We start from the raw sequence: 42,062 nt of genomic DNA, 5'->3' as shown, positions 1-42,062 counted from the left end.
GAGCGACCGACCCAGGCCGTCACCCCGGCTCCCCCCGAGTCCCTTCCACGAACCCCGTAACAAGATCCGCGCAAAGGATGGTGCCCTAGTGACCGGTCCCACCTCCGTACCCGGCGAGCACCGCGCCCGGGCGACCGCCGTGCTGTTCGACTTCGGGGGTGTGCTGACGTCCAGCGTCTTCGAGGCGTTCCGAGAATTCGGCGAGTCGATCGGCTGCGATCCCCGCCTACCGCTGCGCCTGTTCAGCGATGACGTGGAGGCCCGGGCACTGCTGGTCGCCCACGAGGAGGGACGCATGGGCGAGCGAGAGTTCGAACAGGGCTTCGCGGTGCGGCTGCGGGCGCACGGCGTCGAGGTGGACGGAGCCGGGCTCGTTCACCGCATTCAGTCCGGCCTGCGGGCCGACAGCGCCATGATCGAACTGGTGACCGAAGTCAGGGATGCGGGATTCCGTGTGGGGCTGCTGTCGAATTCACTCGGCGACGACTGCTACGCCGAATTCGACCTCGCTTCGATGTTCGACGCCGTCACCATCTCCGGTGAGATCGGTGTACGCAAGCCATCGCGGCGCGCGTACGACATCGCCTGCGCCCGTTTGAATGTCGAGCCGGGAGCCACCGTAATGGTGGACGACCTGCCACAGAACATCGTCGCGGCCGAACGCGCGGGGCTCACCGGCGTCCTGCACCGCGACGCGGCGGACACCATTGAGCGGCTGTGGGCCGCTCTCGGCCCGTCGTGAGCTAGGCGTTCCGCCGATCTACGCCGGCAAGCACCTGTTCAGCGAGAACAACGAAGGGGCACCGCGAATGAGCCCGAGCACCAAGGAATCCACCGACGTCGTTCTGGCCGAGAACGCGAGCCCGGACGCGTCCGATTCAGAGCGTTAGCACGAGCTTTCCGATATTCGCTCCGGTGAACAGCGTGTCGGGCAGGCGTTCGCGCATCAGAGCGCTCCCAGTTCGGGATCGCCCGCGGGCAGCGCGTCGAAGACCAGCACCTCGGCCGGACCGCTGAGCGCGTCGCCCAAGGCCGCGTTGACCTCACGCAACACCGCACTCTGGCCGTGGGCGCGCAGCGCTTCTTTCGACGCCCATTTCTCGATCATCACGAATCGACCGGGTTCGCCGATCCGTCGATGCAGTGCATAGAGCAGACAGCCCGGCTCGGAGTGCACCGCGGGCGCGGCCGTCCGCAACGTCCGCTCCACCAGCGCTTCCTGGCCCGGCTTCGCGATCATGGTCGCCACCACCACACAGGGCTCGGCCATACGTTCCTCCTCTTTGGAGTGGGTTGTGTCGCTTCGTTCTGTCCGGCTACGGTCGCTTGCCCCATGAAGGGTCGCGGCGGCGCAACTCCATCTGGGCGATCGTGCGCTTGTGCACCTCGTCCGGCCCGTCCGCCAGACGCAAAGTGCGCAAATGCGCGTACATGTTCGCCAAAGGGAAGTCGTCGGAGACGCCACCACCGCCGTGGACCTGGATGGCCCGGTCGATCACCTTCAGCGCGACCTGGGGCGCGGCCACCTTGATCGCGGCGATTTGGACGCGCGCGTTGCGATTTCCGACCGTGTCCATCAGATGCGCGGCCTGGAGTGTCAGCAACCGCGCCATCTCGATCTCGATGCGGGACTCGGCAATCCAATCCTGAATATTGGCGCGGTCGGCCAGCGGCGCGCCGAACGTCGTCCGCGCTTGCGCTCGGTCGATCATCAGGTCGAGCGCCCGTTCGGCCATGCCGATCGCTCGCATGCAGTGGTGGATCCGTCCCGGCCCGAGCCGGGCCTGGCTGATCATGAACCCGTCGCCCTCACCGGCCAGCAGCGCGGTGCGCGGCACTCGGACGTTCTCGAACACCACCTCGGCGTGCCCTTCCCGGTCCTGATACCCGAAGACGGGCAGATTGCGCAGGACCGTCACGCCAGGGGTGTCGATCGGGACGACCATCATGCTCTGCTGACGGTGCACGGGCGCATCCGGATCCGTCTTGCCCATCACGATGAGGACCTTGCAATTCCGGTGCAAGGCGTTGGAGGTCCACCACTTTCGGCCGTTCAGCACGTACTCGTCGCCGTCGGGCCGCATGCGCAGCTCGATGTTGGTGGCATCGGAGCTGGCGACCGCCGGCTCGGTCATCGCGAACGCCGAGGCGATCTCACCGTCCAGCAGCGGCCGCAGCCACGTCTGTTTGTGCTCGGGCGTGCCGAACAGCGTCAGCACTTCCATGTTCCCGGTGTCCGGCGCGTTGCAGTTGGTTGCCTCCGGCGCCAGATGCGCGCTGCGGCCCATGATTTCCGCGAGCGGCGCGTATTCCAGGTTGGTCAGCCCCGGGCCCCACTCCGGGTGCGGGTGGAACAGATTCCACAGACCGCGCTTGCGCGCTTCGGTCTTGAGTTCTTCCAGAATCGGCGGATGGAAGTGCGGATCACCGGACTCCGTCATCTGTGCGTGGTAGATCGCCTCCGCGGGGTAGACGTGCTCGTCCATGAAGGCGAGCAGATCCTCGCGGTATCGGCGAGATCGCTCCGAGAGCTCGAACATGGCGACTCCTCGTACTGACTGACGGTTGCCTACGCACCGTATTTGAATTCGACTTCAGATTCAACTTTGCCCATTGCCCGGTCCGCCCGCGATGCCGACGACGCGTGCGTCTGCGACGCGGGCGATCTGCCCGGCTGCCGAGCCGACCGGTGCCCGCCCACAACGGTCTCACCGGAGGCGTCGAGAGCTGTGCCGGTCATCGGTTGTTCTACTCGAGGGCTTCGATTCCGATGCGCAACAGCGGTTCGACCCCGGATCCCACGGTCTCGAAGCCGGATCCCACGGTTTGCCCGTGGAGATGGCGGTAGTGGATGCCTTCGAGGATCGCCGCGAGTTTGAAGGCGGCGAGCCCCAGATAGAAACCGAAGTGCGCGAGGTCGCGGCCGCTGTGTTCGGCATAGCGGTCGAGCAGTTCGGCCTCGGTGAGGAACCCGGGCGCGAGCGCCACGTCGCTGACACCGGTGACGCCGATCTCGCCGAGGCGGTGATACAGCAGCAGGAGCGCCACATCGGTGAGCGGATCACCTAAAGTGGCCATTTCCCAATCGATTACGGCGACCACGCGGTCTTCGGAGTCCATCAGGATGTTGTCGAGCCGGTAGTCGCCGTGGACGATTCCATCCGGAGACTGCGGAGGCTGGTGGGCCGCGAGCCTCCCGTACAGCGCGTCCGCACCCGGCAGTTCCCGGGAGTAGGAGGCGTCCAATTGCTTCTTCCAGCGGTGCACCTGCCGCCCCAGGAATCCGCTCGGACGTCCGAAATCCGCAAGTCCGGCTGCCGCGGGATCGACGGCGTGCAGAGCGGCCAGAGCGTCGACCATTCCGGCCGAGATGGTTCGCGTCCGGTCGGCGCCGATCGCTGTGAGTTCGGCCGCCGTGCGGTAGGGCGTCCCGATCACCCGCTCCATCAGATAGAAGGGCGCGCCGAGGATGCCGGGATCCTCGCACAGCGTGTAGGTGGCGGGAACGGGTACGCCCGTGCCGGCCAGCGCGGTCATCACCCGGTATTCCCTGGACATGTCGTGAGCGGTTGCCAGCACGTGACCGAGCGGGGGCCGCCGCACGATCCACGCCGACCTGCCATCGCTGATCTCGTAGGTCAGGTTGGATCTCCCGCCTGCGATCAAGCGGCCGGTGAGCGGCCCGGCGAGCAGATCCGGCTCGACATCGGCCAGCCATGCCGCCAGGCGATCCACGTCCAAGCCGGGTAGATCCTCGGGGTTACGGTCGCTCATCAAGGCACCAGCACCGCGACCGTCTCGGCGACACACGCGGGCTTGGCGGCGCCGTCGATGTCGACGGTGACGCGGCTGACCGCCTGGAATCCCAGGTTCGCCGGCGCGAGCGAGAGCAACTCGACTCCCGCGCGCAGCCGGGACCCCACGGTAACGGGCGCGGGGAACCGCACCTTGTTGGCGCCGTAGTTGACGCCCATCGACAACCCTTCGACGCGATAGATCTGCTGGGTCAGCATCGGAATGAGAGACAGCGTGAGAAATCCGTGGGCGACGGTCGTGCCGAACGGTCCCGTCGCCGCTTTCACCGGATCCACGTGAATCCACTGGTGATCGCCCGTCGCGTCGGCGAAAAGGTCGATCTGCTCCTGGGTCACGGTGTGCCAGTCGCTGTATCCGAGGTGAGTTCCGATGGCCTTCTCCATCTCGGCCAAGCCCTGGAATACCTTCATCGGTCGCTGTCCTTCCGTCCTAGTCCCGAGGTCCGCCGGCCACATAGACCACCTGGCCGGACACGAATCCCGCTCCCTCGCTCACCAGGAACGACACCGTGTGCGCGATGTCATCGGGCGTCCCCGCGCGAGCGACCGGGATCTGTGCGATAACCGCCTTCTTCAATTCCTCGAAGGACACGCCCATTCGTTCGGCCGTGGCCGCGGTCATGTCCGTCTCGATGAATCCTGGCGCAACGGCGTTGGCGGTGACGCCGAACTTGCCTAGTTCGAGTGCGAGAGTCTTGCTGAAGCCCTGGATACCGGCCTTCGCCGCGGCGTAGTTGGCCTGGCCGCGGTTGCCGAGCGCGGACGTGCTGGACAGGCTGACGATGCGCCCCCAGCCCTGGTCGATCATGTGGCGCTGCACCGCGCGGCTGCACAGGAACGCGCCGCGCAGGTGCACACCCATGACGGCCTCCCATTCATCGACGGTCATCTTGAACAGCAGGTTGTCGCGGAGGATGCCCGCGTTGTTGACCAGCACCGTCGGAGGACCGAGTTCGGTGACGACGCGGTCGACGGCCGACGCCACCGCGGCTTCGTCGGCCACGTCCGCTCCGATGGCCAGCGCGCGGCCGCCCGTGGCTTCGATGGCGTCGGCCACGGGCTCGGCCGCGGCCTCGTCCAGATCGAGCACCGCGACGGCCATGCCGTCGGCGGCCAGCCGTCGCGCGACGGCGGCGCCGATGCCGCGTGCCGCGCCGGTGACGACGGCGATCCGTGGAGTCTGGGTGCTGATGATGTTCTCCTCTGTGTGTGTTCCGATGGACGCCCTCGCGAGGGGGCGCGGAGGCCTGGACGCATCTCGGCGGTGCTGCTTGCCGAGGCGTCCACGGCGGCGGTTACGGCGCGTAGACCACGCGACCTACGGTCTTGCCGTCGGCGAGGCGTTGCACGCCCTCGGCAATGCCGTCCAGCGTCAGTCGTTCGCTGACCAGCGGCCTGATCGCGCCCTCCGCGGCGAGCCGGGTCAGCGTCCGATGACATTCGGCGACCGCTGTGGGTTCGTAGGCGTTGTACAGACCCCAGTGCAGGCCGACCACGGAATAGTTCTTGACCAGCGCGTGATTCAATGCGGCGGTTTGGATTTCCCCGCCGGCGAAGCCGACGACCAGGATCCGGCCTTCGAAGGCGATGCATTTCGTCGATCTTGCGTAGACGTCGCCGCCGACCGGGTCGTAGACAACGTCGGCGCCCCGGTTGTTCGTCACGTTCTTCACCACCTCGACGAAATCCTCCGTCCTGCGATCGATCACCACGTCGGCGCCCAGCTTCGCGGCGTATGCCGCCTTCTCCGGACCGCCGACGACACCGATCACCCTGGCGCCCGCGGCCTTTCCGAGCTGGATGGCCGCACTGCCCACGCCACCGGCCGCGGCGTGCACAAGCAGGGTCTCCCCGGCTTTCAGACCGGCTCGGCGATGCAATCCGAACCATCCAGTCTGATATCCGATGTACAGCGCGGCCGCTTCAGCGTCATCCAGCGCGGGCGGCGCGGGGAACGTCTGGGCGGCGTCCAGCAGGGCGAATTCCGCCAATCCGCCGTGCGGCAAGGCGGTTCCGCCGATCACGCGATCGCCGACCGCGACTCCGACGACATCGGCTCCCACGGCCACCACCTCACCGCACACTTCCACGCCCGGCGTGAACGGCAGCGGGGGCCGCACCTGGTACAGGCCGCGACACATCAGCACGTCGGGAAAGTTCGCCGCGGCGCCGGTCACGCGGACAAGGACTTGGCGCGAACCGGGCTCGGGCCGTTCCACAGTGTCGAGGCGCAGCACCGTGCCCGGCTCGCCGAGTTCGTGAACCCTCCACGCCTGCATCGTGGTCATCTCAGGCACCGCCGGTGAGGGTGACGCCGCCGTCGACGACGAGCAGCTGGCCGGTGAGCCAGGCGGCGTCTTCGGAGAGCAGGAAGGCCACGACGCTGCCGATGTCCTCGGGCACGCCCAGCCGCCCGAGCGGGTAGGCCGCGGCGACCTGATCCTCGCGGCCCTCGTAGAGGGCACTGGCGAACTTGGTCTTCACCACGGCCGGGGCGACAGCATTGACCCGCAGGTTCGGGCCGAGTTCGACGGCGAGTTCCTGGGTTATATGCGTCAGCATCGCCTTGCTGGCGCCGTAGAAGCCGATGCCGGGCGCGGGCTTCACCCCCGCGACCGAGGAGAGATTGACGATCGCGCCGCCGTGCGCTTTCATCCACGCCTGGTACGCCTGCTGGACCCACGAGAGGGCGGCTAGGCAGTTGACCTCGACGATCTTGCGGGCGGCGGCCAATGGCAGTTCCATCATCGGACCGAAGACCGGGTTGATTCCGGTGTTGTTGACAAGGAGATCCGCGCTGCCGAACGCGTCGATCGCCCGCTCGACGGTCTCGGCCTGATGGGCGACGTCGTCGGAGTGACCGGCGACGGCCAGTGCCCGGTCCGGACCACCCAGCGTCTCGACGGCGTCGTCGAGCGCCTTCTGATTGCGTGCGGTGATGACGACCTTCGCGCCCTCGTCGACCAGCCGCTGGGCGATGCCGAGACCGATGCCGCGACTGGCGCCGGTGACGATGGCGGTCTTTCCTTCGAACCTGTTCACAGGTTGGTCCTTTCGATTGTTGTCCGAGGTCACGACAGTCGCTCGGGCACCATGGCCATGCCACGGCCACCGCCGACGCACATCGTTTCCAGGCCGAGCCGCTCGTCCGAGATGAACACCTCGCCCGTCTGAGCGGCCGGATCGTCGGGCCGGATCTCCCCCTTGGCGGCCCGTCGCGGCGATCGGGCGATGGAAACGATGGCGGCTTCGGGCATGCGGCCCAACCTTCCGGAACTTACTGAGCGCTTATTAACACGCCCACCTTGCGCGATAGGTGCCGCCGCGTCAATATCGACCACCCCGGAAAGTGGCTGTGACATGCATCACCAGAACTGCAGAAGCGCAGGTCACGTCATCGAAATTGAGATGATATCGAAATCGGATTCAAGTTCTACCCGGCTCGGTGACTACGACCGGTGCACCCTCGGACCCTCGCGATCGCGCCGCCGCCTCGCGTAAAAGGCGGCCGACAACGGCGAAAGGAGTCGGCACGCGGGCCCGAATATCCCCTGCGGGAACGAAGTTCGGTGAGCGCGAATCAGTCCGATTCGAGCTGCAGCGCGTTGACCCACAACTGCGTCAGGGTGGTGACGAGCTTCTCGAACGGGATGCGCTGATTCTGGACGAAGACCGGGTAGGCCATCCGGCTCACCATCACCGACAAGGCGTGCGCGGTGATCATGGGATCGAGGTCCGCGCTGGCCCGGCCGGATTCCTGCAGCGCGGTGATCATCTTCGCGTTGCGCTCCGCGAAAGCCCTTCCCCGTTCCATCCGCAGCCCGCGAAAATCCTCGTTGATCAGGGCGACCTCCTCGAGCACGGCCATCAGGCGCGCGTTGCGCTTGTAGGAGCGCAGGTAGTCCCGATTGGCCGCCTCGATGAGTTCGCGCGGGTCGGTGACGCCCGTGCGCTCGCGAACGTGCGGGTGCAGCATCTCTTCCTGCACCTGCTCCGCCACCGCCGCGAAGATCTCTTCCTTGCCGTCGAAATAGGTGTAGAACGACCCCGACGCTGTCCCGGCGGCCTTGGAGATATCGGAGATCTTGGCATCGAGGTATCCGTCGCGCTCGAATACCTCGCGCGCCGCGGCGATCAACGCGGTACGTGTGCGTTCGCCGCGCTTGGTGCGCGGAAGTCCTTTACGGGACTCGGCCTCACTCACAACGGACTCGGACACCAACGCTGGCCACTCACTGTCGGTCGACGGGACGATTGTCGGATTCACGGTATCACCGCGAACAGCGCGAACAGGTGGTCGAGGCGGCGCGCACCGCCACCACCGCAGGGCACTTCGTCGCCGAATGGATCCGGCCCTCAGAGCGGCTTGGCCACAGCTGGAGTCCGATATCGGAACCGGATCAGCAGAGGGCTCCCCGCATTCGGCGCTAACCGATCGGCAGTGCGCTGAAGATCGGGTTGTAGGCCCAGTTCACCATGCGCTCGGCGTCATCCTTCGCGGCAACTCCGCTGTCGGGTGAGCTGTGCAGGACCACACCGATCAGCGGTATTCCTGCCCTGACCGTCTCGAACAGCAGGCAGGTTCCCGCAGCGTCGGTGTATCCGGTTTTGATGCCGATAGTGCCGGGATAGTCGTGCAGCATCCTGTTCGTGGTCTGCCAGAGGTGAGCGCGGTTGCCCGGGCCGGCGGGCACGTGATAGCTCTGCGAACCGACGATCTCCCGGAACACCGGCAGGCTCATCGCGCGCAGGCCGAGGGCGACCAGGTCCGCCGGTGTGGAGTAGGTGGAGTGGTCGGTGGGGGCAGGCAGCCCGCTGGGGTCGGCGAAATGCGTTCCCGCCAGGCCCATCTGACGCGCGGTGTCGTTCATTTTGGCGATGAAACCGTCTTGTCCGGGCCCGTAGGCTTCGGCAAGGGTATAGGCGGCGTCGCAGCCGGACGGCAGCATCATCGCGTACAGGAGCTGTCCCGCGGTGAGCACCTCGCCGGGGACCAGGCCTGCGGTGCTTCCGTTGTACTCGGCGTCGTAGGCGAGGATTTCCTGCGGCACGGTGATGGCCCGGTCGAGGTCGCCGGCATTGATCACGACCAGTGCCGTCATCACCTTCGTGATGCTGGCTATCGGGACCGGGGTGTTCGGCTGTCGCGACCACAGCACCGTGCCGGTGATTCCGTCTGCCAGCGCCGCACCCGACGCCTGCACCGCATCCGGCCCAGACGTCAGCCAGGGCAACTGGATATGGGCGTCGCTCGCGGCGGGGGCGGCCGCGACACCCTGACCGGCTACCACAACCAGCGCCCCGGCGACGACGGCGTGCAACAATCGAGCAAATGTCCGCATCGCCACATTGTGCCGTGGCATTTCCGCAATTAAGGGCATTTCATCGGTCGAGTTGCCGCGCGACTTCAGCAACAGCATCTAATCAGCTAATCCAGGCGCCTCTGAGCTCGACGCTTCGGTCGACGGCCGAACAGCTGGTCTCGTCAGTCCGTGGTTACCTTACGGGATGAGCCGGCCACGACGGAGGCCACGCGATACGCCGTCCCCGAACGCGCCTGCGGTCACCACGGCCGCCTTCGACAAGCTGTTCCTGCCGAAGCTCGGCTACAGCACCGCTGCCGGGATAACCGAGATCAGTCCGCCGTCGACGAGGATGTCCTGTCCGTTGATGTAGGACGCTTCGTCCGACGCGAGGAAGGCGACCGCCGCCGCGACATCCTCCGGGGTGCCGACCCGGCCGGCGGCGACCGTGGTAGCGATCGTGGACTTGATCTCGGCGGATGCTTCGGCTTGGAAGGCTGGGGTGTCGATGTACCCAGGGCTCACGGAGTTGACGCGGATGTGCCGGGTCGTCAGATCGGCGGCGAGGGTTCGGGCCAGACTCTGCACCGCGGCTTTGCTCGCGGTGTAGAGGGCGGCGGCGGGCGCGCCGCGATACGCGGCGAAAGACGCGTTGATAACGATCGCCGCGCTGTCCGGCAGGAGGGGCAGCGTCTTCTGGATGGTGAAGAACGCGGCCTTGAGATTGGTGTCGATGACACGGTAGAACTCACCTTCGGTGACCTCCTCGATGGTCTGGAACGCGCCGATGCCCGCGTTCGCGAACACCACGTCCAACCGGCCGAACCGGTCGCGGATAGTGGTCACCAAGGTGTCCAGATCGCTGAGGTCGGCTGCGTCACCGGCAATCCCGATCGCCCGATGCCCGAGTTCATCGACCGCCGCGTCGAGCCGGGCCTTGTCGCGCCCGGTGACGATCACCTCCGCTCCTTCGGCGATGAGCCGCTGCGCGATGGCCGCCCCCATGCCGCTGGTACCGCCGGTGATGAGTGCGATCTTGCCGTTGTATCGGGAACTGTCGTGCGTCATGGCTCCAGCGTGCCGACCCAGCCCCGAAGCAAACAGTGCGCATTTATGGTGGGTGTGGCACCACCACCTTGCGGCCGTCAGGCGGGCGAGGCGACGCGCCCGCGGTGTAGCCGTTCCAGGCGCTCGCCGGTGGCGGTGCCCGGCCGCGGGTTGTACAGCACGAGTTGCCATTCGGGATGGTCCGCAACCGTCAACGTCGTCGCGTCGAAGAACAATTCACCGAGGTCGGGATGACGCAGCGCGTTCACCGCCTGCTCCGGAACTCCGACTTCCTGCCGCTCCCACAGTTCGGTGAATTCCGGGCTCACCAACCGGAGATTGTCGACCACCCTGCGGAAATCGGTGTCGCCAGGGCAAATGCCCGCGCTTGCCCGATAGGCGGCAACGATGGCAGGTGCGTTCGCCGCCCACAGCTCTTCCATGGCGCGATAACGAGGATTGGTGAAATACGTGAGGAGGCAATTGTGTTCGCCGTCGCCGTAGCCGAACACCGCCCGTGCGCTGTCGTTGAACCTCAGCACATTCCAGTACCGATCGCGCAGTACCGCAGGCCGCCTGTCCCAAGCATCGATCAACTGCTGCACTTCCGGTGTGACGGCTGTTACCGGCGCGCACTCCAGGGTAGGCGGGTTGAGTCCTGCCAGCAGGTACAGATGGATCCGTTCCGGTTCGCTCAGCATCAGGACTCGGGCGATCGCATCGAGCACCTCGCCGGAGACGGTGATGTCGCGCCCCTGCTCCAACCAGGTGTACCAGGACACTCCGACTCCGGCCAGCACGGCGAGCTCCTCTCGCCGCAATCCAGGCCTGCGCCGCCGGCCCGTCGCCGCGATCCCGACATCCTCGGGCCTCAACCGCGCCCGCCTGGCACGCAAAAAGTCACGTAGCAACTCGCGGCGTCGTGGCACGGCTTCGCTCGTCATAAGCCACGGTAACAAGCGCCCGCAACGTCGCGTTGGACCACCGCCGCGGATATCAGTGTCCGTACTCGGGTGCGGCCTGCAAGTCGGGTGCGGCGGCGGCCAGCAACGCGTCGCGGTCGCGGTTCAGCGGAGGGTAGATACGGCGAGTGTTGATGGCGCGCTTGGTGTCTTTGGCCTCTTCGCCACACGCGACCACATGGCGGTCCCAGCCCTCGGTATACACCGCTCCTGCCGGTCCCAGATCGAGAACCGTCACATACCAAGGGATCCGCAACGGCTTCATGGGCTTGCCGAGAAGATCGCCGATCACGTTGTATCCCGCCCATCGGCCCATCGGACGGCTGTGCTGGCAGGACATCACCGACATGTGCTCGTCGTCCATTTTCGCGGCAGCGACGTCACCTGCGGCGAATACCCCGGGCACACCACAGACACGCAGATAATCGTCGACGGGGAGTCGCCCCAGCCGGTCACGGTCGACGCCGAAGTCCGCGGTCAGCAGGTTGGCCCGCATGCCTGCACACCAGACGACCGTGGCGGCGGGCACCATTTCACCCGAGGAAAGCGTCACCCCGCGTTCATCGATGGATACCACCCCGACGCCCAACTTGGTCTCGATCCCGGTGGAGGCCAACGCCGCCTCGATGACCGGTCGGGCCGATACACCCATGTCCGAGCCGACGAACGGGTTGCGGTCGACCAGGATGACCCGCGGTGCGACGGCACGCGTGGCAAAGACGTCGGCGAGCATCGCGGGCAGCCCGGTCGCCTCTTCGATCCCCGTCAAACCTGCCCCGACGACGACTACCGTGGCGGCCGCCGGGTCAGCGGGGCCCTCGGCGAGCCGGTGCAAGTGAGCCTGCAGTCTCGCCGCTGCGTCGTGGGTGTCGATGTCGAATCCGAACTCCCGCAGGCCAGGGATATCGGGCTTGACCACCTGGCTGCCCAAGGCGAGCACCAACCGGTCGTAGCCGTGAGCGCCCGCGGTGGATTCCACGATTCGCGCCACAGCGTCGATCGCCGTCACTTCGCCGATGATGTGCTCGATTCCGACCGGATCGAGGAGAACGCTGAGCGGGATGCGGGATGTGCTCAGATCGGTCTCATAGTCACGCACGCGGATGTCGTGGTACGGCGTGGAACTGATCATCGTGATATCGACGGTTCCGCCCGCCACATCGAGCTCGTCGAGCCGCCGGGCCGCCGCGAGCGCCGCCCACAGACCCGCGAACCCGGACCCGAGGACCACGACACGCGACGGATCGGTCACTGCAGCGCGCTGCACATCGTCATTCTAAACTTCGTGATCGTTGCTGCCGCTGGTCAGGACGCTGGAAGTCCCGAGGTGATGGAGGCGCCCGAGCAGGCGGCGCAACGACTGGTCGGGTCTCTCGCCAGCCGTGTCGAGGATGACGTGGTCCCGATCCCACGGCTGATATTCGCGGTCGAGCACCTGCTGCCATTCCGGCAGCGGCAGGTCAGGGATGTCGACCGACCGCGAAACGACACGGTGCCGATGCTCGGCCGGATCCGAGCAGATCACCTCGATTTCCACCGCGGCGACACCGGCATCTCGGGCAGCGCCCAGCCAGCTGTCGCGGGTGATCGACAGTGGGTTCACGGATTCTGCGATCACGGTCAACCCCTGCCGAAGATGCTCCCCGGCCAGCGCGTATCCCACTACATAACCGGCAGGCCCCACGGGATGCTCGGCCAGGCCTGATCGAACGATCGCCTGCTCGATGGTGTCGACCCGCAGGTGCACGCCACCGATCCGCGACGCCAATAAGCGCGCCAACGTGGTCTTACCTGCCCCCGGAAGTCCCCCGATGACGATGAGCATGCGACCCATCCTGCCAGCGGCCCACAGCCGACCAGAGCTGCCGACAATCGCTACCGGTCCACACTCAGGAGAACCCCGATCAATCGAGGAACGGTATCGGTTGTGCGGCGGATCGGTGGAGATGCTGGTCGTCGGTCTCACGGGCGGCGCGTAGCTGAAGCATGCTGACGGACAGAGGTCGGCCCCAGCACCCCGGAGAAGGGAGATAGACGGTGGCATTGGGACGTCGTCGGCTGTTGATCGGCTTCGCCGGTGCGGGTGGTCTCGCCTTGGCCGGATGGGGGTGGACGCGAGAACTCGCGCCGCCACCCACACCTGCCACAATCCGATTCGACCCCACACCCGGCACCCACGATGTCGAACCGCGCAGTCTCGGCACGGTCACCGTCACCGACGGGACGCTGCGATCGGTCGAATGGATCGATGAAACGGGCAGATCGCTGCCGGGCGTATCGGCACCCGATCATCGAGCCTGGACCAGTGCCGAACCGCTCGGCTACGGACACACCTACACCGCGAAAGCCGTCGCTCAGGGCGAAACCGGCGACGTCACCGCGACGACAACCTGCACCACGGTGCGACCGCAACAGATCATCGACGTCGCACTACGCTCGTCCAATCTCATCGAGCTGGCCGAAAACGACACCTATGGAGTAGGTTTCGTGCTCGTCGCCCATTTCGACGAGCCCGTGGACCGGACCGCCGCGGAACGCCATCTGAAGGTCACCACCCAGCCTGCCGTCGCCGGCGCCTGGTACTGGCTCGACGATCAGAACGCGCACTGGCGGCCGGAGCACTATCACCTACCGGGAACCAGGATCACGATCGCGGCCGAGTTCTTCGGCCGTGAACTCGGCGAGGGCCGCTACGGCCTGCGTGACCAACAAGTTTCGGTGACCATCGGCCCAGCGCACGTCGCGGTCGCCGACGACGACACCAAACAGATCGAGGTCTTCGACAACGGAAACCTCGTGCGCACCATGCCCACATCGATGGGCATGGGCGGCACCGCGGTCGTCGGCGGCAGATTCATGTCGTTCTGGACTCGCCCCGGCATCTACACCGTGCTGGACCGAAACGACCCGGTGATCATGGACTCCGCCACCTACGGCCTGCCCACCAGCTCCGCGCTCGGCTACCGCACGAGCATCAACCACGCGGTCCGCATCAGCCACGACGGAATCTTCGTGCACGAATTGGCCGCGAGCATGTGGGCCCAAGGCAACACCAACGTCTCACACGGCTGCCTGAACCTCTCCCCCGCCGACGCCACATGGTTCTACGACTTCGTCATCCCCGGCGACGTAGTCGAGGTCCGCAACACCGGCGGCGAACCCCTCGATATCTGGCACAACGGCGATTGGAGCATCCCGTGGACCGACTGGCTCCGCGGTGGCGGCCACACGTGACCCGAACGACACGCGAGCAGGTGTCCCGGCCGGGTCGCCGACGGTGATTCATTCGATGCGGACGACGCTCTTGCCGCGGGTAACTCCGCCGGCCAGGTTCGCGATCGCGGTTTCGACGTCGGCGAGGGCGTATTCGGCGGTGATATCGATGCGCACCGACCCGTCGGCGACCAGCGCCATCGCGCGAGTGGCGCTGTCGGCGAGTCGCTGCGGGTGGGTTTGGCTGCCCAGATTGCTGTTGTAGGTCATCAGCGACTGGCCGTGCATCAGCAGGTCGTTGGCCGAGACGGTGACCGGTTCGAAGGTGGCGATGTTGCCGTAGACCACGATCCGGCCATGGGCAGCCAGCCGGGCCAGGCTCGCGACCCGCGTCGGTCCGCCGATCGGGTCGAGGATCACGTCGAAGGTTTCCGCACCGATGCCATCGGGGAACTGTTCTCGCGTCAGCACCTCGTGGTAACCGAACTGACGCGCGTAATCGAGCTGACCGGAGTTGCCGACCACGCCGACTATCCGTTCCGCGCCCGCGGCAGCGGCGAACTGCCCGGCCAGTGATCCGACACCACCGGCTGCGGCATGGATCAGCACATGATCCCCGGCCCGGACCCCGCCGACGGAATCGACCAGGTCGTAGGCGGTCGAAGTCACCCATCCGAACCCTGCCGCAGTGCGTGCGTCGACGCGCGAGGCATTGATCGCCAGCACCGAAGGCGCGGTCGCGACCTCGGCGTAACCGCCCCCGCCGACCAACGCGACGACCTGTTCACCGATCCGGCCTTCGTCCACGCCCTCGCCCACCGCGATGATTCGGCCTGCGGCTTCGAAGCCCGGCACGAACGGGCGCGGCACCGGAAAATGCCCTCCACGCACCAGCACGTCACCGTATTGCACCCCCGCATAGGCGACGCGGATCGCGACCTCGCCCGGCCCGGCCACGGGCTCGTGGATCTCCGAGATCCGGAAGGTGTCATCGGTGTCCAGCACTACAGCCTTCATCACATACAACTTTCTGTGTTGACTCAGTATCCTGATACTCAGCACTCAATCAGTATCAGGATGCTGAGTCAATTTAGGGAGTTGTGACATGGTCGACGTGCCCGTCGAGGAATACGTGTGCACGCGCATTCGCCGAGCCGAACAGGCGCTCATGGCCCACCATGAGGCGGTGCTACGCGGTTACGGACTGACCATGACCCAATACACGGTGCTGCTGATCTTGTCCCGCGATGACGCCATGTCCGGTGCCCAACTGGCCCGCGCGTGCGGGGTCACGCAGCAGAGCATGGCGACTGTCCTGACCGGCATGCAGAACAAAGAGCTCATCGACCGGCAACCGTCGCCCGTTCACGCCAAAGTCATGATCGCCACCCTCACCCCGACCGGCCGCGACCTGCTCGACCGCGCCTATCAGGAAGTCATCGTGCTCGAACGCGCCCTCACCGATCGGTTCACCCCCGACGAGCACAAACAGTTCTGCGAATTCCTCGACCGCGCCACCGCGACCCTCATCGAGCAGACCCACACCACCTGAAGGCGTCGACGCACACTCCGCTCGCTGAGCAGGTTCAGTAGCACGTGGGGGTGCTCGGGTGATGCCGGGCGGGCGCCGATGACCAAGTCGCACAGATCACCGATAGTGATCTTGGTGGGAATCCCATTGCCGCCGACCGGCATGTCGGGGGCACGCGATTACTGTTTGCGCACAACCAACTCCAGCGCGATGTTGTCCGGATCGCGGAATTCCAGAATGTACATGGGGTCTTTCACTCCCGCGTGCGCGATGCCGAGTCCATCGAGCAAGGCAGCCGCCGAATCGAGATCCGACCGAGTGGCGAGGGCGAAGGCGAGGTGGTCGAGTCCTACTCGATCTTCGTCGAACTCGTCACTGGCGACGGGGCGAAGTCCGAGCAGTCCATCGCCCATCTGGTAGATCACACCGCCGAAGAGGAACCCATATCGCTCGCGGGTGGCTTCGTCCGCGTCCGCGGGACACTCCCAAGCGATCGGCCATCCGAAGACGGCGTCATAGAAGGCTCGGGATCTGTCGATGTCGGTCACTGTCAAGCGGACATGATCGAACGAACTGGTGGAGATCGGCATGATCGAGATCATGTCATGATCACCCGGCTTCGTTCAGGCGACCAGACCGCGCGATCTTGTCACCCCCCGCCGGCGATCTCGCGCATCCACCGTGACGCCCAGAGCGAGGTCCGCAGCCGGCAGGCGAGCGGTCTACGGCTGAGGTATCGGCGGTCGGCTCGCGCCCGGCCGCCGATACCTGTCCCGTCAGGCCGGTGACGTGTCGACCTGGCCGAGATGCCGCGCGAAGAACCGTGCGGCGCTGTCGACCTCGAACCTCGGTACCTCGAAATGCCCGCCCGCGTTGGCGTGCAACGTCTTCTCCTTCGAGGCGAAGGCGTCGAACAACGCAAGACCGGATCGACGGTCGAGCAGCTCATCGTCCCACTGGAGCAGGAACTCGATCGGGACGGTGATCTGTGCCGCCGCCTCGACCAGGGATTCATGCCCCAGGCAGCCGAAGACCGCCGCGGCGATTCTGGGTTCGACGGCCGTCAACGGCACCCCCGATCCCGGTACCCTGCATGATGCCCCAGAAACCGATCCGCCCGTCGGTGCCGATCTGCGGCAGTTTCCGCAGGGCGTCCAGCGTCACCCGCCATTCCGGCACGGCGCGCTCGGCCAGGTAGGTGTGCAATTCGATGATGATCGGGCCGATCGGCTCGCCCGCAGCCTGAGCACGCCGGAGGACTGCGATCCGCTGCTCATCCTCCGTCGTTCGCGGCCGGGCGCCGTGTCCGGGTGCGTCGATGGCGGCGGCGTGAAAACCGTAGCCGGTCACGAAGTGGTGCGCCCGGGCCACGATTCCCGGCGCTCTCTTATGCTGGCCGCCACTGTGCGCCATGAGCACCAAGGGTGCGGGGCCGGAGCCGGATGCGGGCGAGAAGAGCACGCCGGGTACCTCACCCACAGTGAAGTCGCGTTCGATGACACCGTTCACCGATGTCTCCGCAGTGAAATTCACAGAATGCATAGGTTATTGCCTTTCGGGATCGCCATGTTCGCGGCGCTCCCGGCGACACCTACGTCAATCGCCCAACCGTGAAGAAGATGTGGAGCACCCACTGGATATTGCGTTGATGGGTCTCACCTCCTCGCACAGTGTCACGGACTCCCGAACGCTACCAGCCCGGGCGGCATGGCGGCCAACCCTTATACTTCGTTGCTACCGACCATCGCCTCGGTGGCAGGCATTGTGCCAGCCGAAAGACATGAGGTGAACTTGTTCGCCGCGTTACTCCAGAAGTTCGCGTTCCCAGTTCCGCACGAATGCGCTTGCGGTGGCTTCAACCACTAGATGGTCTTTCGGCCCCACTCTAGGTGACGATCAGCCGCACCGAAGCCCGCCACACCGGTCATACGCTTCGAGGGTGCCCGCCGGGGCACGCCACGATCAGGGGCAAGGAGAATTCCATGGGCCAGCAGCAATTCGACGATCCGCATCATGTCGCCACCGCCAAGGTTGTCGTCGGCGTGGATGGTTCGGCGGGTTCGTGGACAGCCTTACGGTGGGCAGCGGAATTCGCCGCCGACCGCGGGCGCGAACTCGAGATCGTGCACGGTCTGGACCTGGTCGGTACCAGCTGGATACTCGGCGACTACGAGGTGCTGGTCCCGTCGGTTGTCGACGCAGTCCGCGAGCAGGGAAACGAAATGCTCACCCGCGCAGAGGATGTCGCGCTGTCGATAGCACCCGGCCTGCGTGTCTCGAGGCGTACGTCCACCGACACCGGCAGGCAACTGCTGATCGACCACAGCGCCGAGGCCTACGCGGTCGTGCTCGGCGCGACCGGCGACACCGGGACATTGACGCACCTGGGCTCCACTTTGCTGGCTGTGACCGCACACGCCGAGGGCACGGTGATCGTCGTGCGTGCAGACTCCGCCACACCCGAAACGGTCCATCGTTCCGGCCCGGTGGTGGTCGGTGTGGACGGCAGCCCGGTCGGGGAATCCGCCATCGCGGCCGCTTTCGCAGAGGCTGCCGCCCGTGATGCGGAGTTGGTCGCCGTGCACGTCTGGAGCGATTGGGATTCCAGCCGGTTCGCCGGCGAGCTCGGCCGACTCGACGCAGTCCGCGAGGACATCGAGCGTGCGGTCCTCGCCGAACGGTTGGCGGGCTGGCAGGAGAAGTTCCCCGGCGTGCACGTCACCCGCAAGGTGGAGATGGCGGCTCCCGGTCCGCATCTGCTGTCGTGGTCGAAGGATGCGCAGTTGCTCGTCGTGGGCAGCCGCGGACGCGGCGGTTTCGCGGGCATGCTCCTCGGCTCCACTGCCAACAACCTCGTTCAGCATGCCTCCTGCCCCGTCATGGTCGTCCACCCCGCCTCGGCCGGCGACTGACGAGAAGCGTTCATCCAGAACCATCGGATCTCACACTCGTCGTTTCGCACCCCGGGTGGGTTCCGGTAAACCCGCTATCGGCACTGCCCGCCGGAAATCCGTGCAGCGGCGAGCCGCGATATCGTCCGCGGCGGAGCCTCTCGCCTGGGAATGCTGCCCAAGCACCTCAGCATTCGGGACCGACGCCAGGCGAATGCGTTCGCGCGAATCCTCAGCCCTCGAGTACTGAAGCACCGCTCCTTTGAAGGGACTTCCCGCATGTCCACCTCTGTCACCGGCACCGTTCACCATCTGCCATCGGCTGCCATCGGCTGCCGTCGTCGTCGGTATCGACGGTTCCGAGAACTCCGACCTGGCCGTGCAATGGGCTGCCGAGACCGCCGCGCAGCGCGACCGCAGTCTGCTGATCGTGCACGCCATGGATCTGGCTGCTACGCAAGCCATTTTCGGCATGTACGACCTGATGGTCCCCGCGGTCGCCCAGTCACTACGGGAGGAAGGCGCCGCTCGGCTCGCCGCCGCAACACGGCTGGCCCGTGACGTCGACTCCGAGCTGCGAATCGACACCGAGCTGTCGCCCGCCCACCCGGCTACGGTCTTGATCGAACACTCCGAATCTGCGCACCTGGTGGTCCTAGGCGCGGGACGGGGTGGGCCGTTCGCGCATGTCGGCTCGACGCTACTGGCCGTAACCGCGCACGGCCACAACGAGATCGTCGTGGTTCGCGACACCGGCAGCGAGCAGCGAACCCGCCGCGAGGGACCGGTCGTGGTCGGCGTCGACGGAAGCCAGGCCGCCGAGACCGCGATTGGCGCCGCATTCACCGAAGCCGGACTTCGCGCGACCACACTCGTCGCGGTGCACGCCGTGGCCGACAACGCCGCTCGCCCCGGTACCGGAATCACCGCCTCCGCGATCCGCGAACTCGAAACCGCCGCGCAGCGGCTGCTCACCGAACAGCTCGCAAGTTGGCGGGAAAAGTTTCCCGACGTCCGGGTCACCGCCGAGGTCTCTTCTGCCACGCCGGGCAAGCTCCTGACCGCGTGGTCGAAGTCTGCCCAGCTGCTGGTGGTCGGCAGCCGCGGTCGTGGTGGATTTCGCGGCCTGTTGCTCGGGTCGACCAGCAATTCACTTGTCCAACAAGCGCATTGCCCCGTCATGGTCGCCCACGTGGGCGCGAAGAAGGCGGAATGACATGGTCAGGATCCAGCACCTTGGCGAACGGCGTCGGTCGCGCTCGGTCGAACGCGGTACCACCGCCTCCGCCCGGTCCGCGTCGACGCCGACTCGCGATGGGTGAGGTCCTCGGCTGGTGGGAGCGACGCCGAGGCGGGAGAGAAAAGCGCCGGTCACAAGCCTCGCGGCTGTTGTACGCCTGGGGAAGAAGAGTCGTCCCCACAACAGTGGTTATGCTGTTTGCTAAACTCTGCAAACAGCGTGCGATCGTGGGTGCCGAGATGCCGTCGGCAGGAGTGGAAGGAGTGGTCGTCGATGCCGGGACTGCAGCGCCCGCTCTATCAGATGAAGGCCGACTTCTTCAAAACACTCGGGCATCCCGTGCGGGTGCGGGTGCTCGAACTGCTCAGCCAGCGTGAGCACGCCGTTTCGGAGATGCTGGCCGAGATCGAGATCGAGGCGGCCAACCTGTCTCAACAGTTGTCGATCCTGCGCCGCGCCGGCCTGGTGACAGCTCGCCGCGAAGGGCTGTCGGTGACCTACGAGTTGACAACCCCCGAGGTTGCCGAGCTATTGGCTGTAGCACGGGCTATCCTCACCGGCGTGGTCGCCGGCCAGGTCGAAGCTCTCCAATGACCGCCTGACCCTAGTCATGGGGGCGATGCTCGACACTGATTGCGTATTTTCTAAACTAGCCACCTAGCAGTTTTCGAAGGAGTGATATACCGTGACCCGTCAGCTGAACGCGACCGCGCAGGCGCCGACCGACCATGAGGGCATCCTGCCGTGGAGCGCCGAAGTCGCGGAGTCGACCGCACCCGATCGCCTCGTGTGCTGCGATGGCTCACGGGCGGAGTGGGATCGGCTCACCGGACTGCTGGTGGAGAAAGGCACCTTTGTGCCGCTCGCGGCGAAGCCGAACTCATTCTGGTGTGTGTCGGATCCCGACGATATGGCGCCGGTGGAGGACGCCGGCCCGACCAACAATTGGGTCGATCCAATGGGATGCGCACAGTGATGACCGAGCACTATCGCGGGGCCATAGCGGGGCGGACGATGTATGTGATCGCGTTCTGCATGGGGCCGTTGGATGCCGAAGACCCGAGATACGAAGTGCAATCGACCGATTCGGAGCCGACGTCGGTGACGAGGCAGATCACGACCCGCTCCGGTGCGCCGGTGTGGGACAAGCTCACCGATGGGACAGGCTTCGTGAAGTGCCTGCACTCGGTCGGCGCCCGGGAACTGGCCACCCCGGCGTCGGCGGTCGAGATCGACGAATGGGTAGCCGAGACCGCATCGATCGACGAGTGGTACGCCACCATCGGCGGCAAACGGCTGCCCGACCAACTTCGTGCACAGCTGGCCGCGCTGAAGTTGCGTCCGGCCAGAGTACTGTGAACGAGCTCGCGCTCCTGCCGCGCTGGTCGGACTGGAAACCTGCACTCCGCTCGCCCGGCACGGACCTGGTGTCGGGCCTGATCGTCGCCTTGGTGGCGCTGCCCCTCGCACTCGGCTTCGGAATCTCCTCCGGACTGGGCGCGGCCGCTGGACTCTCCACCGCTGTGGTCGCGGGCGCGATCGCGGCGGTGTTCGGCGGATCCCGCTTCCAAGTGTCCGGGCCCACGGGCGCGATGACGGTGGTCCTGGTGCCGATCGTCGGCCGGCACGGCGCGAGCGGGGTGCTGACCGTGGGGCTGCTGGCCGGCCTTGTGCTGGTGGTACTGGCCTTCGCCGGGGTCGGGCGGGCTGTGCGCTACATGCCCGCACCGGTGATAGAAGGCTTCACCGCCGGCATTGCGGTTGTCATCGCGCTGCAACAGGTCCCGTCCGCGCTGCAGGTAGCGCACGCCGAGGGCGAGAAGGTGTGGCAGTCGGCATTCGACGCTGTGGGACAATATATTTCGCACCCGCATCATTTGGCGCCCGTGACCACGCTGACGGTGGCAGCGGTCGTCCTGGCCGGTGGGCGGTATCTGCCGAAACTGCCGTTCTCGTTGATCGCCGTGGCCACCGCAACCCTCGCAGCGCAGGTGCTCGATCTGGACCTGACCCCCATCGGAACCATTCCCTCCGAATTGCCCGCACCCACACTCGGATTCGTACACTTCGATCAGTTGGGGTCGCTGGTCGCGCCGGCACTGGCAGTGGCGGCGCTGGCCGCACTCGAGTCCCTGTTGTCGGCGACCGCCGCCGATGCGATGGCCGTGGGCACCCGCCACAACCCCGACCGCGAACTGCTCGGGCAAGGCGTGGCGAACATCGCAGCTCCCCTGTTCGGCGGGGTGCCTGCCACTGGTGCGATCGCTCGCACCGCGGTCAACGTCCGTTCCGGTGCCCGCACCCGTCTGTCCGCGCTGACTCACGCCGTCGTGCTTGCCGCGATCATCTACCTCGCCGCACCCCTGGTGGCGAAGATCCCACTGGCAGCCTTGGCGGGTGTGCTTTTGGCGACGACCGTACGGATGGTCGAGACCGCGTCGCTGGCCGCGATCGCCCGCGCCTCACGCGGGGATGCGGTCGTCATGGCGATCACCTTCGGCGTCACCGTCGCCCTGGACCTGGTGACCGCGGTCGCCGTCGGCGTCGGCATCGCCACCGTGCTCGCACTGCGGTCGGTGGCGAAGGAAGCCCGGCTCCAGCAAGTCCCTCTCGAGCACGACGACAGCGGCCACTTGGCCGAGGAAGACAACCTGCGGCACGACCATATAGTCGCCTATCGCATCGATGGCCCGGTGTTCTTCGCCGCCGCCCATCGGTTCCTGCTGGAACTGGCCGACGTTTCAGATGTACGCGTGGTCATCCTGCGCATGTCCGGAATCACCGCCCTGGACACCACCGGCGCACTCGTGCTGAAAGACGCCATCGGCAAACTCGAACAGCGCCACATCACCGTCCTGATGTCCGGTTTACGCCAAGACCATCGACGCCGCCTGGCCCCGATCGGCGCCCTGCCCGCAGGCGGCGACGCGCACATCTTCGCCCACACACCCGAGGCCATCGCTCACGCCCGCGGATACACACGGAGCCCCGCCGGACAAAACATATGAGCCGGTCTGGCCTACGCCGACACTCGCGCAGCGCATCCCCGACATGCGCGGCGCGAGGACCTCGGGATCGATGTCGGCGCAGGTGCTCGACGGCCCCGGCGCGACGGCATCATCGCGCTGCCATCCGTCGACCCATGCGGCCCGGGCGGCTACTTCGCCTGGATCTTTGCGATGCGAACACCGACGACGAGAGCGGTGACCGCCACGACGCCGATCACCGTCGCCAGCCGATTGATGTCGACAGCAGGCGTCCAGCGCACCTGACCGTTCTTGACCACGAAGGCGCCGATCGGTTTGGCCCCCAGACCGAAACCGCCACCCGCCCCTTCCTGCCCCGAGCTGTCGGTGCCTTCACCGGAGCCGCCACCACCGGAGATCGCGGCTGCCGCGATCACCGTGGTTCCGTCCCGCTCGATCGGCTCTGCATACACCCGCGTGACCGTCAAGGAGTCCTTCGCCGTGGCCAGTACATCCGCGACCTTCATCTGCCTGATCTCCGTCCGTCTTGCTGTCGAAACGCCCGCGCTCGGGCCACTTCAAGCTTCGAGAGAGGCTCAGGCCGGGCAAAGAGTCCTCCGACCCCCTCGCCGGGGCGCAATGGCATTTGTGGGTAACGCAGCCTGGGAACGCAGCCCCACTGCCGAGCGCGTTCTCCTCGAAGTGACCGTGGTCGAAAGTCCCTCGGCGCGAGGCGCTTCGGCACTGCTGCCACCGCCGCCTTCTCCGTAACGTCGAGGTTCCGCAGGTAGGCCCTTGGAGGAGATCGAGATGCTGGCGCGAGTCGTCTATGAATCAATGTTCGGCAACACCGCCGCCATCGCCGGGGCGATCGCCGAGGGTCTGGGCGCATACGCCACAGTGGAGGTCATGGACGTCGCTACGGCCGCCCAAATGAGCGCGGTACAGGTGGATCTGCTGGTGGTCGGCGCGCCCACGCATGCCTTCGGACTGAGCAGACCACGCACCCGACGCGACGCCGCCGAGCGGACCAAAGCAGCAGTAGCCGTCGATATCGGAGTCAGGGAATGGCTCGACGCGGCGTTCACCGTTCCGGCGGGCAGCAGAGCTGCGGCGTTCGGCACCAAAGCCGCCACTCCAGCGTGGCTGCCGGGGTCGGCCGCGCGCGGTGTGGCGAAACGGTTGCGCCGTTCGGGTTACGAACTCGCGGACGATCCGATGGATTTCCTCGTCACCGACGTGACCGGGCCACTGGCCGATGGCGAACTCGAGCGGGCACGCGCATGGGCGCAACGGCTGGCGTGTGCCGAACTCGACCGGGCCGCTCACCCCAGCTGATATAGAGAGCTGCACCGCATCCCCTATCCGGGTCCGCCGCTCGACCGGTGCCGCCGGTGTAGGGATCGGGATCCCGTACGCCCGCCGCGGAGTGATGCGGCGGCCGAAGCCGTAGTGGCAGAGCCTCGATTCGTACACTTCAGGAGAACAGCATGACCGAGCGATTTCCGGTTCGAACCGATATCGATGACATCCACGCCCCGATCTTCTGGCCCGACCCGAGTCCGCTCCACACGTGGTGGGAAGCCGTGATGCGCAGTGACGACCTTGCCGTGGCGCGTTCGTCGAACCATCGCTGAGTCGCCTGTGCGGCGCGAAGCACGTCGCATGGGGCACGGCTCGAGAGCAGCGCGTTCCGGTCGGAAACTCCATAGCCTGGAACAACAACACGAAAGGGCCACACCGGACTTCGGTCCTGCGGCCGAGCCGCACGTCGACCTTGGTCCGGTCCTACAGGGACCTAGGACTCTGCTAGCCGGTTTGCGGGCAGGGCATGGTGATGACGGGCGCGGCATCTGCCCAGCCGCGGCCCATTTCCACCGAGACGAGGGAATAATCATGAGCGACAACGCATCTGGCCAGCCCTACCACGCCGAGCCGGGAGAAAGCCTCGCCGACCCGTACAACATTCCGGGCATCGTGCTGTTCATCACCGGAGTAGCGATCCTGGCAACCACACTCACCACAGCTGGATCGGGATTCACCGGCTGGGTGACTCTCGGGGCCGCCGCCACCGTGTTGTGCTTCGCCGCCAGCGTCGCGGTGTTCTGGTTCGAGCACGAGCGCCTGCGTCGTCTCGCTCGACACCGCTCCCCGCTCCGGACCGAGTCGCAGCCGAACCCGCGGGGCCGCACGTAACCGCAGCGCAGTACCGGCTTCACCGCCCACAGGCCATCATGGCGGTCGCCGACTTCCTGTCCGGTCGGCCCATCAGGACCGTTCGCGGCGAAATACGGGACCTACGGCCCCTTCGGACACCGGCCCTCGACCCCTACCGTGACAGTATGAACGAGCAACCGACCGGAGAAACCATCCAGCGAGCCGTCCTGCTCGCCGGCCGGGCGCCGTCGCTGCACAACAGCCAACCCTGGCATTGGACTTACGACGGTCACACCCTGCGTCTGTTCGCCGTGCCCGGACGCATGCTCCCAGCGACGGACAAATCGGGCAGGCAGCTGCTGATCAGCTGCGGTGTCGCTCTGGACCATCTGCGCGCCGCGATGGCCGCCGCGGGCTGGCGGATCCACCTCGCCCGCTTTCCCGATCCGAACCGCCGGGAACACCTGACCAAGATCACGTTCGAGGCACGAATCGTCACCGAAGGCGACCGTGCACGCGCTGACGCCATTCTGCGACGGCACACCGACCGGCTCCCGTTCCAGGCGCCTTCCGGATGGTCCGACTTCGAAGAGGTGCTTCGGTCCACCTTCGAACCATCCGCAGTCACACTCGACGTGCTCCGCGACGACAGTCGTCCCGCCCTGGCCCGCGCCTCGGAGATGACCGCCGCCCTGCGCCGCTACGATGCGGGCTACCACGCCGAATTGTCATGGTGGACCGGGCACGTCGTCGCCGAGGCAGGGGTACCGAAAGAGGTCCTGGTCTCGCCGGAGGAGCGGCAGCGAGTCGGTGTGGCCCGCACGTTCCCCGCCGCCCCCACCGGCGACCGGCGCGGCCAGGTCACCGACGACCATTCGGTCGTTCTCGTTCTGTCGACCAGCAGCGACACACCCGACGACATGGTGCGTTGTGGAGAGGTCCTGTCCACTGTGTTGCTGGAGTGCACACTCGCGGGCTATGCCACATGTCCACTGACGCATCTCACCGAAACGCCACATAGCCGAGCGGTCGTGCGCGAGCTGATCCGCCATCCAGCTTTGCCGCAGGTCCTGATCCGGGTCGGCATCGCACCCGAACCGGAACAGAGCATGCCGGCGACACCGCGTCGGCCGCTTCACGAGATCCTGGATATGCCGGAATCCGTGCGCCCGGCTCGGTGACCTCGCAGCCGAGTCGCTGGGCACGTGAACGGTGCCGGTGTTCGGTTCATCGACTGCCGCTGTACAACCGGCACCACCCCTCATCCCCGAACGCTCACGTCGACCCAGGAGTCGGAACTCATGAGAACAGTCGCGATTGCCGCAGCCGGCGCATCGGCCCTCGCCGGGCTCGCGATAGCCTATCGGGCCTTCTGGCGCACCAGATGCTTGACCTGGGGTGCCGCAGCGGAGGAGATTGCCCGAGTCATGCCCGGCGACGAACTACTGGTCGACGCCGACATCGTCACGACGCGGGCGATCACGATCAGCACCGCCGCGGACGCGATCTGGCCGTGGCTGGTTCAGCTGGGACCGGGCCGTGGCGGCGCGTACACCTACGATTGGCTCGAGAACATGCTCGGTCTCGACATGCATAGCGCCGAGCAGATCCTGCCACAGTTCCAAAACCTTGCCATCGGTGATGATCTCGCCCTCGGCAAGTCGGGCCCGCGTATGCGAGTCGCGGCTCTGGAACCCGAACACGCATTGGTCTTCGCTTCCGATGACGGCCACTGGGTCTGGGCATTCGGGCTATACCCGATGGACGGAGCCACCCGGCTGGTGAGTCGCAACCGCATCGCGCTCACCGGCTCCTCGAAGCTGACCCGCGGGCTCTACCAGCTCGTTATGGAACCGGGGAGTCTGGTAATGGAGCGCAAAATGCTGCTGGGCATCAAACAGCGCGCCGAGCGGCTGGGACCTGGACGCTCACTCGCAGGGAGCAACGGCACTGCTAAGTCCGCCTTCCGCGGCGACGCCACTCACCGGCGCGGGCTGAGCAAGACCAAAGGGATCTGACGGGTGGTCCGCTTCTGGTAGGTCTCGTACCCCGGGTACGCCGCGACGACCTGCGGCCACCGCCGATCGCGTTCCTCCGGGGAGAGCACGCGGGCAGTCATCGGTTGTTTCGCGCCGTGCTGGAACGACACCTCGACCGCGGGATCGGCACACAGGTTGTGGAACCAATCCGGGGAGATGTCGTCTCCGCCCCGCGAAGCGACGATCAGATAACTGTCGCCCTCCACGACGGGAACGGTGAGGATCACGGTGCGCGGCAACCCTGTTCGCCGTCCGGTGGTGGTGAGAGCCAGGGTGGGCATCTTCTTGAATCGAGTGCCGGCGCGGCCGCCGCTGATGTCGAGCAACTTGCGGTGCGCGGTGGTCACGGTCTTGAGGTACAGATCGGTGGCCGCGCGAAAGCGGCGGGTATTCGGCATCGGGTACTCCTCGGTCGGTCGGGATCGTCGGGAACGATGGTCCGGGTCCGACTTGTGAGCGACCAGTGAAGCGTCAGCGCTCGAGGCGTTCGGCCGCGGCCGCGATCCAAGTGGGGTTGCCGCAGCGTTGGGCGACGTGGAGCGCGGCCCGGTAGTGCGCGGCGGCGAGTTCGGCATCGCCGCGCCGGGCCGCCAGGTCACCGAGAACGGTGTCGACCGGACCGACCGCGTAGGAACCGGTGTCGGCGCCACCGAGCCGGTCCCGGTAGGGAAGCAGATCGCGGTAGAGCGCGGCGGCCTCGGTGGGCGTGCCCAGTGTCGCGACCGCCATGCCGCGCAGTGTGAGAAACAGCGATCGGAACACGTCGTCGCGGATCGGCCGGGCCCGGCGCCGGACCCGCGCCGCTTCCGCCCGGTCGCCGGCCGAGAGCAGGGCCAGCACCAGAAAATCCACCATGGCGTCGACGGTCGCGGGGACGGCGCTGTCGGCGAATGCGCCGGCCATATCGGCCAGTTCACCGGCGCGGCCCTGGTGCAGCCGCACCACGAACAACGCCATGGCCAGGATTCCGCCCGCATTGAAAATGCCCGCGCGGGTCAGCAGTTCGTTGGCTCGCAGATAGTGCTGCTCGGCCGTGTCGGGATCACCGGTCACGAGCGCCACCAGCCCGCACGCCATAGCGTTCGCCACCTGCGCCTGCCGCCACTGATAGCGGTCTGCCAGCACGGTGGCCGCCTGGAGGTGCTCGCGCACGGCGGCGACGTCAGCCGCGGACGCGGCGGCCTGAACCGCGACCGTGTGGCCGAGGAGCAGGTAATCGCTCCGGTCGGTGCGCCGCCCGACCTCGATCAACTCGGCTCCGAGCGGGCCGCGCTCCGGCGAGTCGTACAGCGAGGCCTGCGCTTGCAGCGCGGGAGCGAGCAGCGCGTCGTCGCCGAGTCGGCGGGCCAGAGCTTCGGCCTCGGCGGCGGCCACCGCCGCGCGTTCGCCGACCTCGCCGCCGATCTCGTCGACGAGGGTCACCAGCAGCCGGCACCGGTCGGCGGGAGTGAGGCCAGGGGAACGTAGCGCGTCCTCTATCCAACCGACGACCCTGTGCTCGACCACGCCGTACTGCCGATTCATCCACGGGGTAGGTGTGTCCCAGGCGGTGAACGCCCGTACCAGCAGATCGACCCGGCCGGCCTCCTCGGCCAGCGCTGCGGCCCGGTGCCGAGCGGTTCGAGCGGCGAGCCCGGCGCCACCGGCGAGATGACTGCGACCCGCCCGGCACAGCATCGCGACCCGTTCCTCGACGGTGTCGGCGCCGGTGTGACGCTCGAGCGCGGCGGCCGCGCGTTCATACCCGGCCGCGGCGACGTCGTGGGCGTAGCGCCGCTCGGCCCGCTCGGCTGCCGCCACGGCGTAGTCGGCGGCCCGTCGTGCCGTCTCCGGGGTCACCGACTCGCCGTAGTGGTGGGCCAAAGCCGCGAGATCGCCCGGATCGATCTCCTCGATCGCGGCGGCGACCCGCCGATGCCATCGGTTACGGCGGATCCGGGAGAGGTCGCCGAGCAGCGTGTCCCGCACCAAAACGTGCGTGAAACGCGCTCGCCCGCTGGCCGGTTCGTCCAAGAGCCCGGAGAGCACCCCCGCTTCCACCGCGTCGAGCACGTCGTCCTCAGGCACCTCGGCCGCGCGCACCAGCACCGCGACATCGAACTCCCGGCCGATCACCGCGGCCAACCGCAGCAGCGCCACCCCGGTCTCGGGAAGCCGGGAAAGCCTGCGGCGCAGCACGTCACGCACGCCCTCCGGAACGTCCGACGCGGCGACCAGCTCGCCCTCGCTCTGCAGCAGACGTGCGACCTCGATGAGATAAAACGGATTCCCACCGGTGCGTTCGTGCAACATCCTGACCACCGCGGCCGCCGGTGTGCTGCCGGTCAGGGCGGTGATCAGGCGACCGCTGTCCTCGACGCCGAGGCCGCGCAGGCGAACCCGGGCGCGGACGGTGGTGGCAAGGGCCGCGAGCGCGTCTGCCAACGTCGGCGGCACCTCGTCGGGGCGGTAGCCGATCACGACGAGCCCCGGTACCTGGGTCGCCACCGCGGTGAGCAACGCCGCTGTCTCGGTGTCGCCCCGATGGACGTCATCGAGCAGGATCGCCAACGGGGCGACGGCGGCGACGGCGCTCAGGTAGCCGCACACCGCCCGATGTAGCAGGAAACGGCCATGGTCGCGGTCGGCGTCCTGTGCACCGGCGCCGTCGGTGAGCAGCGGCGCCAGGGCGGCCGCGAAGCCGCCGGGATCGTGCTCGCGGGCCAAGGCGCGCAGGATCTCGACCCAAGGCCAAGCCGACGGAGCGGCGTCGTCCTCCGGGCACCGGCCGATCACCACCCGGTGCCCGTTCGCGCGCAAGTCGGCGCCGAAGTGCTGCAGCAGAGTGGATTTCCCACTGCCGGCTTCACCCGCCACAGTCGCCGACCGAGGACCGGCACCGGCGGCCGCGTCGCGCAGCGCGGCGAGTTCTCCGGTTCGGCCGAACAATCCCGGATTAGGCTGGGCCTGCGGGGCGCTCGCGGCCGCTGCGGACGTGGACGGTGTCTGTGGGAGTGCAATCGCCCGCTCGCGCAGCGGGATTCGTTGCGCGAGGATGTCCGCCTCCAGCCGGATCAAAGCCGGACCCGGATCTATGCCGAGTTCGTTCGCGAGAACGTTGCGGGCCTGCCGCAGGGCGCTCAGCGCGTCGGCTTGGCGGCCCGCCCGATATCGAGCCAGCGCTGTCAGCCGCCACGCCTCCTCCCGCAGCGGGTGCTCCTTGCTCAAGACCTCGGCCTCGGCAGCGGCGAGCGCCGGCTCGTCGAGTTCGAGCAGGGCTGCCGCGAGTTGCTCGCGTGCGCCCAGCCGTAATTCCTCCAGCCGCGCCGCTTCCGCGGCCGCCCACGGCTCCGCCGCGTAGGCGGCGTAGGCGGGGCCCTGCCAGCGGGCGAGCGCGCGGTCCAGCGTGCGCCGTCGCTCGCGCGGATCGCCCTGCTGTCCAGCGATGTCGAGTTCCGCGCCGAAGAGCCATGCGTCCACGTCCTCGGTGGCGAGACGGACCGCGTAGCCGGGGGTCCGGCTGATCAGAACGGTGGCGGGTGTGCGCGGCGCCCGCTGCGGCTCCAGCAATCGCCGCAGGTTGGAGACGTAGGCCTGCAGTGCGCCGAGTGCCCGCGGCGGCGGCTCACCCCGCCACAGGTCATCGATGAGGCGATCGACCGGCACGACCTCGCCCCGAGCGACCAGCAGCCGCGCCAGAACGCCTCGTTGCCGCGGACCGCCGAGATCGAGTTCGCCCCGCTCGTCCGCCGCGGTCAGCGCGCCGAGCACCCGGATCCGAACCATGACGCGCCAAGTCTAAGACCGACCCCCATGCAGTGCCTTACAAGTGGGCTGCAAGCGGCGGGCCGCACAGTCGTCGCAGTTCACCACCACGACAGGAGCACCGCATGAACGCCACCGGCACCGTTCCCGGCCGCCCCGACACCTACGACATGGTCGTCTTGCACAACGCTTTCCGCAGGCACTTCAGCGCTCTGCCCGGCCTCGTCGCGGCGGTGGCGCCCGGAGACGTCGAGCGCGCCCGGCGCCTGATCATCTTCCTCGACGAACTCGGCGACGGCCTGCACCACCATCACACCGGCGAGGACGAGCTCATGTGGCCGATCCTGCTCGAGCGCGCCTCCTCGGACGCCGCCCTGGTGTTGCGCATGGAGGAACAGCACGAGCGGATCGCCGAACTCACCGAGCGCGCCCACCGCGACGGGACCGAGTTCGCCACCGCCGCCGACCCGTCGGTTCGGGACCGGCTCGCGGCCACGCTGCGGGCGCTGTCCGATACCCTCGACGAGCACATGGCCGAGGAGGAGCGGCACATCCTGCCCGTGGTCGAGAACGTCATGACCGCGCTCGAATGGCAGGCTCTCGGCGAACGCGGCCGCGAGCACATGCCCAAGGACCGCCAGTTGGTCTTCCTCGGCTTCATCCTGCAAGGCGTCTCCGACGACGACCGTCGGAAAATCCTCGCCGAGATGCCACTTCCCGCCCGGCTCGCGTGGCGTCTGCTCGGCCGCCGCGTCTTCGCCAAGGAATACCGCGAGATCTACCACGCTGATCCGGAGTGGTGAGCACGCACGGTCGGATGCCGCTCGGCAATGCGTTCGACGGTGGGATCAGTAGGGCGGTGACGGTAGCCGTGTCGAATTTGCGGCGCGGAGAATGTAGTTACCGCTACCTATGATGTCGTGGTGCTGATGGTCGGCCGGGCAAACACCTGAGGCTGCTGGAGTATAGCCGTCATAGAACAAGCCTGAACATTTACGGCACCAGCGCCACTTGGGTTCTCCTCCTACCCCGTCCCGATTGGTCACGTCTTCCAGTCGGTAATTGCCGGATCCGATATTCGAATGGGAAGAAAAGCCGCCAGAAGGCGCAGGGCATACCCCGAAGAAACCATTATTCCCCCCGAACCAAAGCCCCTGACAGTACTTACACCAATACCACTGGGATTGGCCCTGTCCGCCATCAGGGTCTTCCTTCAAGATGTAGTCGCTGGTTCCATCGTCGTGGTGGCCGCCGTCGAGGATATCGCCTGCTGGGCAGCCCCCGCGGGTACCGTTGCCGGAGAACCAGAGACCCCTGCAACGCGCACACCTCTTCCAAAGGCGCTGGGTGGCCGAAGCCGGTGCAGCGTTCCCTATCAGCAAAGGCCCGGCTACAGCGGTTATTCCGACGCCTACCGCCAAACGCAGCAGCGCGCGCCGCGAAGTGGGTATCAAATCGCTGGTCGTCATGAGATCCACGTTCCTCCCCCGGACACGGATTCTTCGGAGTCGCATCTCCAAGCCACGATGCTATCGCCAAATCGGCTCGAACACTGCGCTTTCGGCAATGTTCACCCTGGTCTTTCGTAGCTTCGTCCAACTACTACCGCCTCGGTGATCTCGTTGCGGCGCGACAGATCACCGAACACGCCCTGACCGAGCGCGACCGGCAACGAGACACGAGCGGGGCGAGAAGTCTATTCCGCCAATCTGGCGGTGATCGACGATCTCCGTTCAGCACGCGAGAAAGTTTGATGAGGTCTCACCCCGCTCCCCTGTCCGTTCCGGGTGGTACGACCGCACCCTAGCGCTCGAACACAGGCGCGAAGTGGCGCGGGCGATTGGATAATCGGCGTATGAGGCTGCGTTCGAGGGGAGGGTGGATCGCGGCGGGGGTTGTCGTGGTGGTGGCAGTGGGAGTTGCGGTTTGGGTGTGGTGGCCGGATCAACGTTCGAACCGGGACACGTGGGGCTGGGCGGCGCAAGCCGAGTTGCCGATGCCGGTTTCGGGGCCGAGTGGTGTCGCGGTATCCGCGAGCGGAGACGTCTACGTGTCCGAGAACGAGGGAATCCAGCGGCTGCCGGCCGGGCGATACACTCCGGAGCGCATCGGTCTGCCGGATCTGCACTGGCCCTCGGGTTTCGCCATCGGACAGGACGCTCAGCTCTATGTCTGCGACTATCAGCACGGTCAGGTGCTGAAGGTGGCGGCCGACACGAAAAATGTCGCGCCGTTGCCGCTGGTGGGGTTCGGCGCGGCCGACCTGAAAAGCTCCGAACGTGCGAACGGAGCCGGCGTCGCGGTCGACCGTACGGGGAATGTGTACATCACCGACCCGGACAATGCCCGCATCTTGAAGTTCCCGGCAGGCTCCAGTACGCAGGTTGTGCTGTTGACGGTCGATCACCTCGGTGCGCCGATCACGGTCTCGGACGCCGGCGAGTTGGTGGTGACTAGCACCGCCCCGGTCAACAGACTGCTGCGTATCCCGCCGGGGTCGGTGACGCCCGCCGAAACGCCGCTACCTGCCGGCGAAGCGGTCGCCGCGCTCGCCTTCGATCACGACGGAGCGCTGCTGCTGGCCGACAACGCCTGGATTCCGGACACGGCCAGTATGGTCGGCGCGTCCACACAGGACGGGAGATTGTGGCGGATTCCGGCCGGATCGACGGCGCCGATTCGGTTGCCGTACGCCGAGCTCGGCGCGATCAGCGGGATCGCCGTCGATCCGCACGGCGAGATCCTCATTACTGACAGAAATGGTGGCCGGGCGGTGCGGCTGACACGCAAGCCGTAAACGCTACGGGCAAGTCCGGCGGTATTCGATCGTCGGGACATATTGCTGCCAGCCGGCGGGATCGAGCCCCGTGCCCACAGTCGCGCAGGCGATTTCGACCGTTCGTCGACGCAATTCGTTCAGCGCGCTCAAGTCCCAGATGACCGCTGGGCCGTCGCTGTACACCGCGACCAGTGTGTCGCCGTCCGTGCTCAATTGGGCACCGGCCACCGCATCGGCCCTGGCGTCGATCGGGTCGCCGACTTGTACTGGACGTGCGGGGTCAGTGATATCCCACAGAAGGATCCTCCCGTCCAACCCCAGTTCCGCGAGCAGGCGGCCGGTCTGATCGAAGATCACGTCTGCATCGCCACCCATGGTGTCCCGCAGCGGGTCGCCGAGGCGACGCGGATGTGCGAGATCCTTCATGTCCCAGAGCTGTATGGTCTTGTCCGTACTGCTCGTGACCAGGACTCGCGCGGCGGGCGAGTACGCGAGCCTACCGACCATCACTCTGGTGGGTGCCGTGCCGGCCAACGACGGTTCATCGGGATTCGTGAGGTCCCATAAGGCGGCATCCCCGCCGTTCCAGCCGAGGGCGAATAGGCGGCCATCGGTGAATGTCAGTCCTGTTACCGGACGGCCGCGCAACCCGCGCCCCATCCGACGCGGTGCTTCCCGCTTGCTGATGTCCCACACCAGAGAGTTCTTGTCGGAGCCCGCGGCGAGGCGATAACCGTCCGGTGTGAACACGATCGCCCGCACGATTCCGCCGAGCCCGGTCAGAGGTGGCCCGAGACGGCGAGGATGGGCGCGGTCGCTGATGTCCCACAGCGATACCGTCCGGTCCGGCCCGCCTGTGGCCACCGTCTTGCCGTCAGCGGACAGGGCGACCGCCGACAGTCGGCGATCGTTCCTCGAGAAATCCACGTGCTCGGCATTCCAGGTGGCGAGTCGGAGCGGGACTCGCGGGTTCGAGATATCCCAGAGGTCGACGTTGCCGTTGGCGCCGCCGATCGCCATCAGGTCACCGACCGTGGTGACACAACAGGGTGGCCTCTTCCTATCGAAACTTCCGTGCAACGACGGTCCGGCAGGCTTGGGCTGAACACGAAATTCGCTGTCCCACAATGTGACGCGACCATCACGAGCACCGGTGGCAACTCGGCCGGTGCTGGCGACCCCCACGGCGCTGACATCGCTCGGCTGGCCGACCCAGGCCCCGCGCCACTGTCGCGGGTTTGCTGGATCATCGAGATCGTAAAGGTATGCCGCGTTGCCATACGCTACGGCGAGTCGACCCGCCGGCGCGAATGCGAAATGGCGGGTCGCTCGCATAGCCGCACCCAGCTGTTGCGGGTGGGTGGGATCCCCCACGTCCCAGCGGGTGAGCCCGGCGAAGTCCAGATAGACCGCCAAGATTCCCCCGCCTGGTGAGAAGGCAAGTCCGTCGGGGCCGAGTGGCGATCGTCCGGGCAATTGGACTTCGATTCTCCCGATCTGGTGTGGTGTGCCGAGATCAGAAATGTCCCACAGCAATACACCTCCGGGAACACCGGTGGCGAGTGTCCGCCGATCGGGCGAAATGGCGACCGCATCGGCGTGTTGTTCCGGGGGTGCCAGCGTCACCGGTCGCGGCGGACCAGTGAAGTCCCACAGCCGCGTCGGCTGAGTCCAGCCGAAAGTGACCCCGAAGGCCCCACCGGAGTCCAGCACCATTCGTGTCTTCTCATCGATATCCGGCAGCAGGCGTTTGCCGACCAGCCGATGGCTCGGATCGCTGACATCCCACTCCAGGACGCCTTCCAGGCCGTTTCCGTCGAAGGTGTGATCGTGCGAGACCATGCCGAGTCTGGCGTTCCTGGCGTCGATATCGATCCCCGCACCGGTCAGTAGTCGGCGTCCGTCCGGTGAAAACACAGGCTCCGCGAGGGTACTCGGGCCGGTCAGCGGGTCGCCGGACCGGCGCGGTCCGCGCGGATCTGTGAGATCCCACAGTGCGATGACGCCGTCATAGGTCTGTACCGCGAGCATGTGACCGTCCGGGGAGAACACGGTATGGCTCACGTCTCGTCCGTTGCCTTCGAGCGTACCGCCGTAGTAGGTGGTGGCGAGCCAGTCCAGCAGCCAATTGCGGGTTTCGACGCTTGGGTGGATGGTGTCGGCAGCCAGCGCGAGACGGATCGAAGTGCGCGGTTCGGCTTGAAACAGGCCTTGCGCATCCGTGAGCAGCGCGCGTGCGACAGTTGTGCGTTGCTGGTCGACAGCCTTGCGCTGCTGGATCACCGCGATCGTCGCGGCGACCAGCGCGGCGACGAGCAGAGTGGACAGCACGACCGTAGCGCGCCCACGCCGGAAGCGATCTCTGCGATAGCTGCGCTCGAGAAATTCCTTCGCACTGGAGCTGAGGTCGACACGGTTGGTCGCCAGTCGACGTAGGCGCGGTGGCCACGTGCGCAGATTCGGCCTGCGTTGGACGCGCATGCGTGCGCCGGTGTCGTCCATCGCCGACTCCAGTCGTCCGCCCTCCCAGAGCCTGGTCGCCGCTCGGTCCTGAGTCCAGTCGGCGGCGGCGTTCTCGATCGCGCGGCGGGCGCGCAGCGCCTTGCCCTCCTCCTCGATCGCGTCTCGCAGTAGCGGCCAGTGTTGCAGAAACGCTTCGTGCGCCGCCGAGACGACGATTCGTCTGTCTTCTTCATCGATGGTGAGCAGTCGTTGCGTGACGAACGCGTCGATGACCGTGGCGTCGGTTTCGGTCAGCTCGTCGCGCGGTATCCGCGCGCGGGTGGGCACACCCCGTTCGTCGACGGTGACCAGGCGCAGCATCACATCGATGATCTGACTGTCGGTGAGGGTGGTAGCCGCGCGGGCTTCCGCCAGCGCCACTTCGGCCTGACGGACCAGCGCGCCTCGCACGCCGCCGGTTTGGTCGTAGCGTTGTAATGAGAGCGTCCCACCGCGGTGCACACCGTCGGCCAGTCGCTCCAGCGCGAATGCCAGCAAGGGCAGCGCCTCACCGCTGTCGGTGTCGGCGAGCAGTTCGGTGACGAGGCCGTCGTCGATGCGGAAACCGGCCACCCGCGCAGGCCGTTCGATGACCTCCCGGAGTCCGTCTTTCCGCAGTGGGCGCAAAGGATACGTCTCGGTCGACAAGGCGCTCATCGCAGGATCGACGATCATTTGGTCCAAGAATTCCGTCCGCAAGGTGGCCAGCACTTGCACGGGCCCGCCGATCGCCGGGGCGAGCAGTTCGGTGAACTCCGCGCGCTGCGCGGGCTCGGCGCGTCGGAACAATTCCTCGAATTGGTCGACCACCAACAGCAGTTTGCGTCGGCGGCTCGACTCGTCCGCGATCAATATCTCATCCGAGACGTCTCGCAAGCCGTCTTTCGCCAGGCGGTCGCGCACCGACGACAGCTGCCAGTCGAGTCCGGTCCGTCGCCCGGCGATCGCCAACGTCCGGGCAAGCGCACCCGCCGGGTCCGCGCCGGGCGTCATCGGCTCCAGCGGCAGCCAATAGTTTTCATCCGCGATCAACGGAATGACACCGGCGCGCACCAGGGAGGACTTGCCGCACCCTGACGGTCCGATGACCAGCAAGACCGAGGGGGTGGATCGGAGGGCGGGGGCGCGCAATCGCTCAGCGATCGCGCTCGCCTCCCGTGCCCGCCCGAAGAAGACCCGGTGCTGCGCGCGCTCGAACGACGCCAAGCCCGGGTACGGCGACTGGTCGTCCGGCCAGCCCGATCCCCCGCCCTCGTCCAGTGTTCGCAACGATCGCGCCAGTCCAGCCCGCGCCGCCTCGGCATCGGCCACGGCGTCGGGCTGCTGGATCGATTTCAGCAGCGGATGTGTCGCGCCCGCCGCCGCACGCACTGGTAGCAATCTGCTCCCGAGGGTTTTCGCGATGCCGATTTCGATTGCGCACCAGGCAGATCGAAGGTAGGTCGGGGTGATGACGCAGACCACCGCGTCGGCCCATCGCAAACGCTCGTAGAGCCGCTGCTCCCATTCCTCCCCCGCGGCCAGGCCGTCGACCGGATGCTGGTCCAGGAACACCTCGTGCCGCTCCGCGACCAGCCAACCGTGGATCTCGTCGGCCCACGCCCGGTCTGCGCCGGCGTGACTGATGAATACCCGGGCCACCACTCCTCCAGCGATCGCCATCCCGTCGTCCCGGCGAAAGCCGGGCGCAGGCACAAAGCCGAGTGCCGGAACAACGCTACCGCTCCAGCCGACGCGCACAGCGGTTTTACCGGTTCGTCACCGGATCCGATCAGCGCACCCTTCGAGCCCGCGACGTGAGCGAACTTTCAGATACTTCTCGGGCGGTGGCTCGACGTGCTCGGGTGTTACCCCAGCGCTGTCGCCGAGAACGTCAGCGAGGTCGGCTCTCCCTCGAGCGGCGGGGCCGACCTAACTCATACGAAACCGGGCGGAGGGCTGAATCCGCCGAACTCCTGCTCGATCAACTCTGCGAACCGCAACGTGGTGTGGTCTTCGAGATAGGGGCCGATGATCTGCATGCCGAAGGGCAGCCCTTCGGGTGAGCGCCCGATCGGTGCTGCGGTCGACGGTAGCCCGAGCAGTGTCGCGATACTCGCCCACACCAAGTGGTAGTTATACGGGTGTGTGGTGCCGTCGATGTCGATAGTGCGAGTGTCCATGTCCGAATGGTCATGCGGGAAGGCAGGCGTCGGCGTGATCGGGCACAGCACCACGTCGAATTCGTCGAACAGGCGTCGCCACTTGTCGGCCAGGCCGATGCGGACGCGGTCGGCCCTGATCCAGTCGCCGTGGCCGGCCACGAACGCTCGGCGGATGACATCCTCCGGACGGTCGGTGTTCGGCGGAATGTCGGCGACGGCGGCTTGGAGCGCTCGGTAGGTATCGACTGGCGCATCCGCGCCGAACTGCGACATCAGCAAGGTCAGGTAGGTGTTCGCCGTCAATGTGAGGTCGGGCAGCAGCGCGCTGTCCCGGGCGACTGCGGCACCAGCCTTTTCGAGCCCTCGAGCGATCCGGTCGAACCCATCGCGGATGACGGTCGACGTCGGCAACAACGGATGAGTGTCGATGACCAGCACCCGGAAGTCGTCGAACACGGCGCTGCGCGGCGGTGGCAGCGCAAGCTTGTAAGCGACCGCTTCCACCTCGTCGGGGCCGGCGAGTAACAGGGTCGCCAACGTCAGGTCGGCAGCACTGCGTGTCATGGGCCCGACCACGGGGAGGTCTTGCGGAGCTGGCAACGCAGGCGTCCGAGGCGGCGTATTTCCCCGACCCGGCAGCAGCGTCCGTGACGGCTTGTGGGCGTATATGCCGCAGAAATGCGCTGGTACCCGCAGCGAGCCGCCGATGTCGGAGCCGAGCGCCAGCGAGACATACCCTGCCGCGAGTGCGGCGGACGAGCCGCCGGAGGAGCCGCCGGGCGAGCGTGTCAGGTCCCACGGGTTGTTGGTTGTGCCGTAGATGTCGTTGTAGGACTGCCAGTCGTGCAGGGCGCGCGGCACATTGGTCTTGCCGATGACGACCCGACCCGCACCCTTCACCCGCGTCACCAACGCCGCGTCCTCGGCAGGCTGCCAATCCTTCGCATCGGGAAATCCCCACGTCGTCGGCAGACCCGCGACATTGAAGGATTCCTTCACCGCCACCGGCACGCCGAGTAACGGTGCGCGCTCACCGCGCGCCAGCGCCGCGTCGGCGTGCTTCGCGGCGGCGCGGGCGCGGTCGAAATCCCGCACCACAACGGCGTTGACTTTGTCGTCGAACTTTTCGATCCGCGCGATGGTCAGCTCGAGCAGTTCGGTGGCCGAGATGGTTTTCGTCTGCAGCGCGGCCACCTGATCACGTAGAGTCGCGAACTCCAGTCCGGACATGATGTCTCCTTTTCACCCGAGGGTTCGCGCTCGGCGTTCCTCGCCGAAGTATCAGCCGGGCCTCGCCGTACCGGATCGGATTGTATACATGCCTCGTCGGGTTTCGAAAACTGTTCCGGCAGAGGATGATTCATGTGCGAGGCAGGCACACTGGGCAACTTCTGCCAATAGGGCGGAATGTTGAAACACCATGAATCAAGAGGGCAATGGATGGCCCACACGGCGCAGCCAGACCCGCCATGTCGGGGGCATGACAGTGACCACTGTCCGAAAGGATTTGTGGGCTAGCTGAGCAGCTCAGCTGAAGGCTGCGACCGCAATATTTCGAAGTCACCCGCATGCTCGTACGGCGGGACTACGCAGGGACCTCGTGCCGAGCACGGCGGGTGAGCCACGCATCCAGTGACCAGCGGCCGGGCCCGGCCCAGATCAGGAAGATCAACCCGAGCAACATCGCGACATCGGTGCGCGCGTCGTGGACCATTCCCCAGAAGCCTTCCACTCCTTGGAACCCGCCCGGGCGCAGCTCACGCAACTTGGTGAAGACGATCGCCAAGCTGATATCGACCAGCAACGGCAGCGCGGCGAAGCGGGTCAGCAGTCCGATGACGATCATGACGCCGCAAGCGATTTCGATGACACCGTCGAAGTTCGCGAAGAACGTCGGCGCGGGGATGCCGATCTTGTCGAACCGGCCCGGCCCCAGTTTGTCCGGATACAGGTACTTCTGAATCCCCTCACTGAGGAACACCAGCCCCACCGCCAACCGGATACAGATCACTGCCGCCGGGCCGTCCGCGCCGAGGATGCGCGGCCACGGCCACTGATCCGTCGCCGCCATCGGCACTCGCCTCCCGATATCACACGGTCCGCCGTGATCCGACGGGCAGCACCGTGGCGGCTACCGCCGTGTGCGTCGAAGCCACACCGACCTCTGCCCGCCCTCGGTCATCGCGGGTGGACGACCATGACCGGGCACGAGGCATGCTGCACCAGAGTATTGGCGGTGGAACCGAGCAGCATGCCCGCGAAACCACCCCGGCCGCGACTGCCAACGACCAGCAACTGCGCCACGTTCGACCAGGACAGCAGGTGCGACGCCGGCGCGGAAACCTCGACCTTCCGTGCGACGCGAACCTCGGGGAACTTCTCCTGCCACCCCGCGACACGCTCGGCGAGAACCGCCCGCTCGATGTTGTCGAGTTCGGCCTCGGCCCGGTGGGCGTGACCGGCGAACCGCCCGGAGTCCCAGTCGCTCCACACATGGACGGCGACGAGTTCGACATCGCGTTCGGCCGCTTCGGTGAAGGCTGCCTCGATAGCCGCGTCGCCGACGGGGCTGCCGTCCACGCCGACCACCACCGGTCCGGATGTGTGGACCGTGCCGTCGGCGTCGGGGTCGGTCCGCACGACGACCACCGCGCCGCGCGCGTGAGCGGTCACGGCCAGCAGCGTGGAGCCGAGGTGGGCGAACGTCCCTGCGTTCCCGGTCGCACCGAGCACGACCGCGTACGCCTCCGCGCTGTGCTCGATCAGCAATTGCTTCCCGGTGTCGGTGGTCGCGCGAGACGAGATACGCAACTCGGGTGCGACCGATCGGGCCACGCGTTCGGCCCGGGCGACCACATCCTGTCCCTGTTGCCGGATGACGTCGAGGACCGAGGGGATCACGACCTCGTAGTCGCCGAGTACCCAGTCGTTGCCCACCGCGTCCATGCCGTGGAGGATCTCGAGTTCGCGTCCGCGGTCGGCCGCGAACCGCGCCGCCCACCGGAGGGCGGTCCACGACCCGTCCGAACCGTCCACGCCGACAACGATTTTCGCCGTGGCGAGGTGATGCGGGTCGTCGAATCGCTGCTCTGTCATGAGGGCCTCCCGAGCCTGTGGTCGCGTAGCACCCAGCCGGGCGCCGACTCAACGGTATGAGCCGTAGCACAGGCTCGAATGCGGCTGATCGTCCTCGAGAGCAGGGACCAAAGACCACTCGAGGGAGTGCAAGCCGGGCCTCTGGAGCGTCGCCGCTGGGCCCGATGCCGTCGGCAATCGCGATTCGGGACCTTGGTCCCTCGTGGTGCATCTCCCGGTTGACGAGACTCGGAAACGGACGGCTATATCTGATCGGACAGGGGTCTCGACCATGCCTGACGACACCGTGGTGATCGATCGTGCTGGTCTGGATCGTCTGGTGGACGTGCTGCGCGACCGGGGATACCGCGTCATCGGTCCGCAGGTGCGCGATGGCGCGATCGTCCTGGACGAACTGGACTCCGGCAGGCGACTGCCCGCTGGGTGGGGTGTGGAGACCGCGCCCGGCCGGTATCGGCTGCGCCGCCGCGACGACGCGGCGGTGTTCGCCCATTCGGCCGGGCCGGGCTCCTGGAAGCAGTTCCTGCATCCGCCGCGTCGCAAGATCGGGCAGTTCGGACCGGATCTCGAGCTGGAACCCGTCGAAGAAACGCCGGTCCGCTCCGCGTTCCTCGGCGTCCGCGGCTGCGACCT

Annotated in this window: 37 protein-coding genes and 3 pseudogenes; 16 read left to right on the top strand and 24 right to left on the bottom strand. The window is 66.8% G+C overall.

Features of this window, described 5'->3' with window-relative positions; genetic code table 11:
- Positions 1–88 precede the first annotated feature (88 nt).
- On the top strand, positions 89–742 hold the full coding sequence (locus ACWEO7_RS29715) for an HAD family hydrolase (RefSeq protein ID WP_452428103.1): 654 nt from the start codon (positions 89–91) through the stop codon (positions 740–742).
- Positions 743–946: 204 nt separating this feature from the next.
- Here ACWEO7_RS29715 and ACWEO7_RS29710 read toward each other — a convergent pair whose 3' ends face one another.
- The 14 genes from ACWEO7_RS29710 to ACWEO7_RS29645 form a co-directional block, all read right to left on the bottom strand.
- The gene (locus tag ACWEO7_RS29710) at positions 947–1,270 is read right to left on the bottom strand and encodes a putative quinol monooxygenase (RefSeq protein WP_452428101.1); all 324 of its coding nucleotides are present in this window, start codon (positions 1,268–1,270) and stop codon (positions 947–949) included.
- A 46-nt stretch (positions 1,271–1,316) separates the two neighbouring features.
- Positions 1,317–2,540, bottom strand: a complete 1,224-nt coding sequence (locus ACWEO7_RS29705) for an acyl-CoA dehydrogenase family protein (protein ID WP_452428099.1) — start codon at positions 2,538–2,540, stop codon at positions 1,317–1,319.
- Positions 2,541–2,748: 208 nt separating this feature from the next.
- On the bottom strand, positions 2,749–3,774 hold the full coding sequence (locus ACWEO7_RS29700) for a phosphotransferase family protein (protein ID WP_452428097.1): 1,026 nt from the start codon (positions 3,772–3,774) through the stop codon (positions 2,749–2,751).
- Positions 3,774–4,226, bottom strand: coding sequence for a MaoC family dehydratase (locus tag ACWEO7_RS29695; protein WP_452428095.1), 453 nt, complete (start codon positions 4,224–4,226; stop codon positions 3,774–3,776). The genes ACWEO7_RS29700 and ACWEO7_RS29695 overlap by 1 nt, the downstream gene beginning before the upstream one ends.
- A 19-nt stretch (positions 4,227–4,245) precedes the next feature.
- A complete protein-coding gene (fabG, locus tag ACWEO7_RS29690) occupies positions 4,246–5,007 on the bottom strand; it encodes a 3-oxoacyl-ACP reductase FabG (RefSeq protein WP_452428108.1) in 762 nt (253 codons plus the stop codon).
- Between the two features lie 103 nt (positions 5,008–5,110).
- Positions 5,111–6,094, bottom strand: a complete 984-nt coding sequence (locus ACWEO7_RS29685) for an NADPH:quinone oxidoreductase family protein (RefSeq protein ID WP_452428107.1) — start codon at positions 6,092–6,094, stop codon at positions 5,111–5,113.
- Positions 6,095–6,104: 10 nt separating this feature from the next.
- The gene (locus ACWEO7_RS29680; protein ID WP_452428093.1) at positions 6,105–6,857 is read right to left on the bottom strand and encodes an SDR family oxidoreductase; all 753 of its coding nucleotides are present in this window, start codon (positions 6,855–6,857) and stop codon (positions 6,105–6,107) included.
- 29 nt (positions 6,858–6,886) lie between these two features.
- A complete protein-coding gene (locus tag ACWEO7_RS29675; RefSeq protein WP_452428091.1) occupies positions 6,887–7,072 on the bottom strand; it encodes a hypothetical protein in 186 nt (61 codons plus the stop codon).
- Between the two features lie 323 nt (positions 7,073–7,395).
- On the bottom strand, positions 7,396–8,019 hold the full coding sequence (locus tag ACWEO7_RS29670; RefSeq protein WP_452428090.1) for a TetR/AcrR family transcriptional regulator: 624 nt from the start codon (positions 8,017–8,019) through the stop codon (positions 7,396–7,398).
- A gap of 223 nt (positions 8,020–8,242) precedes the next feature.
- Positions 8,243–9,157, bottom strand: coding sequence for a D-alanyl-D-alanine carboxypeptidase family protein (locus tag ACWEO7_RS29665; RefSeq protein WP_452428087.1), 915 nt, complete (start codon positions 9,155–9,157; stop codon positions 8,243–8,245).
- A gap of 264 nt (positions 9,158–9,421) precedes the next feature.
- Positions 9,422–10,186, bottom strand: a complete 765-nt coding sequence (locus ACWEO7_RS29660) for a glucose 1-dehydrogenase (RefSeq protein ID WP_452428086.1) — start codon at positions 10,184–10,186, stop codon at positions 9,422–9,424.
- Between the two features lie 77 nt (positions 10,187–10,263).
- Positions 10,264–11,109 (bottom strand): helix-turn-helix transcriptional regulator, encoded by an 846-nt coding sequence (locus ACWEO7_RS29655; RefSeq protein WP_452428084.1) that lies wholly within the window; start codon positions 11,107–11,109, stop codon positions 10,264–10,266.
- 52 nt (positions 11,110–11,161) lie between these two features.
- Positions 11,162–12,379 carry an NAD(P)/FAD-dependent oxidoreductase gene (locus ACWEO7_RS29650; RefSeq protein WP_452428105.1) on the bottom strand — a complete coding sequence of 406 codons (1,218 nt, stop codon included), beginning with the start codon at positions 12,377–12,379 and terminating at the stop codon, positions 11,162–11,164.
- A gap of 24 nt (positions 12,380–12,403) precedes the next feature.
- Positions 12,404–12,952, bottom strand: coding sequence for an AAA family ATPase (locus tag ACWEO7_RS29645; protein ID WP_452428082.1), 549 nt, complete (start codon positions 12,950–12,952; stop codon positions 12,404–12,406).
- A gap of 212 nt (positions 12,953–13,164) precedes the next feature.
- On the opposite strand from ACWEO7_RS29645, the gene ACWEO7_RS29640 reads away from it, so the two are divergent.
- Positions 13,165–14,361 carry an Ig-like domain-containing protein gene (locus ACWEO7_RS29640; RefSeq protein WP_452428081.1) on the top strand — a complete coding sequence of 399 codons (1,197 nt, stop codon included), beginning with the start codon at positions 13,165–13,167 and terminating at the stop codon, positions 14,359–14,361.
- Positions 14,362–14,409: 48 nt separating this feature from the next.
- Here ACWEO7_RS29640 and ACWEO7_RS29635 read toward each other — a convergent pair whose 3' ends face one another.
- Entirely contained in the window at positions 14,410–15,357 is a 948-nt protein-coding gene (locus ACWEO7_RS29635; protein ID WP_452428079.1) for a quinone oxidoreductase family protein, read from the bottom strand.
- 88 nt (positions 15,358–15,445) lie between these two features.
- Here ACWEO7_RS29635 and ACWEO7_RS29630 point away from each other — a divergent pair, with 88 nt between their 5' ends.
- Positions 15,446–15,892 (top strand): MarR family winged helix-turn-helix transcriptional regulator, encoded by a 447-nt coding sequence (locus tag ACWEO7_RS29630; RefSeq protein WP_355078160.1) that lies wholly within the window; start codon positions 15,446–15,448, stop codon positions 15,890–15,892.
- Positions 15,893–16,050: 158 nt separating this feature from the next.
- On the opposite strand, the gene ACWEO7_RS29625 is transcribed toward ACWEO7_RS29630, so the two are convergent.
- Positions 16,051–16,461 (bottom strand): VOC family protein, encoded by a 411-nt coding sequence (locus tag ACWEO7_RS29625; protein ID WP_452428077.1) that lies wholly within the window; start codon positions 16,459–16,461, stop codon positions 16,051–16,053.
- Between the two features lie 186 nt (positions 16,462–16,647).
- A pseudogene (locus ACWEO7_RS29620) lies at positions 16,648–17,404 on the bottom strand (alpha/beta hydrolase).
- 449 nt (positions 17,405–17,853) lie between these two features.
- Between ACWEO7_RS29620 and ACWEO7_RS29615 the strand changes: the two are divergent.
- The 5 genes and pseudogenes from ACWEO7_RS29615 to ACWEO7_RS29595 all read left to right on the top strand — a co-directional run bounded on the left by ACWEO7_RS29615 (position 17,854) and on the right by ACWEO7_RS29595 (position 23,010).
- Entirely contained in the window at positions 17,854–18,783 is a 930-nt protein-coding gene (locus ACWEO7_RS29615) for a universal stress protein (RefSeq protein ID WP_452428075.1), read from the top strand.
- 241 nt (positions 18,784–19,024) lie between these two features.
- Positions 19,025–19,978 carry a universal stress protein gene (locus ACWEO7_RS29610; RefSeq protein WP_452428073.1) on the top strand — a complete coding sequence of 318 codons (954 nt, stop codon included), beginning with the start codon at positions 19,025–19,027 and terminating at the stop codon, positions 19,976–19,978.
- Between the two features lie 297 nt (positions 19,979–20,275).
- Entirely contained in the window at positions 20,276–20,596 is a 321-nt protein-coding gene (locus tag ACWEO7_RS29605; protein WP_379252256.1) for an ArsR/SmtB family transcription factor, read from the top strand.
- A gap of 91 nt (positions 20,597–20,687) precedes the next feature.
- Positions 20,688–21,199: pseudogene (locus ACWEO7_RS29600) on the top strand (phosphoenolpyruvate carboxykinase (GTP)); the annotation flags it as partial.
- Positions 21,200–21,357: 158 nt separating this feature from the next.
- A complete protein-coding gene (locus ACWEO7_RS29595) occupies positions 21,358–23,010 on the top strand; it encodes a SulP family inorganic anion transporter (protein ID WP_452428071.1) in 1,653 nt (550 codons plus the stop codon).
- 149 nt (positions 23,011–23,159) lie between these two features.
- On the opposite strand, the gene ACWEO7_RS29590 is transcribed toward ACWEO7_RS29595, so the two are convergent.
- Complete coding sequence (locus ACWEO7_RS29590; RefSeq protein ID WP_452428069.1) at positions 23,160–23,495, bottom strand: spore germination protein GerW family protein; 336 nt, start codon at positions 23,493–23,495, stop codon at positions 23,160–23,162.
- A 283-nt stretch (positions 23,496–23,778) separates the two neighbouring features.
- Here ACWEO7_RS29590 and ACWEO7_RS29585 point away from each other — a divergent pair, with 283 nt between their 5' ends.
- From ACWEO7_RS29585 to ACWEO7_RS29565, 5 genes are all read left to right on the top strand, one after another.
- A complete protein-coding gene (locus ACWEO7_RS29585) occupies positions 23,779–24,306 on the top strand; it encodes a flavodoxin family protein (RefSeq protein ID WP_452428068.1) in 528 nt (175 codons plus the stop codon).
- A 152-nt stretch (positions 24,307–24,458) separates the two neighbouring features.
- A complete protein-coding gene (locus ACWEO7_RS29580; RefSeq protein ID WP_452428066.1) occupies positions 24,459–24,605 on the top strand; it encodes a hypothetical protein in 147 nt (48 codons plus the stop codon).
- A gap of 259 nt (positions 24,606–24,864) precedes the next feature.
- A complete protein-coding gene (locus tag ACWEO7_RS29575; RefSeq protein WP_452428064.1) occupies positions 24,865–25,164 on the top strand; it encodes a hypothetical protein in 300 nt (99 codons plus the stop codon).
- Positions 25,165–25,310: 146 nt separating this feature from the next.
- Positions 25,311–26,306, top strand: a complete 996-nt coding sequence (locus tag ACWEO7_RS29570; protein ID WP_452428062.1) for an Acg family FMN-binding oxidoreductase — start codon at positions 25,311–25,313, stop codon at positions 26,304–26,306.
- A 120-nt stretch (positions 26,307–26,426) separates the two neighbouring features.
- Positions 26,427–27,143 (top strand): SRPBCC family protein, encoded by a 717-nt coding sequence (locus tag ACWEO7_RS29565; RefSeq protein WP_452428061.1) that lies wholly within the window; start codon positions 26,427–26,429, stop codon positions 27,141–27,143.
- Here the strand turns inward: ACWEO7_RS29565 and ACWEO7_RS29560 are convergent.
- Both ACWEO7_RS29560 and ACWEO7_RS29555 read right to left on the bottom strand, forming a co-directional pair.
- Positions 27,107–27,562, bottom strand: a complete 456-nt coding sequence (locus ACWEO7_RS29560; protein WP_452428059.1) for a nitroreductase family deazaflavin-dependent oxidoreductase — start codon at positions 27,560–27,562, stop codon at positions 27,107–27,109. The two genes, ACWEO7_RS29565 and ACWEO7_RS29560, sit on opposite strands and share 37 nt — an antisense overlap.
- A 73-nt stretch (positions 27,563–27,635) precedes the next feature.
- Complete coding sequence (locus ACWEO7_RS29555) at positions 27,636–30,929, bottom strand: BTAD domain-containing putative transcriptional regulator (protein ID WP_452428057.1); 3,294 nt, start codon at positions 30,927–30,929, stop codon at positions 27,636–27,638.
- Between the two features lie 104 nt (positions 30,930–31,033).
- On the opposite strand from ACWEO7_RS29555, the gene ACWEO7_RS29550 reads away from it, so the two are divergent.
- On the top strand, positions 31,034–31,711 hold the full coding sequence (locus tag ACWEO7_RS29550) for a hemerythrin domain-containing protein (protein ID WP_452428055.1): 678 nt from the start codon (positions 31,034–31,036) through the stop codon (positions 31,709–31,711).
- A gap of 1,247 nt (positions 31,712–32,958) precedes the next feature.
- The gene (locus ACWEO7_RS29545; protein ID WP_452428053.1) at positions 32,959–33,705 is read left to right on the top strand and encodes a hypothetical protein; all 747 of its coding nucleotides are present in this window, start codon (positions 32,959–32,961) and stop codon (positions 33,703–33,705) included.
- A 3-nt stretch (positions 33,706–33,708) separates the two neighbouring features.
- Here the strand turns inward: ACWEO7_RS29545 and ACWEO7_RS29540 are convergent, their stop codons facing one another.
- From ACWEO7_RS29540 to ACWEO7_RS29525, 4 genes are all read right to left on the bottom strand, one after another.
- Positions 33,709–37,851 carry an nSTAND1 domain-containing NTPase gene (locus tag ACWEO7_RS29540; RefSeq protein WP_452428051.1) on the bottom strand — a complete coding sequence of 1,381 codons (4,143 nt, stop codon included), beginning with the start codon at positions 37,849–37,851 and terminating at the stop codon, positions 33,709–33,711.
- Positions 37,852–38,105: 254 nt separating this feature from the next.
- Positions 38,106–39,563, bottom strand: coding sequence for an amidase (locus tag ACWEO7_RS29535; RefSeq protein ID WP_452428049.1), 1,458 nt, complete (start codon positions 39,561–39,563; stop codon positions 38,106–38,108).
- 355 nt (positions 39,564–39,918) lie between these two features.
- The gene (locus tag ACWEO7_RS29530) at positions 39,919–40,404 is read right to left on the bottom strand and encodes a DoxX family protein (protein WP_452428047.1); all 486 of its coding nucleotides are present in this window, start codon (positions 40,402–40,404) and stop codon (positions 39,919–39,921) included.
- A gap of 107 nt (positions 40,405–40,511) precedes the next feature.
- Positions 40,512–41,429: a universal stress protein gene (locus ACWEO7_RS29525; RefSeq protein WP_452428045.1), complete on the bottom strand. Its 918-nt coding sequence runs from the start codon at positions 41,427–41,429 to the stop codon at positions 40,512–40,514.
- Positions 41,430–41,700: 271 nt separating this feature from the next.
- On the opposite strand from ACWEO7_RS29525, the pseudogene ACWEO7_RS29520 reads away from it, so the two are divergent.
- A pseudogene (locus ACWEO7_RS29520) lies at positions 41,701–42,062 on the top strand (4Fe-4S dicluster domain-containing protein); the annotation flags it as partial.

It is taken from the genome of Nocardia sp. NPDC004260 (assembly GCF_053603155.1).
The sequence above is the reverse complement of the archived record's forward strand: the minus strand, read 5'-3'. Positions and strand labels throughout refer to the sequence as shown.

Excerpts from the sequence above, each read along its gene's own strand:
- ACWEO7_RS29695 (WP_452428095.1), bottom strand. The coding sequence starts at position 4,226 with ATGAAGGTATTCCAGGGCTTGGCCGAGATGGAGAAGGCCATCGGAACT.
- ACWEO7_RS29665 (WP_452428087.1), bottom strand. The coding sequence starts at position 9,157 with ATGCGGACATTTGCTCGATTGTTGCACGCCGTCGTCGCCGGGGCGCTG.
- ACWEO7_RS29535 (WP_452428049.1), bottom strand. The coding sequence starts at position 39,563 with ATGTCCGGACTGGAGTTCGCGACTCTACGTGATCAGGTGGCCGCGCTG.
- ACWEO7_RS29590 (WP_452428069.1), bottom strand. The coding sequence starts at position 23,495 with ATGAAGGTCGCGGATGTACTGGCCACGGCGAAGGACTCCTTGACGGTC.
- ACWEO7_RS29580 (WP_452428066.1), top strand. The coding sequence starts at position 24,459 with ATGACCGAGCGATTTCCGGTTCGAACCGATATCGATGACATCCACGCC.
- ACWEO7_RS29705 (WP_452428099.1), bottom strand. The coding sequence starts at position 2,540 with ATGTTCGAGCTCTCGGAGCGATCTCGCCGATACCGCGAGGATCTGCTC.
- ACWEO7_RS29605 (WP_379252256.1), top strand. The coding sequence starts at position 20,276 with ATGCCGGGACTGCAGCGCCCGCTCTATCAGATGAAGGCCGACTTCTTC.
- ACWEO7_RS29555 (WP_452428057.1), bottom strand. The coding sequence starts at position 30,929 with ATGGTTCGGATCCGGGTGCTCGGCGCGCTGACCGCGGCGGACGAGCGG.
- ACWEO7_RS29615 (WP_452428075.1), top strand. The coding sequence starts at position 17,854 with ATGGGCCAGCAGCAATTCGACGATCCGCATCATGTCGCCACCGCCAAG.
- ACWEO7_RS29565 (WP_452428061.1), top strand. The coding sequence starts at position 26,427 with ATGAGAACAGTCGCGATTGCCGCAGCCGGCGCATCGGCCCTCGCCGGG.
- ACWEO7_RS29585 (WP_452428068.1), top strand. The coding sequence starts at position 23,779 with ATGCTGGCGCGAGTCGTCTATGAATCAATGTTCGGCAACACCGCCGCC.
- ACWEO7_RS29550 (WP_452428055.1), top strand. The coding sequence starts at position 31,034 with ATGAACGCCACCGGCACCGTTCCCGGCCGCCCCGACACCTACGACATG.
- ACWEO7_RS29570 (WP_452428062.1), top strand. The coding sequence starts at position 25,311 with ATGAACGAGCAACCGACCGGAGAAACCATCCAGCGAGCCGTCCTGCTC.
- ACWEO7_RS29655 (WP_452428084.1), bottom strand. The coding sequence starts at position 11,109 with ATGACGAGCGAAGCCGTGCCACGACGCCGCGAGTTGCTACGTGACTTT.
- ACWEO7_RS29630 (WP_355078160.1), top strand. The coding sequence starts at position 15,446 with ATGGTCGACGTGCCCGTCGAGGAATACGTGTGCACGCGCATTCGCCGA.
- ACWEO7_RS29525 (WP_452428045.1), bottom strand. The coding sequence starts at position 41,429 with ATGACAGAGCAGCGATTCGACGACCCGCATCACCTCGCCACGGCGAAA.
- ACWEO7_RS29660 (WP_452428086.1), bottom strand. The coding sequence starts at position 10,186 with ATGACGCACGACAGTTCCCGATACAACGGCAAGATCGCACTCATCACC.
- ACWEO7_RS29710 (WP_452428101.1), bottom strand. The coding sequence starts at position 1,270 with ATGGCCGAGCCCTGTGTGGTGGTGGCGACCATGATCGCGAAGCCGGGC.
- ACWEO7_RS29540 (WP_452428051.1), bottom strand. The coding sequence starts at position 37,851 with ATGGCGATCGCTGGAGGAGTGGTGGCCCGGGTATTCATCAGTCACGCC.
- ACWEO7_RS29560 (WP_452428059.1), bottom strand. The coding sequence starts at position 27,562 with ATGCCGAATACCCGCCGCTTTCGCGCGGCCACCGATCTGTACCTCAAG.
- ACWEO7_RS29645 (WP_452428082.1), bottom strand. The coding sequence starts at position 12,952 with ATGCTCATCGTCATCGGGGGACTTCCGGGGGCAGGTAAGACCACGTTG.
- ACWEO7_RS29700 (WP_452428097.1), bottom strand. The coding sequence starts at position 3,774 with ATGAGCGACCGTAACCCCGAGGATCTACCCGGCTTGGACGTGGATCGC.
- ACWEO7_RS29635 (WP_452428079.1), bottom strand. The coding sequence starts at position 15,357 with ATGAAGGCTGTAGTGCTGGACACCGATGACACCTTCCGGATCTCGGAG.
- ACWEO7_RS29575 (WP_452428064.1), top strand. The coding sequence starts at position 24,865 with ATGAGCGACAACGCATCTGGCCAGCCCTACCACGCCGAGCCGGGAGAA.
- ACWEO7_RS29530 (WP_452428047.1), bottom strand. The coding sequence starts at position 40,404 with ATGGCGGCGACGGATCAGTGGCCGTGGCCGCGCATCCTCGGCGCGGAC.
- ACWEO7_RS29625 (WP_452428077.1), bottom strand. The coding sequence starts at position 16,461 with ATGCCGATCTCCACCAGTTCGTTCGATCATGTCCGCTTGACAGTGACC.
- ACWEO7_RS29675 (WP_452428091.1), bottom strand. The coding sequence starts at position 7,072 with ATGCCCGAAGCCGCCATCGTTTCCATCGCCCGATCGCCGCGACGGGCC.
- ACWEO7_RS29685 (WP_452428107.1), bottom strand. The coding sequence starts at position 6,094 with ATGCAGGCGTGGAGGGTTCACGAACTCGGCGAGCCGGGCACGGTGCTG.